54 protein-coding genes, 1 pseudogene and 1 riboswitch (2 of these 56 running past the window's edge) are annotated in these 56,188 nt (G+C 78.1%); of the genes and pseudogenes, 26 read left to right on the top strand and 29 right to left on the bottom strand.

Features of this window, described 5'->3' with window-relative positions:
• The 4 genes from topA to ACI8AR_RS11685 form a co-directional block, all read right to left on the bottom strand.
• Positions 1-1,051, bottom strand: partial view of a type I DNA topoisomerase gene (topA, locus tag ACI8AR_RS11700; RefSeq protein WP_457051187.1) — the start only. It extends 1,850 nt beyond the left edge of the window; the window shows 1,051 of its 2,901 coding nt (coding positions 1-1,051); the start codon lies at positions 1,049-1,051; its stop codon lies off the left edge, out of view.
• 199 nt (positions 1,052-1,250) lie between these two features.
• Positions 1,251-2,819, bottom strand: coding sequence for an alpha/beta hydrolase (locus tag ACI8AR_RS11695; protein WP_457051186.1), 1,569 nt, complete (start codon positions 2,817-2,819; stop codon positions 1,251-1,253).
• Positions 2,816-3,139, bottom strand: a complete 324-nt coding sequence (locus ACI8AR_RS11690) for a hypothetical protein (RefSeq protein WP_457051185.1) — start codon at positions 3,137-3,139, stop codon at positions 2,816-2,818. Before ACI8AR_RS11690 ends, ACI8AR_RS11695 begins: the two co-directional genes overlap by 4 nt.
• Before the next feature lie 165 nt (positions 3,140-3,304).
• On the bottom strand, positions 3,305-5,560 hold the full coding sequence (locus tag ACI8AR_RS11685; protein WP_457051184.1) for a sodium-translocating pyrophosphatase: 2,256 nt from the start codon (positions 5,558-5,560) through the stop codon (positions 3,305-3,307).
• Between the two features lie 348 nt (positions 5,561-5,908).
• Here ACI8AR_RS11685 and ACI8AR_RS11680 point away from each other — a divergent pair, with 348 nt between their 5' ends.
• Positions 5,909-8,500 carry a DEAD/DEAH box helicase gene (locus ACI8AR_RS11680; RefSeq protein WP_457051183.1) on the top strand — a complete coding sequence of 864 codons (2,592 nt, stop codon included), beginning with the start codon at positions 5,909-5,911 and terminating at the stop codon, positions 8,498-8,500.
• A gap of 27 nt (positions 8,501-8,527) precedes the next feature.
• Here ACI8AR_RS11680 and ACI8AR_RS11675 read toward each other — a convergent pair.
• The 3 genes and pseudogenes from ACI8AR_RS11675 to ACI8AR_RS11665 form a co-directional block, all read right to left on the bottom strand.
• A pseudogene (locus ACI8AR_RS11675) lies at positions 8,528-8,857 on the bottom strand (Rv3654c family TadE-like protein); the annotation flags it as partial.
• Positions 8,854-9,186, bottom strand: coding sequence for a TadE family type IV pilus minor pilin (locus tag ACI8AR_RS11670; RefSeq protein ID WP_457051182.1), 333 nt, complete (start codon positions 9,184-9,186; stop codon positions 8,854-8,856). The pseudogene ACI8AR_RS11675 and the gene ACI8AR_RS11670, both read right to left, overlap by 4 nt.
• 44 nt (positions 9,187-9,230) lie before the next feature.
• A complete protein-coding gene (locus tag ACI8AR_RS11665; protein WP_457051181.1) occupies positions 9,231-9,482 on the bottom strand; it encodes a DUF4244 domain-containing protein in 252 nt (83 codons plus the stop codon).
• A gap of 219 nt (positions 9,483-9,701) precedes the next feature.
• On the opposite strand from ACI8AR_RS11665, the gene ACI8AR_RS11660 reads away from it, so the two are divergent.
• From ACI8AR_RS11660 to ACI8AR_RS11635, 6 genes are all read left to right on the top strand, one after another.
• Positions 9,702-11,132: a glycosyltransferase gene (locus tag ACI8AR_RS11660; RefSeq protein WP_457051180.1), complete on the top strand. Its 1,431-nt coding sequence runs from the start codon at positions 9,702-9,704 to the stop codon at positions 11,130-11,132.
• Positions 11,129-12,307 (top strand): hypothetical protein, encoded by a 1,179-nt coding sequence (locus tag ACI8AR_RS11655; protein WP_457051179.1) that lies wholly within the window; start codon positions 11,129-11,131, stop codon positions 12,305-12,307. The genes ACI8AR_RS11660 and ACI8AR_RS11655 overlap by 4 nt, the downstream gene beginning before the upstream one ends.
• Entirely contained in the window at positions 12,304-13,365 is a 1,062-nt protein-coding gene (locus ACI8AR_RS11650) for an ATP-grasp domain-containing protein (RefSeq protein ID WP_457051178.1), read from the top strand. Before ACI8AR_RS11655 ends, ACI8AR_RS11650 begins: the two co-directional genes overlap by 4 nt.
• The gene (gene wecB / locus ACI8AR_RS11645; RefSeq protein WP_457051177.1) at positions 13,362-14,513 is read left to right on the top strand and encodes a non-hydrolyzing UDP-N-acetylglucosamine 2-epimerase; all 1,152 of its coding nucleotides are present in this window, start codon (positions 13,362-13,364) and stop codon (positions 14,511-14,513) included. Before ACI8AR_RS11650 ends, wecB begins: the two co-directional genes overlap by 4 nt.
• Positions 14,510-15,241, top strand: a complete 732-nt coding sequence (locus ACI8AR_RS11640) for an HAD family hydrolase (protein ID WP_457051176.1) — start codon at positions 14,510-14,512, stop codon at positions 15,239-15,241. The genes wecB and ACI8AR_RS11640 overlap by 4 nt, the downstream gene beginning before the upstream one ends.
• Before the next feature lie 249 nt (positions 15,242-15,490).
• Complete coding sequence (locus ACI8AR_RS11635; protein ID WP_457051175.1) at positions 15,491-16,222, top strand: PIG-L deacetylase family protein; 732 nt, start codon at positions 15,491-15,493, stop codon at positions 16,220-16,222.
• 19 nt (positions 16,223-16,241) lie between these two features.
• On the opposite strand, the gene ACI8AR_RS11630 is transcribed toward ACI8AR_RS11635, so the two are convergent.
• The 4 genes from ACI8AR_RS11630 to ssd are packed head-to-tail and all read right to left on the bottom strand — an operon-like array spanning position 16,242 to position 19,979.
• Positions 16,242-16,973 carry a type II secretion system F family protein gene (locus ACI8AR_RS11630; protein WP_457051174.1) on the bottom strand — a complete coding sequence of 244 codons (732 nt, stop codon included), beginning with the start codon at positions 16,971-16,973 and terminating at the stop codon, positions 16,242-16,244.
• Positions 16,970-17,764, bottom strand: a complete 795-nt coding sequence (locus ACI8AR_RS11625; protein ID WP_457051173.1) for a type II secretion system F family protein — start codon at positions 17,762-17,764, stop codon at positions 16,970-16,972. The genes ACI8AR_RS11630 and ACI8AR_RS11625 overlap by 4 nt, the downstream gene beginning before the upstream one ends.
• Positions 17,761-18,900: a TadA family conjugal transfer-associated ATPase gene (locus ACI8AR_RS11620; RefSeq protein ID WP_457051172.1), complete on the bottom strand. Its 1,140-nt coding sequence runs from the start codon at positions 18,898-18,900 to the stop codon at positions 17,761-17,763. The genes ACI8AR_RS11625 and ACI8AR_RS11620 overlap by 4 nt, the downstream gene beginning before the upstream one ends.
• The gene (gene ssd / locus ACI8AR_RS11615; RefSeq protein ID WP_457051171.1) at positions 18,897-19,979 is read right to left on the bottom strand and encodes a septum site-determining protein Ssd; all 1,083 of its coding nucleotides are present in this window, start codon (positions 19,977-19,979) and stop codon (positions 18,897-18,899) included. Before ssd ends, ACI8AR_RS11620 begins: the two co-directional genes overlap by 4 nt.
• 127 nt (positions 19,980-20,106) lie before the next feature.
• On the opposite strand from ssd, the gene ACI8AR_RS11610 reads away from it, so the two are divergent.
• Positions 20,107-20,964, top strand: coding sequence for an HAD family hydrolase (locus tag ACI8AR_RS11610; protein WP_457051170.1), 858 nt, complete (start codon positions 20,107-20,109; stop codon positions 20,962-20,964).
• 11 nt (positions 20,965-20,975) lie between these two features.
• Here ACI8AR_RS11610 and ACI8AR_RS11605 read toward each other — a convergent pair whose 3' ends face one another.
• Positions 20,976-21,965 (bottom strand): aldo/keto reductase, encoded by a 990-nt coding sequence (locus tag ACI8AR_RS11605; RefSeq protein WP_457051169.1) that lies wholly within the window; start codon positions 21,963-21,965, stop codon positions 20,976-20,978.
• Between the two features lie 45 nt (positions 21,966-22,010).
• Positions 22,011-22,799: an oxidoreductase gene (locus ACI8AR_RS11600; protein ID WP_457051168.1), complete on the bottom strand. Its 789-nt coding sequence runs from the start codon at positions 22,797-22,799 to the stop codon at positions 22,011-22,013.
• 64 nt (positions 22,800-22,863) lie between these two features.
• On the opposite strand from ACI8AR_RS11600, the gene ACI8AR_RS11595 reads away from it, so the two are divergent.
• From ACI8AR_RS11595 to ACI8AR_RS11585, 3 genes are read left to right on the top strand one after another with little or no spacing between them, the layout of a single operon-like run.
• Entirely contained in the window at positions 22,864-23,424 is a 561-nt protein-coding gene (locus tag ACI8AR_RS11595) for a histidine phosphatase family protein (protein WP_457051167.1), read from the top strand.
• Positions 23,424-23,945, top strand: coding sequence for a bifunctional adenosylcobinamide kinase/adenosylcobinamide-phosphate guanylyltransferase (cobU, locus tag ACI8AR_RS11590; RefSeq protein WP_457051166.1), 522 nt, complete (start codon positions 23,424-23,426; stop codon positions 23,943-23,945). The genes ACI8AR_RS11595 and cobU overlap by 1 nt, the downstream gene beginning before the upstream one ends.
• Complete coding sequence (locus tag ACI8AR_RS11585) at positions 23,942-24,718, top strand: adenosylcobinamide-GDP ribazoletransferase (protein WP_457051165.1); 777 nt, start codon at positions 23,942-23,944, stop codon at positions 24,716-24,718. Before cobU ends, ACI8AR_RS11585 begins: the two co-directional genes overlap by 4 nt.
• A gap of 43 nt (positions 24,719-24,761) precedes the next feature.
• Here ACI8AR_RS11585 and ACI8AR_RS11580 read toward each other — a convergent pair whose 3' ends face one another.
• The 5 genes from ACI8AR_RS11580 to ACI8AR_RS11560 form a co-directional block, all read right to left on the bottom strand.
• Positions 24,762-24,926, bottom strand: a complete 165-nt coding sequence (locus ACI8AR_RS11580) for a hypothetical protein (protein ID WP_457051164.1) — start codon at positions 24,924-24,926, stop codon at positions 24,762-24,764.
• Between the two features lie 183 nt (positions 24,927-25,109).
• Complete coding sequence (gene cobN / locus ACI8AR_RS11575) at positions 25,110-28,721, bottom strand: cobaltochelatase subunit CobN (protein ID WP_457051163.1); 3,612 nt, start codon at positions 28,719-28,721, stop codon at positions 25,110-25,112.
• Positions 28,722-28,773: 52 nt separating this feature from the next.
• Positions 28,774-28,841, bottom strand: a riboswitch (cobalamin riboswitch).
• 81 nt (positions 28,842-28,922) lie between these two features.
• Positions 28,923-29,945, bottom strand: a complete 1,023-nt coding sequence (locus ACI8AR_RS11570) for an iron-siderophore ABC transporter substrate-binding protein (protein ID WP_457051162.1) — start codon at positions 29,943-29,945, stop codon at positions 28,923-28,925.
• An 81-nt stretch (positions 29,946-30,026) separates the two neighbouring features.
• On the bottom strand, positions 30,027-30,422 hold the full coding sequence (locus ACI8AR_RS11565; protein ID WP_457051161.1) for a YunG family protein: 396 nt from the start codon (positions 30,420-30,422) through the stop codon (positions 30,027-30,029).
• A gap of 32 nt (positions 30,423-30,454) precedes the next feature.
• Entirely contained in the window at positions 30,455-31,084 is a 630-nt protein-coding gene (locus tag ACI8AR_RS11560) for a TetR/AcrR family transcriptional regulator (protein WP_457051160.1), read from the bottom strand.
• Between the two features lie 59 nt (positions 31,085-31,143).
• Here ACI8AR_RS11560 and ACI8AR_RS11555 point away from each other — a divergent pair, with 59 nt between their 5' ends.
• Together ACI8AR_RS11555 and ACI8AR_RS11550 are read left to right on the top strand one after the other, a co-directional pair.
• Complete coding sequence (locus ACI8AR_RS11555) at positions 31,144-31,851, top strand: hemerythrin domain-containing protein (protein ID WP_457051159.1); 708 nt, start codon at positions 31,144-31,146, stop codon at positions 31,849-31,851.
• Positions 31,848-32,315 carry a nitroreductase family deazaflavin-dependent oxidoreductase gene (locus ACI8AR_RS11550; RefSeq protein ID WP_457051158.1) on the top strand — a complete coding sequence of 156 codons (468 nt, stop codon included), beginning with the start codon at positions 31,848-31,850 and terminating at the stop codon, positions 32,313-32,315. Before ACI8AR_RS11555 ends, ACI8AR_RS11550 begins: the two co-directional genes overlap by 4 nt.
• Positions 32,316-32,434: 119 nt before the next feature.
• Here ACI8AR_RS11550 and ACI8AR_RS11545 read toward each other — a convergent pair whose 3' ends face one another.
• Together ACI8AR_RS11545 and ACI8AR_RS11540 are read right to left on the bottom strand one after the other, a co-directional pair.
• On the bottom strand, positions 32,435-32,599 hold the full coding sequence (locus ACI8AR_RS11545; protein WP_457051157.1) for a hypothetical protein: 165 nt from the start codon (positions 32,597-32,599) through the stop codon (positions 32,435-32,437).
• A gap of 157 nt (positions 32,600-32,756) precedes the next feature.
• On the bottom strand, positions 32,757-33,086 hold the full coding sequence (locus tag ACI8AR_RS11540) for a tetratricopeptide repeat protein (RefSeq protein WP_457051156.1): 330 nt from the start codon (positions 33,084-33,086) through the stop codon (positions 32,757-32,759).
• Positions 33,087-33,237: 151 nt separating this feature from the next.
• On the opposite strand from ACI8AR_RS11540, the gene ACI8AR_RS11535 reads away from it, so the two are divergent.
• Genes ACI8AR_RS11535 through cobG form a run of 3 tightly spaced genes read left to right on the top strand, consistent with a single transcriptional unit; the run spans position 33,238 to position 35,795 of the window.
• On the top strand, positions 33,238-33,987 hold the full coding sequence (locus ACI8AR_RS11535) for a DUF4383 domain-containing protein (RefSeq protein WP_457051155.1): 750 nt from the start codon (positions 33,238-33,240) through the stop codon (positions 33,985-33,987).
• 18 nt (positions 33,988-34,005) lie between these two features.
• Positions 34,006-34,605: a pyridoxal-phosphate dependent enzyme gene (locus ACI8AR_RS11530; RefSeq protein ID WP_457051154.1), complete on the top strand. Its 600-nt coding sequence runs from the start codon at positions 34,006-34,008 to the stop codon at positions 34,603-34,605.
• 44 nt (positions 34,606-34,649) lie between these two features.
• A complete protein-coding gene (gene cobG, locus ACI8AR_RS11525; protein ID WP_457051153.1) occupies positions 34,650-35,795 on the top strand; it encodes a precorrin-3B synthase in 1,146 nt (381 codons plus the stop codon).
• On the opposite strand, the gene ACI8AR_RS11520 is transcribed toward cobG, so the two are convergent.
• On the bottom strand, positions 35,792-36,970 hold the full coding sequence (locus ACI8AR_RS11520) for a glucose-1-phosphate adenylyltransferase family protein (protein WP_457051152.1): 1,179 nt from the start codon (positions 36,968-36,970) through the stop codon (positions 35,792-35,794). The genes cobG and ACI8AR_RS11520 overlap by 4 nt on opposite strands.
• A gap of 43 nt (positions 36,971-37,013) precedes the next feature.
• Between ACI8AR_RS11520 and ACI8AR_RS11515 the strand changes: the two genes are divergently transcribed.
• From ACI8AR_RS11515 to ACI8AR_RS11505, 3 genes are read left to right on the top strand one after another with little or no spacing between them, the layout of a single operon-like run.
• Positions 37,014-37,634, top strand: coding sequence for a precorrin-8X methylmutase (locus ACI8AR_RS11515; protein ID WP_457051151.1), 621 nt, complete (start codon positions 37,014-37,016; stop codon positions 37,632-37,634).
• The gene (locus ACI8AR_RS11510; protein WP_457051150.1) at positions 37,631-39,127 is read left to right on the top strand and encodes a precorrin-2 C(20)-methyltransferase; all 1,497 of its coding nucleotides are present in this window, start codon (positions 37,631-37,633) and stop codon (positions 39,125-39,127) included. The genes ACI8AR_RS11515 and ACI8AR_RS11510 overlap by 4 nt, the downstream gene beginning before the upstream one ends.
• Positions 39,128-39,165: 38 nt before the next feature.
• Positions 39,166-40,392, top strand: a complete 1,227-nt coding sequence (locus ACI8AR_RS11505; protein ID WP_457051149.1) for an MFS transporter — start codon at positions 39,166-39,168, stop codon at positions 40,390-40,392.
• Positions 40,393-40,482: 90 nt separating this feature from the next.
• Here the strand turns inward: ACI8AR_RS11505 and ACI8AR_RS11500 are convergent, their stop codons facing one another.
• From ACI8AR_RS11500 to ACI8AR_RS11490, 3 genes are read right to left on the bottom strand one after another with little or no spacing between them, the layout of a single operon-like run.
• Positions 40,483-42,066: a GTPase gene (locus ACI8AR_RS11500; protein ID WP_457051148.1), complete on the bottom strand. Its 1,584-nt coding sequence runs from the start codon at positions 42,064-42,066 to the stop codon at positions 40,483-40,485.
• Positions 42,063-43,757, bottom strand: coding sequence for an ABC transporter (locus ACI8AR_RS11495; protein WP_457051147.1), 1,695 nt, complete (start codon positions 43,755-43,757; stop codon positions 42,063-42,065). Before ACI8AR_RS11495 ends, ACI8AR_RS11500 begins: the two co-directional genes overlap by 4 nt.
• 9 nt (positions 43,758-43,766) lie before the next feature.
• Entirely contained in the window at positions 43,767-44,456 is a 690-nt protein-coding gene (locus ACI8AR_RS11490) for an HAD hydrolase-like protein (RefSeq protein ID WP_457051146.1), read from the bottom strand.
• Positions 44,457-44,550: 94 nt separating this feature from the next.
• Between ACI8AR_RS11490 and ACI8AR_RS11485 the strand changes: the two genes are divergently transcribed.
• Positions 44,551-45,417: a hypothetical protein gene (locus ACI8AR_RS11485; RefSeq protein ID WP_457051145.1), complete on the top strand. Its 867-nt coding sequence runs from the start codon at positions 44,551-44,553 to the stop codon at positions 45,415-45,417.
• A 9-nt stretch (positions 45,418-45,426) separates the two neighbouring features.
• On the opposite strand, the gene ACI8AR_RS11480 is transcribed toward ACI8AR_RS11485, so the two are convergent.
• Both ACI8AR_RS11480 and ACI8AR_RS11475 read right to left on the bottom strand, forming a co-directional pair.
• Positions 45,427-45,909, bottom strand: coding sequence for an FBP domain-containing protein (locus tag ACI8AR_RS11480; RefSeq protein WP_457051228.1), 483 nt, complete (start codon positions 45,907-45,909; stop codon positions 45,427-45,429).
• Entirely contained in the window at positions 45,906-46,682 is a 777-nt protein-coding gene (locus ACI8AR_RS11475; RefSeq protein WP_457051144.1) for a cobalt-precorrin-6A reductase, read from the bottom strand. The genes ACI8AR_RS11480 and ACI8AR_RS11475 overlap by 4 nt, the downstream gene beginning before the upstream one ends.
• Before the next feature lie 26 nt (positions 46,683-46,708).
• Between ACI8AR_RS11475 and ACI8AR_RS11470 the strand changes: the two genes are divergently transcribed.
• A complete protein-coding gene (locus ACI8AR_RS11470; RefSeq protein ID WP_457051143.1) occupies positions 46,709-47,791 on the top strand; it encodes a cobalt-precorrin-5B (C(1))-methyltransferase in 1,083 nt (360 codons plus the stop codon).
• Here the strand turns inward: ACI8AR_RS11470 and cobM are convergent.
• From cobM to def, 3 genes are all read right to left on the bottom strand, one after another.
• On the bottom strand, positions 47,788-48,528 hold the full coding sequence (gene cobM, locus ACI8AR_RS11465) for a precorrin-4 C(11)-methyltransferase (protein WP_457051142.1): 741 nt from the start codon (positions 48,526-48,528) through the stop codon (positions 47,788-47,790). The genes ACI8AR_RS11470 and cobM overlap by 4 nt on opposite strands.
• A 61-nt stretch (positions 48,529-48,589) precedes the next feature.
• Positions 48,590-49,837 carry a precorrin-6y C5,15-methyltransferase (decarboxylating) subunit CbiE gene (gene cbiE, locus ACI8AR_RS11460; RefSeq protein WP_457051141.1) on the bottom strand — a complete coding sequence of 416 codons (1,248 nt, stop codon included), beginning with the start codon at positions 49,835-49,837 and terminating at the stop codon, positions 48,590-48,592.
• Positions 49,834-50,391, bottom strand: coding sequence for a peptide deformylase (gene def, locus ACI8AR_RS11455; RefSeq protein ID WP_456938070.1), 558 nt, complete (start codon positions 50,389-50,391; stop codon positions 49,834-49,836). Before def ends, cbiE begins: the two co-directional genes overlap by 4 nt.
• Before the next feature lie 40 nt (positions 50,392-50,431).
• Here def and ACI8AR_RS11450 point away from each other — a divergent pair, with 40 nt between their 5' ends.
• The 5 genes from ACI8AR_RS11450 to ACI8AR_RS11430 all read left to right on the top strand — a co-directional run.
• Entirely contained in the window at positions 50,432-51,394 is a 963-nt protein-coding gene (locus ACI8AR_RS11450) for a cobalamin biosynthesis protein (protein WP_457051140.1), read from the top strand.
• Between the two features lie 265 nt (positions 51,395-51,659).
• Positions 51,660-53,105: an aminotransferase-like domain-containing protein gene (locus ACI8AR_RS11445; RefSeq protein ID WP_457051139.1), complete on the top strand. Its 1,446-nt coding sequence runs from the start codon at positions 51,660-51,662 to the stop codon at positions 53,103-53,105.
• Positions 53,106-53,378: 273 nt separating this feature from the next.
• Complete coding sequence (locus tag ACI8AR_RS11440) at positions 53,379-54,017, top strand: ANTAR domain-containing protein (RefSeq protein WP_457051138.1); 639 nt, start codon at positions 53,379-53,381, stop codon at positions 54,015-54,017.
• 114 nt (positions 54,018-54,131) lie between these two features.
• On the top strand, positions 54,132-54,797 hold the full coding sequence (locus tag ACI8AR_RS11435; protein ID WP_457051137.1) for a lysophospholipid acyltransferase family protein: 666 nt from the start codon (positions 54,132-54,134) through the stop codon (positions 54,795-54,797).
• Positions 54,794-56,188, top strand: partial view of a cobyric acid synthase gene (locus tag ACI8AR_RS11430; RefSeq protein WP_457051136.1) — the 5' portion only. The gene runs 111 nt beyond the window's last position; only the first 1,395 of its 1,506 coding nucleotides appear in the window; its start codon is at positions 54,794-54,796; the stop codon falls past the right edge of the window. Before ACI8AR_RS11435 ends, ACI8AR_RS11430 begins: the two co-directional genes overlap by 4 nt.

Here is a 56,188-nt window from a genome sequence, read left to right as displayed (position 1 = left end):
ACCGCTGGGCCACCCGCATGACCTGCGCCGAGGACCAGCCGAGCTTGCGGCCGGCCTCCATCTGCAGCGTGGAGGTGGTGAACGGCGCGTAGGGACGGCGCCGGTAGGGCTTCTCGTCGACCCGGCTGACCGTGACCTGCCGGCCCTCGAGCCGGGCGGCCAGGCCCCGGGCGCCGGCCTCGTCGAGGTGGACGACGTCGCCGGTCACCTGCCCGGTGGCGGGGTCGAAGTCGCGGCCGGTGGCCACGCGGCTGTCGTCGACGCTGACCAGGCGGGCGCGCAGCGTCGTCGGCTCGCCCGCGTCGGCGCCGGCCCGCCCGGGGACGGCGAAGACGCCGTCGAGGGACCAGTAGTCGGCGGCGGTGAACGCCATCCGCTCGCGCTCCCGCTCGACGACGATGCGGGTGGCCACCGACTGCACGCGGCCGGCCGACAGCCGGGGCAGGACCTTCTTCCACAGCACCGGGCTGACCTCGTAGCCGTAGAGCCGGTCGAGGATGCGGCGGGTCTCCTGCGCGTCGACCAGCGCGGTGTCCAGCTCGCGGGGGTTGGCCACGGCGCGGGCGATCGCCTCGGGGGTGATCTCGTGGAAGACCATCCGGCGGACCGGGACCCGCGGCTTGAGGGTGTCGACCAGGTGCCAGGCGATGGCCTCGCCCTCGCGGTCCTCGTCCGTCGCGAGGTAGACCTCGCTGGCGTCCTTGACCAGCTGCTTCAGCCGGCTGACCTGCTGCTTGCGGTCGGGGCTGATGACGTAGAGCGGCTCAAAGGCGTTGTCGACGTCGACGCCGAGGCGGGCCCACGGGGCGCCCTTGTGCTCGGCCGGGACGTCGGCGGCGTTGCGCGGCAGGTCGCGGATGTGCCCGACGCTGGCCTCGACGACGTAGCCGTTGCCGAGGTAGCCGGCGATCTTCCCGGCCTTGGTCGGCGACTCCACGATGACCAGCGGGCGGCCACCCCCCGCAGCAGCGGCCCGGCGGCGGGCGGGCGTGCTCGTGCCGCCGGCGGTCGTGGCGGCGGTCTGGCCGTTCTTCGCGGTCTTCGTGGGCACGGTGCTCCTGTCGGGTGGTGCTGGTCGCGGCAGCGCGGTGTGCGGTCTCGTCGTCACGCGGTGCGCCCCTCGGCGGGCCACGGTAGGCCACGGCGCCGGGACGTGACCGGTCGGCGACTGCGCGCGGGCGCGCCGTCACCGCCTCCAACGGTGCAGCGCCGCCGCTGTTCCCGGCCTCCCCTGGGCGGGTCCCGGCTGCTCAGTCGCCCTCCGGGGACCCGGCGACCACCTCCCCGATCCCCGCGAGGGTCGGCCGGCCGGGGTCCAGGTACCAGGTGTGCCAGGTGTCCCAGTCGGCCGGCAGCGGCGTCGCCCCGAAGTCGTCGTCGCCGGTGTTCGTGCCGTGGACGTCCAGCGGCCAGGTGACGAGGTCCATCGACGGCGAGGCCTCGTGGACCTCCGCCACCTCCAGGTCCGACGCCGGGCCGTCCATCCCGGGACTGCCGAGGAGGACCAGCGCGTCGGCCGCGAGCCGTCCCGGCTCCTCCGCGGCGCGGTCGACCACGACCGTCCCGTAGCTGTGCGCGACGACGGTGACCCGGGGTGGCTCGCCGCCCCGGACGGGGTCGGCGGCCCGCGCCGCCGCCAGCCCGGCCAGGTCGCCGGCCAGGGCCGCCCCGCCGGTCGCCGCCCGCCCCTCGCCCCACGCCGTCGGGAACACGACGCTGCCCGGCGGGCGGTAGCCCAGCCAGGCGACCGTGGCCACCGCGGCCGTGGGGGCGGCGGCGCGGGTCGCGTCGGCGACCGCCCGCGCGTCGGCCCCCAGGCCGCCGACGTCGTCGACGTCGTTGCCGACGCCGGGCACGTACACCCCGACGGCGTCGGCGGTGTCGAGGTCGCCGTGGACCACGGCCACCAGGTGGTCGTCGAGGTCGAGGCTCCACAGCTGCACCGGGCGGCCGGCCGCCTCCGCGCGCGCCAGTTCGGCGGCCACCGCCCGCGCGGTCTCCCCGGTGTCCTCGGACGGGTCGGCCAGCGCCCGCTCGAGCTCTAGCCGGTTTGCCCGGTCCCGCGCCCACGCCGGCACGCCGTCCAGGTTCCCGACGAGCCGGGGGTCGACCGAGGTCACCAGCTCGCGCGCCGGGGTGGACAGCCCCGCCCACCAGGTCGCCACCGACTCCGGCGACGTCCCGCGCACCGGCAGGCAGGAGGGCACCCAGACCCCGTCCGTGGCGACGGCCGCCGCGAGGCCGGCGTAGCCCGGGGGCACGACTCCCCCGGCCGCCCCGATCCCGCCCAGCGGCGCGGCCGAGTCGACCGCGCAGGCGGCGGCGCGGGCGGCCGCGCGAAGGGCGTCGGCCGCCCGCCCGGCGACCCGCTCGGCCGCGGCGGCCTGCTCGGCGATCGCGTCGTAGTGGCCGGCCAGCGCCTCCGGCGTCGCACCGGCCGGCGGTGCGGCCGGTGCCGGGAGGACGACCCCGCCGGCCTCGTCGAGGGTCAGGCCGCGGGCGGCGGCCTCGGCCAGCGCCTGCCCGGCCAGGTCCTGGGCGGTGCGCGCCTCCCGGGCGGTGTCCTGCAGCCGGTCCAGCGACGCGCCCAGGGCTGTGGTCACCGCCGTGACCACCGCGGACACCTGCCCCAGCGCTCCCGCCGCGGCCCGTCCCGCGTCGCCGGACCAGCACTCGGCGGCCTCCAGGGCGCGGGCGACGGCCTCCGTCCGGGCGCGCCACCGCGGCAGCCGCTCGGTCACCGCCTCGAGCGTCCAGACGGCGCCGTGGAGGAGGGCGACGTCCCACGCGGCGACGGCCGTGAGGCCCGGGGCGCTCACCGGTCGCCCACGGGCAGCGCCGCCCGCGCCGCCAGCAGCCGGTCCGAGACCGCGGCGTCGGCCAGCCGGTAGGACCGCACCGCGTCGAGCAGGGCGGTGGCCGCGGCGTCGGCCCCGGCCACGAGGTCGGCGACGAGCACGGCCCACAGCCGCCCGGTCGTCCCGGCCCGGTCGGACACCTCACCGGGCGCCGCCGTGGCCAGCGAGACCGCGGTCGAGGCGCACAGGTCGGCGTCGGAGGACAGCTCGGCGGCCAGGGCGGCGAGCTCCTCGCCGAGCGCCTGGACGGCATCGAGCTGGATGGCGATGGGTGCGGACAACGGCCCTCCCGGCGTCGGCGCCGGACCCGGGTGGGTCCGGCGCCGCGGACGCTAGGACGGCCCTGCGGCGGGACCGGCCGCGTCGTCCACAGCCGGCTGCCCGTCCACAGACCGCCGCCGCGGGCCCCCGCCCGGCCGGGCCGGGCGGAGGCTCGCGGGGTGGTCTCAGGAAGCGGACGTGGTCAGCGTGCCGGCCGGCTCCCCGGCGGTGCCGCCGACGACGACCGAGCGGCGCTTGGAGACCACGACGGCGCCGATGACCACCAGCGCCGCGGCGCCGGCGATGAGCAGCCGCACCGTGGTGTTGGCGCCCTCCCCCACGTGCAGGCTGACGACCGCCGGCGCGATGAGCAGCGCCACCAGGTTCATCACCTTGATCAGCGGGTTGATCGCCGGGCCCGCGGTGTCCTTGAACGGGTCGCCCACGGTGTCGCCGATGACGGTGGCCGCGTGCGCCTCGCTGCCCTTCCCGCCGTACGCGCCGTCCTCGACCATCTTCTTGGCGTTGTCCCACGCCCCGCCGGAGTTGGCGAGGAAGACCGCCATGAGCGTGCCCGCGGCGATCGCGCCGACCAGGTAGGCGGCCAGCGGGCCGAAGCCGAGGCCGAACCCGACCGCCACCGGCGCCAGCACGGCCAGCAGCCCGGGGGTGGCCAGCTCGCGCAGCGAGTCCTTCGTGCAGATGTCGACGACGGCGGAGTAGTCCGGCCGCTCGGAGAAGTCCATGATCCCGGGGCGGGTGCGGAACTGCTCGCGGACCTCGAACACCACCCGCCCGGCGGCGCGGGACACCGCGTTGATCGCCAGCCCGGAGAAGAGGAAGACCACCGCCGCGCCGATGACCGCGCCGACGACGTTGTCCGGCTCGACCAGGCTGAACGCCTGCCCGATGTCGACGCCGTCGAGCGCCACGCGGACCTGCTCGTTGTAGGAGCCGAACAGCGCCGTGGCGGCCAGCACGGCGGTCGCGATCGCGATGCCCTTGGTGATGGCCTTGGTGGTGTTGCCGACGGCGTCGAGGTCGGTGAGCACGCGGGCGCCGTCCTCGTCGATGTCGCCGGACATCTCGGCGATGCCCTGCGCGTTGTCGCTGACCGGGCCGAAGGTGTCCATCGAGACGATCACGCCGGCGGTGGTGAGCAGCCCGCACCCGGCCAGGGCGACGGCGTACAGCGCCGCGCCGCCGCCGATGAGGAAGGCGCCGTAGACGGCGGCGCCGATGAGCAGGGCGGCGTAGACGGCCGACTCCAGGCCCAGCGAGATGCCGGAGAGCACCACGGTCGCGGGGCCGGTGAGCGAGCTGCGGCCGACGTCGCGGACGGGCTTGCGGCTGGTCTCGGTGAAGTAGCCGGTGAGCTGCTGGATGGCGGCGGCGAGCACGATGCCGATCAGGACGGACACGAAGCCGAGCACCTGGGGGTTGACCACCGAGTCGGGGACGTCGGCGACGCTCGGCAGCACGGTGAAGGCCGCGGCGGCGACGAGGACGAGGGAGACGACCGCGGAGGTGAAGAAGCCGCGGTTGATCGGCGCCAGGCCGCTGGTGTCGCCCTTGCCCGGGTTGCTGGCGAGGATGCCGACGACGGAGGCGAGCACGCCGATCGCGGCGACGACGAGCGGGAAGACCATGCCGACCGCACCGAAGAAGACCTGCCCGAGGATCAGCGCGGCCACGAGGGTCACCGCGTAGGACTCGAAGAGGTCGGCGGCCATGCCGGCGCAGTCGCCGACGTTGTCGCCCACGTTGTCGGCGATGGTGGCGGCGTTGCGCGGGTCGTCCTCGGGGATGCCGGCCTCGACCTTGCCGACGAGGTCGGCGCCGACGTCGGCGGCCTTGGTGAAGATGCCGCCGCCGACGCGCATGAACATGGCCAGCAGCGCGCCGCCGAAGCCGAAGCCCTCGAGGACGACGGGGGCGGTCTCGTCGAACAGCAGCAGCGCCAGCGAGGCACCGAACAGGCCCAGGCCGACGGTGATCATCCCGCAGACCCCGCCGGTGCGGTACGCGATGCGGAAGGCCGGCCGGTAGCCGCCGGTGCGGGCGGCGGCCGCGACCCGGACGTTGCCGCGCGTGGCCAGCGTCATGCCGATGAAGCCGACCGTCGCGGAGAACAGGGCGCCGACGAGGAAGAACACCGCGCGGCCGATGCGGGTGCCCCAGCCGCCGTCGTGGACCGGCAGGACGAGCAGGAGCAGGAAGACGATCACGGCGAAGACGCCGAGCGTGCGGAACTGCCGCCGCAGGTAGGCCCCGGCGCCCTCCTGCACGGCCCGGGCGATGTCCCGCATGCGGGTGGTGCCCTGCTCGGCGGCCAGGACCGCGCGCACGAGGGACCACGCGAACACCAGTGCAGCCAGCGAGACGACGAGGGCTGCCGTCACGAGGACGACGTCCCCGCCGGAGAGATCATTGTCCGGCATCGGTACCTCCCAGCGGTCGGCTGCCGACGGGCGGCTCGCGTCCCCGGTCGGCGGAGAGCACGTCGGCGGGCGGGACCGCCCGGAGACGAGGCGCGAGTGTAAGCGGAATCACACTCCGCGGTCTGCCCCCTCCCCGGAACCGGTTTCGGGGCAGCGCGTGACCGCAGGTGGGCGGAGGGTCGCTCCCTCCCCCGGGACGAGGGGCGGCTTGCCCCCGGGTGTGACAGTGGAGGGGTGACCACGCTCCACCCGGTCCGGTCGGTTGCTCCCCCACCCGGCCGCGGAGGGTCCTCGGGGGGCGAGGCACCGGGCACCGCCGGAGAGGGCCCCGCCGGAGAGGACCCCGCCGTGGAGGGCAGGCCGGTCCACGGTGCGGCCGCCGCGCACGGGTCCGCGGCCCCCGGGAGCGCCGGGTCCCCGGACGCCGTGCCGCCGGGCGCCGAGTTGCTCGGGGACCTGCTGACCGGCACCCCGGAGGAGGAGTCCCCGGTCACCCACGTGCACCGGCTGGCGGTGCGGGAGAGCCGGACGCTGCCCTGGCCGGAGTGGGTCGAGCCGGGCCTGCGGGAGCGGCTGGAGCAGCAGGGCGTCCGCGAGCCGTGGCGGCACCAGGTGGAGGCCGCCCAGCTCGCCCACGACGGCACCTCGGTGGTCGTGGCCACCGGCACCGCGTCGGGCAAGTCGCTGGCCTACCAGCTGCCCGCGCTGACCCGCCTGGCCGAGGACCCGCGCGCCTGCGTCCTCTACCTCGCGCCGACCAAGGCGCTGGCCCGCGACCAGCTGGCCTCGGTCGCCGCGCTGGCCGACCCGTCGGTGCGGCCGGCCGCCTACGACGGCGACACCCCCGCCGAGGAGCGCGACTGGGTGCGCCGGCACTCGCGGTGGATCGTCACCAACCCGGACATGCTGCACCGCGGCGTGCTGCCGGCCCACCAGCGCTGGTCCTCGACGCTGCGCCGGCTGGCCTACGTCGTCATCGACGAGTGCCACGCCTACCGCGGGGTGTTCGGCTCGCACGTCGGGCATGTGCTGCGCCGGCTGCGCCGCATCTGCCGCCGCTACGGCGCCGACCCGGTGTTCGTGCTGGCCTCGGCGACCGTGGCCGAGCCGGCCGCGGCGGCCAGCCGGCTGGTCGGGGCGCCGGTCGTGGCCGTGACCGACGACGGGTCCCCGCGCCCGGGTGCGACCTTCGCGCTGTGGGAGCCCCCGCTCACCGAGCAGACCGGCGAGCACGGGGCGCCGTTGCGCCGGTCGGCCGCCGCGGACACCGCCGGGCTGCTGGCCGATCTGGTCGAGCGCGGCGCGCGGACGCTGGCGTTCGTCCGGTCCCGGCGCAGCGCCGAGTCGGTGGCCGAGCAGGCCCGCCGGCTGCTGGCCGACCGGGGCCGCAGCGACCTGGTGCGGCGGGTGGACTCCTACCGCGGCGGCTACCTGCCCGAGGAGCGGCGGGAGCTGGAGCGGGCGCTGTCCGCGGGCGAGCTGCTGGGCGTGGCCACCACCAACGCCCTCGAGCTCGGCATCGACATCGCCGGGCTCGACGCCGTGGTGCTCGCCGGCTACCCCGGCACGCTGGCCTCCCTCTGGCAGCAGGCCGGCCGCGCCGGGCGGGCGCAGCGCGAGTCGCTGGTCGTGTTCGTCGCCCGCGACGACCCGCTGGACCACTACCTGGCCCACCACCCCCGCGCGGTCTTCGGCCGGCCGGTCGAGGCCACCGTCACCGACCCGGCCAACCCCTACGTGCTGGGGCCGCAGCTGTGCTCGGCGGCGGCCGAGCTGCCGCTGACCCCCGAGGACCTGCCCGACTTCGGCGGCCCGGTGGCCGAGGCGCGGCTGGAGGAGCTCGTCGCCGCCGGGGACCTGCGGCGGCGCCCGGCCGGCTGGTACTGGGCCGGGCGGGGACGCCCCGAGGTCGACATCCGGGGCAGCGGCGGCGAGCCGGTGGCGATCATCGAGGGCGACACCGGCCGGCTGCTGGGCACCGTGGACGGCGGGGCGGCGCACTCCACCGTGCACACCGGCGCGCTGTACGTGCACCGCGGCGAGACCTTCGTCGTCGACGAGTTCGACCCCGAGGACGCCTGCGCCGTCGTGCACGCCGAGAGCCCGGAGTGGACCACCGTGGCCCGCGACGTCACCGACCTCTCCGTCGTGGACGTCGAGCGCACCCGCCGGCTGGGCACGGTCACCGCGCACACCGGCGTCGTGGACGTGACCAACCAGGTCGTGGCCTACCAGCGCCGGCGGGCCGGCACCGGCGAGGTGCTCGCCGAGTTCCCGCTGGACCTGCCGCCGCGCCAGCTGCGCACCCGGGCGGTGTGGCTGACCCTCGACGCCGACGCGGTCGCCCGCGCCGAGGTCGACGACCTGGCGCTGCCCGGGTCGCTGCACGCGGCCGAGCACGCGGCGATCGGCATCCTGCCGCTGCTGGCCACCTGCGACCGCTGGGACCTGGGCGGGCTGTCCACCGCGCTGCACCCGGACACCGGGTCCGCGACGGTGTTCGTCTACGACGGGCACCCCGGCGGCGCGGGCTTCGCCGAGCGCGGCTTCGCGGCGCTGCGGCGCTGGCTGCGGGCCACCCGCGCCACCGTCGCCAGCTGCGAGTGCGAGAGCGGCTGCCCCTCCTGCGTGCAGTCGCCCAAGTGCGGCAACGGCAACGACCCGCTGGACAAGGCCGGCGCGGTGCGCGTGCTCGACGTCGTGCTCGACGAGCTGGCCGCGGCCGAGGACACCGCGGACGCCGACGACGCCGAGGAACCCGAGGCCGAGGGCACCGCGCACGTGATGCCGACCGGACCGGTTCGGGGCCTGCTGCGGCGGCCGGGCACCGGGCGGACCGCTCCCCGGCCCGGGCCCGCCCAGGAGCCCGACGCCGAGGGGCCCGCGGAGCCCGCCGCGGACGCCGGCGCCGGCCACGTCGAGGACGGCCTGGTCTTCTGAGCCCGCGGGCGGCGCCGGCCCGGCGCGCGCGACCGCCTCGGCGCGGCGGGCGCCCAGCGGCCCGAGCGGCACGGTGACCACGACCCGGACGTCGACGACCGCGCCGTCCCCGACCGTGCAGGCGGCCAGGTCCGCGCCGTTGGCCCGCGCCACCTCGGCGGCGGCCGCGCATGCGGCCGGGTCCCCGGTGACCGCCCGCGCCGCGGCGGCGAGCGCGGCGAGGTCGGCCGCGGACCCGGCGCGGTGGCGGGCGACCACCGCCGCGCCGACGAGGACCGCGGCCAGCCCGACCAGCGCGAGGACGCCGGCCAGGGCCACCGTCCACACCGTCGCCGAGCCCCGCTCCCGCCCGCTCACCCGCCGGCCACCCCGGGCTCCAGCCGGGCGACCGCGCTCGCCCCGACATCGACGGCCGGGCCGACGCCCAGCGGCGCCACCGACGCGCCGACGGTGACCCGGACCTCCTCCCCCGCGACGACCACCGCGGTCACCGCCCCGTCCGGCGCCACCCGGGCGGCCAGCGCGCGGACCTGCACCGAGTCCTCCCCGCGGGCGGCGGCGCGGGCGCCCTCCCGCGCGGCGTCCACGCAGCGCAGGTGCGCGCCGACCACCACGACGGCGGAGACGACGGCCGCGAGCACGAGCACCAGCACGGGCAGCACCACGGCGGTCTCGGCGGTGACCATCCCGGCCTCCCGCCGGCCCGGGGGCACCGCGCGGCGGCGCACGGTCAGGAGAGGGCGCCGAGCGCGGACTCGACCAGGTCGCCGAGCGCGCTGACGACCGAGCCGCCGGTCACCACGCGGTAGAGGACCGCGGCGAAGGCGCAGGCCGCGACCGTGCCGACGGCGTACTCGGCGGTGCTCATGCCTGCCTCGGCGGTCGCGCGGACCCGCGTCCAGCGGGCGGCGAGCCCTCGCCGCGCGGGTTCCTCGGGGGTCGGCCCGGCCGGGTCCTCGGCGGGCGGGTGGTGGGTGGTCACGGCTCCTCCTCGGGTCGGGCGGCCCCGGTCGCGGGGCGCGCCCCGACCCTCGCCGCGCCGGGCGCCTCCGCCGGCGTCCGCCCGCAGGTTGTGGACGACGGGCCGCCTGTGGACGGCGGACGGCGGGGTGTCGGTGCTTCCGCTTCAGGTGGTCCCCGCACATGCCGAATCAGCGAGGAGGTGGCGCGCACGCGTCACCGCAGGCCGGGAGGAGGACCCGTGGCACACGGCACCGACCGCCCCGAGGGCCGCCCCCTCGTGCTCGCCGGCTACGTCGTGGCGCTCGCCGCCGCGGCGGTCGCGTTCGGGCTGGACCGGACGCTCGGCGTCGTCGCCGGCGCGCTCAACGTGGTGTTCGGCGTCTACTTCTGCCGGCACCTCTCCTTCGCCGTCGCCGCCGCCCGGTGGGCCGAGCGCGACCTGCTCGCCGCCGACGTCGGGCTCGACAGCTACACCCCGCCGGTCGCGGTGCTCGTGGGCTGCAAGAACGAGGAGCTCGTCGTCGACGGGATGGTGTCCGCGCTGCTCGCCCTGGACTACCCGGCCGACCGGCTCACCCTGGTCGTCGTCGACGACGGCTCCGACGACGCGACCGGCGCCAAGCTCGACGCCTGGGCGGCGCGGGAGCCGCGGCTGCGCGTGCTGCACCGCCCGCCCGGCGCCGGCGGCGGCAAGTCCGGCGCGCTCAACGAGGCCCTCGACCTCGTCGACGCCGAGGTCGTGCTGGTCTTCGACGCCGACCACGAGCCCGAGCCCACGGCGCTGCGCCGCCTGGTCCGGCACTTCCGCGACCCGGTGGTCGGCGCGGTGATGGGCCGCTGCGTGATCCGCAACGGCAAGGACTCGTCCATGGCCGGCGTCGTCTTCGTCGACTACCTCTCCGGCTACCTGGTCAACGAGTACGGCCGCCAGGCGCTGTTCGAGCTGCCCGCCTACGGCGGCGCCAACTGCGCGGTGCGGATGAGCACGCTGCGCGCGCTCGGCGGCTGGAACCCGGAGACCGTCACCGAGGACACCGACCTGACGCTGCGCATCCTCATGGCCGGGCAGCGGGTGCGCTACGACGTCTCGGCCATCGACTTCGAGGAGGCGGTGGTCAGCGCCCAGCGGTTCTGGAAGCAGCGCTACCGCTGGGCCCGCGGCCACCAGAAGTGCCTGCGCGACTACTGGCGGCCGCTCATGCGCACGCCGCACCTCTCCCCGCTGGAGAAGGTCGAGACGTCGCTGTTCCTCGCCGTCTACCACGTGCCGATGCTGTCCGGCCTGGGCCTGCTGCTCACCGTCCTGCGGGCCTTCGGGATCGGTGACCTGCCGGTCGTCGGGCTGCTGCCGCTGTCGATGCTGCTGTTCATCGGCCCGCTCGCCGAGCTGTGCGTCGGGCTGCTGGTCGGCCGGGTCGAGCGGCGGTCGGCCTGGCGGCTGCTCGGCTTCCTCCCGGCGTTCGCGCTGTCGATCTGGATCACCTCCCGCGCCTACGTCGACGGGATGCTCGGGCGGCCCTACAGCTGGGTGAAGACCAGCCGGTCGGGCGCCACCTCGACCGTGCTGCCGGCAGCGCCGGCCCTCCCGGCGCACGCCGTCGAGGAGAGCGCCGCCGAGCCCGCCGGCCGGCCGCGGTCGTTCGCCGTTGCCGCCGGGGAGGAGCGGTGAGCGCCGCCGGCCTCGCGGCCCCGCCCGTCCGCCGCGGGGCGTGGCGCGGGACGAACCGCCGGCTGGTGCCGGTGCTGCTCGACCTCGCACTCGCCGCCGCGATCTGCGTGCTGGGCTTCCGCTACCTGTCCGGCCCGCTGCAGGTGGTCGAGGCGGCCGGGGTGGCGACGGTGCTCGGCTGGATCGCGCCGGGCCAGGTGTCCGGGGTGCTGCCGCAGCACGTGCTGCTCTTCCCCGGTGAGGGCGGGATCATCGACGCGGTCGTGACGGCGTCGTGCTCGTCGGTGCTGTCGGTGCTGGGGCTGACCGCGCTGACCGCGGTCGTGCTGCGCAGCCGCAGGCTGCACGCCGTCGGGGGGCTGCTGGTCGCCGTCGCGGCGCTGCTGCTGCTCAACCACGGCCGGCTGCTGCTGTCGGCGGGGGCGGGCCTGCTGTGGGGCGAGGGCGCGCTGGTCCTCTTCCACGACTGGGTGGGCACGGTGTGGATCCTCGTGGCCACCCTCGGCGGCTTCCTGCTCATGGTGTGGATCACCCTGCCCACCCTCGAGCGGGCCGAGCAGGACGTGTCGGGCCGGCACACCGCCCGCCGTCCCGACAGCTGGGCGCGTCCCGGCCTCGGCTACCGCGACCCGGGTGGTGACGAGCGGCGCGCCCGGAAGCGGCGCACCACGGTCACCGGGCTGCTGCACCGCCACGTCTACCCGCGCCGGCTGTCGGCCTGGCTGGCCGCCCGCCGGGAGTCAGGGCGCGTGGACTACCGGCTCGGCCACCTCCCTCCGGACCGCCGGGCCGAGCGCGTCCGCGAGCTGGCCGCCGACGGCCTCGGCGCGCACAGCGCCTCGCTCGTGGCCGTGGCCACCTACGAGACCGACCTCGCCGTCCTGGACTGCCTCGCCGAGTGCGTCGCCGCGCGGCAGTGGGAGCCGGTCACCGACAGCCGGGTGGCCTCGCTGCGGCTGTGGGCGCGGGGCTGGCTGCTGGCCCGGCCGGTCGTCGACGACGGGGTGGCGGCCCGGCCGGTCCTCGCGCCGCAGCCGACGGTCCCGGTCGCGCGGATCGCGGTGCCGCCCGCCGCATCCCCGGCCGCACCGCCGCCCGCGGCCCCGCCGCCCGGTCCCGCCGCCCCGCGCCCCGCCAGTTTCGCCCGCCCGAACGACTCGGAGACGCCCCGGTGACCTCGACCCTGCACCCCGCGCCCACGCCTCCGGCCCGCGGTCGGCACGCGGACCCGGACGCGGCGCGCCCCGCCGTCCTCGTCACCGGGGCGGGCGGCCCGGCCGGCGTCGCGGTCGTCCGCCGCCTGGTCGCCCTCGGACACCGGGTGGTCGGCGTGGACGCCGACGGGACCGCCGCCGGCGCGGCCCTGGCCACCGTCGGCGCGGTCGTCCCGCGCGCGGACCACGTGCGCTTCGTCGACGCCCTCGTGTCCCTCGCGACGACGCACGGCGTGGACGCGCTGATCGGCACGGTCGCCGAGGAGCTGCCCGCCCTCATCGCCGGTGCGGAGCAGCTGGCCGCGGCCGGGGTGGCCACCTGGCTGCCGTCGGCGGACAGCGTGGAGCTGTGCTGCGACAAGGCCGCGTTCGCCCGCACGCTGCGCGACGCCGGGGTCCCCCACCCCGCCACCACCGACACCCCCGCCGGGCTGGTGCGGGTCCCGGGCCCGTGGGTGGTCAAGCCGCGCGCCGGGCGCGGCAGCCGCGGGGTGCGCCTGCTCGACGCCCGCTCCGCGGTCGCCGAGGCGCTGTCCGGGGACGCCTCGCTCATCGCCCAGACCCGGCTCGAGGGGCGCGAGTTCACCGCCGACGCCCTCGTCGGCCGCGACGGCGGGCTGCTCACCGTGGTGCCGCGCTGGCGCGACGACACCCGGGCCGGCATCTCGGTCAAGGGCACCACCTTCGACTCCCCCGCCGTGACCGACGTGGTCGCCGCCGCGCTGGAGGCGGTGCGGCTGACCGGCCCGGCGAACGTGCAGGGCTTCGTCGCCGACGACGGCCGCGCCACCGTCGTCGAGATCAACCCGCGGTTCTCGGGCGGGCTGCCGCTCACGCTGGCCGCCGGGGCCGACGTCGTCAGCGCCCACCTCACCGGCATCCGCGACCCGCAGGCCCGGCTGCCGCACCTGTGGTTCACCCCGGGCGTGCGGATGAGCCGCTACTTCGCCGAGACCTACACCGCCGAGGACGGCACCCCGGTGACCGACCCGTGCGCCACACAGGCGGTGTCCGCGTGAGCCGCCGCCGGCACGTGCTCGTGCCCTTCGGCACCCGCCCGGAGGTGGTCAAACTCGCCCCGGTGGTGGCGGCCCTGACCGCCGCGGGGCACCGGGTCGACGTGGTCGACACCGGCCAGCACACCGACCCGGCGCTCTCCACCCGGCTGCAGGAGACCCTCGGCCTCGCGCCGACCTGCCGGTTCGCGCTGCCCACCGACGACCCCGCCGCCCGGTACGGCGCGCTGCACGCCGACGCCGCCCGCGCGGTGGCCCGGTTCCGGCCCGACGTCGTCCTGGCCCTGGGCGACACGAACACCGTGCCCGCCTACGCGCTGGCCGCCCGCGGCGCCGGCGTGCCGTTCGCGCACCTCGAGGCCGGGCTGCGCAGCCTGAACCCGCGCAGCGTCGAGGAGGTCAACCGGCGGGTGGCCGCGGCGGTGGCCGCCCTGCACCTGGCCCCGACCCGGCGGGCCGCGGCGTTCCTCGCCGCCGAGGGCGTGCCCGCGAAGCGGGTGTTCGTGGTCGGCAACCCGGTCGTGGACACGCTCGTGGCCCGCGGCGTCCGCCCGGTCCCGGTGGCGCAGCGGTCCGGCGTGCTGGTGACCGCGCACCGGCCCACCAACGTCGACGACCCGGTGCGGCTCAAGCGGCTGGTCGGGGTCGTCCGCGCGCTGGCCGACCAGGTCGGGCCGGTGAACTTCCCGGTGCACCCGCGGACCGCGGCCCGCCTGGCGGCCGCCGGCCTGGACGCCGAGCTCGACCACCCGGCGATCACCCGCACCGGCCCGGTCGACTACGACACCCTGCTGGCCGCGCTGGCCTCGGCCCGGCTGGCGGTGACCGACTCCGGCGGCATCCAGGAGGAGGCCGCCTTCCTCGGCGTCCCGGTGGTCGTGCTGCGCGGCTCGACGCCGCGGTGGGAGGGCGTCGAGGCCGGCACCACCACGCTGGCCGGCCTGGCCGACGACTCCGCCGCCGACGCCGTCCTGGCGGCGGCCGCCGCGCACACCGGCCCCGCGGGGCAGGCCCGCGCGGCCGGCCTGCCCTGCCCCTACGGCGACGGCACGACCGGGCCGCAGGTGGCCGCCGTCCTCGCCGACGAGGCCACCGACGCGCTGCTGGCGCTGGACGAGCCCGACTTCACCGACGGTCGGCTGCCGTGGTGAGCACCGCGCCGGCCTGGGACGGGCCGTCGCCGCTGGCCGTCGTCGTCGACCTCGACGACACCCTCTACCCGCAGGCCGCCTACCTGGCGGCGGCCGCGGCGGACGTCGGGGCCGCCGCCGGCGCGGCCGGGCTGGACGGCGACGCGGTGCACGCCGCGCTCGTCGCGGAGCTGGCGGCCGGGTCCGACGCCGGCGGGACGATCGACCGCGCGCTGCTCGCCGCCGGGGTGCCCGCCGGCGACCTGGCCCGGCACGTGCCGCCGCTGGTCGCCGCGTTCACCGCGTGCGCGCCGGCGCGGCTGGACCCCTACCCCGGTGCCCCGGAGGCCCTCGCGGCACTGGCCCGGGCCGTGCCCGTCGGCTGCCTGACCGACGGCAGCCCGGTCATCCAGGCGGCCAAGCTCGCCGCGACCGGGCTCGGCCCGCTGCTGACCGAGGTGCTGGTCACCGACACCCTCGGCGGCCGGGCCGCGCGCAAGCCCGCCCCGCAGGGACTGCTCGCGCTCGCCGCGCGCCTGGGTGTCCCCGCCGACCGGGTGCTGGTGATCGGCGACCGCCCCGGCAAGGACGTCGCCGTCGCCGCGGCCGTGGGCGCGCGGGCGATCCGCGTCCGGCAGGGCGAGTACGCGGCGGCGCCGGACGTCCCCGCCCCGTGGGCGGGGACCGGCACGTTCCCCGAGGCCGCGGAGCTCGCCCTGGCGGTGGTCGCCCGGGCCGTAGCGGTATGAGGACGGCCGGTCCCTCCTCGGGGGATCCGGCCCGCGGCGCCGGCGCGGTGGGCGGCACCTCGGTGGTCCTCTCCCGGCGGCGCCGCGACCGCGGGACGCCCGCGCCCGCCGCGGGCTGACGGGTTGCGCACGACCGGACCTCCCCCCGAGGGGGTAGGTCCGGTCGCCGCGCTGGAGGGCGCCGCCGGCGGCGCCGATGGACGGGTGTCGGGCGGGGATGCCGCCCCTGGCGAGCAGAGGACGGCTGTCGTGGACGGCACGACGACGAGGGGCCCGGGACGCAGTGTCCTGGCGATCGGCGCCCACCCCGACGACATCGAGCTCGGCTGCGGCGGCGCGCTGATGGCGCACGTGGCGGCCGGGGACACGGTGACCATGCTCGTGATGACCGGCGGCGAGAACGGCCCCGGCGACGACGGCCAGATCGCCGGCCGGCGCGCCGAGCAGCAGCGCGCGGCCGAGCTGGTCGGCGCGCGGCTGGCCTGGGGCGGGCTGCGCGACTGCGAGGTCGTGGCCGACTCGGACACGATCCGCCGCATCGAGCAGGTGCTGCAGGAGACCGCCGCCGACCTCGTCTACGTGCACGCCCCCGACGACAGCCACCAGGACCACCGCGCCATCGCCGCCGCCACCCTGGGTGCCGCCCGGCGCCTGCCGCGGGTCCTGCACTACCAGAGCCCGTCGACGCTGGCCTTCGCGCCGAGCGTGTACGTCGACGTCACCGCGTACCTCGCCGGCAAGCTCGACGCCCTCGCCGCGCACGCCTCCCAGGTGGAGCGCTCGGCGATGGTCGAGCCGGACGCCGTCGTGGCCTCCGCCCGCCACTGGGGCGCGCAGGCCCGCATCGGCTACGCCGAGGCCTTCCAGCCCACGCGGATGGTGCTCGACCTCGCCCCCGTGGCGCCGGCGGTCCCCGCGGCGGTCCCCGCGGCCTGGGCGCTGGTGCCCCACACCTCCGCGATGGCCGCCGGCCGCCGCTGACGGCCCTCCCCCGGGGAGCTCAGCCGAACACCTGGCCCGCGATGCCGATGACCATCGGCGCGATGCCCAGGCACACGAACGCCGGCAGGAAGCACAGCCCGAGCGGCGCGAGCACCCACACCCCGGCCCGGCGCACGCCCGCCTCCGCCCGGCTGCGCGCCGCCGTCCGCGCCTCCGCCGCCAGCACGCGCAGGGCCGGCACCGCCGCCGCGCCCGACTCCCCCGCGCGGACCAGGACCCGGCCCAGCCCGGCCAGCTCCGGCGGCGCGTCGTGCCACGCCGTGCGGGGCGCGGCCCCGAGGCGCAGCCGGCCGGCGACGCCGGCCAGCGCGGGACCCAGCGGGCCCGGCACCGCGGCCGCGACCGCGCCGAGCGCGGCGCCGACCGGCAGGCCGGCGCCCAGGCAGACCGCCAGCAGGTCGCAGGCCACCGGCAGGTCGGCGGTCGCCGGCGCGGGCGCGGGGCCCTGGCCGGGCGCCCGCCGCAGCCACCGGTCGGCGAGGACCGCCCCGACCGCTCCCAGCGCCACCCCGGCCGCGCCGCCGACGAGCAGCGCCGTGGCGGCACCGGCGAGGACGGGGAGCACCAGCCGCCGGAGCGGACCGGGTGACGTCTCCGGCGGCCGCTCCGGAGTGGCGGGCGCGCCGAGGGCACGCAGCCGGGCCGTGCGGCGCGCCGCCGGCGTCGGCCACGCGGCCAGCGCGCCGGCGACCGCCAGCAGCGCCAGCGCCTGGGCGCCCGCGGCGCTCACCGCAGCGCCCGCCGGACCAGCCGCGCCGACCAGGCCAGCCCCGCCGCCTCCAGCGCCACCCCCGCGACGAGCAGCGCCTGGCCGGGCACCGTCGTGGTGAGCACCGCCCACGGGTGCGCGCCGATGCCGCTGCCCATGGCGAGCGCCAGCAGCGGCAGCCCGGCCAGCAGCGCGGCGCTGGCCCGCGGCCCGGCGGTCACCGAGCGCAGCTCGTCCCGCTGGCGCCGGCGGGCCCGCAGGTCGTCCTCGACGGCCGCGGCGACGGCGGCCAGCGAGCACCCCGTCCGGGCGCTGAGCTCGACCGCCGCCGCGAGCCGCCCGTGCGCCCGGCCGAGCTCCGACGCCGCCTCCGCCGGCACCGTCCCCGGCGCGCGGAGGGCGCGGGCGAGCGCCCGGGCGCCGTCCGCGTCGGGGACCACCGCCACCGCCGCCGCGGTCGCCGCGTCGAGCGGCCGGCCGCTGCGCAGCTCCGCGGCCAGGGCGGCCAGGGCGTCGGCGAGGACGTCGAGGGCCCGCTCGTCCCGGCGCAGCGCGCGCTGCCGGACCGCCGCCCGGGCGGCGCCGGCGGCGGCCGCACCGGCCAGGAGGGCCAGCAGCGGCGGGCCGGCCAGCGCCCCGGCGGTGGCGCCCGCGGCCGCGGCGAGGACCGGCCAGGACCGCGGCTCCGCGACCAGCGGTCCCCGCCCCGGGCGGCCCGCCCCGGTGAGCCGGCGCAGCCGCGCCCGCCGTCGGGCCGCCCCGCCCGGCCACAGCAGCAGCGCCAGGGCGCCCGCGGCCAGCGCCGCGGTCACGCCGTCCCGCCGTCGAGGAGGGCGGCCAGCCGGTGCGCGCCCGGGCACGGGCCGCCGTCGGCCCGCCAGCCGGCGTCGACGGCCACGAGGTCGCCGTCGCGGCGCACCACCCCGACCTCGGCGACCCGGCGGCCCGCGGGGGTGCGCCGCAGGTGCACCACCACCGCGAGCGCGGCCGCGGCCTGGCTGTGCACCGCCCGCCGGTCCAGGCCGGCCGCCACACCCAGCGCCTCGAGCCGGGCGGGCACCTCCCCCGGCCGGTTGGCGTGCAGGGTGCCGCAGCCGCCGTCGTGCCCGGTGTTGAGCGCGGCGAGCAGGTCGGTGACCTCCGCGCCGCGGACCTCGCCGACCACCAGCCGGTCCGGCCGCATGCGCAGCGCCTGGCGCACCAGGTCCCGCAGGGTCACCTGCCCGGCGCCCTCCACGTTCGGCGGGCGGGTGAGCAGGCGAACGACGTGCGGGTGCGCCGGGGTGAGCTCCGGGGCGTCCTCGCAGAGCACCACGCGCTCGTCCGGCGGCACCTCGCCGAGCAGCGCCGAGAGCAGGGTGGTCTTGCCCGACCCCGTGCCGCCGGTGACGAGGAAGGCCAGCCGCCGCCGGACCACCGCCCGCAGCAGCGCCTCCGACCGCCCGGGCAGCGTCCCGCGCGCCGCGAGGTCGGCGAGGCCGAGGGAGCAGCGCCGCAGCACCCGCAGCGACAGGCAGGTGCCCGCGGCCGAGACCGGCGGCAGCACCGCGTGCAGCCGGGTGCCGTCGGGCAGGCCCGCGTCGACCCACGGCGCGGCGTCGTCGAGGCGGCGCCCGGCGCTGGCGGCCAGCCGGACCGCGAGCCGGCGGACGGCGTCCTCGTCGGGGAACCGCACGTCCGCGGGCTCCAGGCCGCTCCCCCGGTCGACCCACACCTCGGCCGGGCCGTTGACCAGCACGTCGGTGACGCCGGGCGCCCGCAGCAGCGGCTCCAGCGGCCCGGCGCCGGCCAGCTCGGCGACCGCGTCGCGCACCGCGGCGAGGACGTCGGTCTCGCCGAGCAGGCCGGCCTCCTCCCGCACGAGCGCCGCCACCGCGGCCCGGCTCGGCGGGCCCGGCTCCAGCGCCAGCCGGGCGCGGACGCGCTCGACCAGCGGCAGGCCGCTCACGCCGCCCGCTCCGGCCGGGACAGCTCGCCGAGCAACCGGCGGACGAGCGCGCCCAGCGGGCTGCGCGGCGCCACCGACGGCGGCTCGCCGCGCTCCCCCCGGGGCAGCGCGCCGCGGTCGTGCCCCAGCTCGGCGAGCACCGGCCGCCCGGCCACGGCGGCCACCTCGGCGGCGGACAGGCCGCCCGGGACGGTGCGCACCACCAGCCGGGCCGCCGACCACGGCGCCCCCGCCACCAGCGCCCGGGCGGCGGAGGCGGCGCGCAGCCGCGCGGGCACGACCAGCAGCGCCAGGTCGGCCTCGGCCAGCACCGCCTCCGCCGCGGGGTCGGGCGCCGCCGCGCGCGGCAGGTCCACCACCACCGGCAGGCCGCCGTCCCGCGCGGCGTCGACGACGGCGGTGAGCGCCTCGGCCGGCACCGGCGCCGGGTCGTCGCGTGCCGCGGCGAGGACGTGCACCCCCGCGGCCGCGGGCAGCGCGGCGACCAGCGCGTCCCCGGCCACCCGGCCGCGCACCCCGGTCAGCTCCGGCCAGCGCAGCCCCTCGGCGTCCTCGGCACCGAGCAGGAGGTCCAGCCCGCCGCCCCACGGGTCGGCGTCGACCAGCAGGACGCCCTCGCCCCGGTCGGCGGCGGCCACGGCGAGCGCGGTGGCCAGCGTGCTGGCGCCCGCTCCTCCGCAGCTGCCGCCGACGACGGCCAGCCAGCCGCGCGCCACCGGCGACCGCCCCGCCTCCCCCGCCCGGGCGGCGAGCCACGCCTCGTCGTCGGGCAGCACGGCGACGCGCTCGGCGCCGCGCTCCACCGCGGCCGCCCAGGCCGGCGCCGGCAGGGCGTCGGGCGCGACGACGACCACGCCCGGGCGGCGGGGCAGGGCGCGCACCGCCGGGCTGTCGAGGACGTCGGCGCCGAGCAGCACCAGCGCGGCGTCGCGGTGAGCGCGGCGCAGCGCCGTCCCGCCGGTGGCCACCTCGGGCTCGGTGCCGGCGGCGGCGAGGACCCGCAGGACCTCGTCGAGGAGGTCCTCGTCGGCGCAGACGACCAGCGGGCGGGACGGTGGGGGGACCGGAGGCGCGGGCACGCCCCGGAGCCCATCGCGGACTCCCGGTGCGCGCGTGCCGGACCGGGCAACTGTGGACGACCCGAAAGGGTGTGGACGGAGTTGCGAGACCCGTCACACCCAGGACGTCCGCTTACAGTCGTGAACCGTGACGCACGCCGCGGCGTTCTTCGACCTGGACAAGACGGTCATCGCCAAGTCCAGCACCCTGGCCTTCGGCCGCCCCTTCTTCGCGGGCGGGCTGATCAACCGCCGCGCCGTGCTCAAGGGCGCCTACGCGCAGTTCGTCTTCTCCCTCTCCGGCGCCGACGCCCAGCAGATGGAGCGGATGCGGGCGCAGATCACCGACATGGCGACCGGCTGGGACGTCGCGACGGTGCACGACATCGTCCGCGAGACGCTGCACGAGGTCGTGGACCCGCTCGTCTACGCCGAGGCGGCCGACCTCATCGAGTCCCACCGGGCGGCGGGGCGGGAGATTGTCATCGTCTCCAGCAGCGGCGCGGAGATGGTCGAGCCGATCGGCGAGATGCTGGGCGCCGACCGGGTGGTGGCCACCCGGATGGTGACCGTCGACGGCCGCTACACCGGCGAGATCGAGTTCTACGCCTACGGGGAGAACAAGGCCGAGGCGATGCGCCAGTTGGCCGCCGAGAACGGCTACGACCTGGCCGACTGCCACGCCTACAGCGACTCGGTCACCGACCTGCCGATGCTCACCGCGGTCGGGCACCCGACGGCGGTCAACCCCGACCGGGCGCTGCGCAAGGTGGCCGCCGAGCGGGGCTGGCCGGTGCTGGAGTTCACCCGGCCGGTGTCGATGCGCTCGCGGTTCGCGGTGCCGCCGGCCCCGGTGGTCACCGGCGCCGCGATGGGCGTGGGCGCGGCGGTCGCCGGGCTGGCCTGGTACGCGCGGCGGCGGGCGCTGCGCGCGGTGCCCGCCGTGGCGGCCGCCGCGACGGCGGCGGTCCCGGCCGCCGGCCGCTGGCGGCGCCGGGGCGCCTGAGGCCCGTCCGCTCAGACGCCCAGCCGCCCGCGGAGCCCGTCCACCCGCTCCCGGACGCCGTCCACCAGCGTGCGCACCGCCGACACCGGCGCGAACCCCCGCGCCGCCGCGGTGAGCGCCGCCTGCTCGTCGGGCCGCAGGTCGACGTCGCTGGCCGCGGCGTTGGCCTCCACCTGCTCCACGCTCGAGGCGCCGGGGATGACCACCACCTGCGGCAGCGAGACCAGCCAGGCCAGCGCGATCGTCCCGGGCCGGACCCCGTGCGCGTCGGCGACCTCACGCAGGACGTCGAGCAGCGGCTCCGCGCGCCGCAGGTTCTCCGTGCCGAACAGCGGGTTGGCCGCGCGCACCCCGCCGGGCCGGTTCTCCACGCCGTACCGGCCGCCGAGCAGGCCCTGCGCCAGCGGGCTGTAGGCGATGACGACCCGCCCCTCGCGCTCGGCGAAGGGCACGAGGTCCTCGAGCGCCCCGGGCCGGGCGAGGGAGAACTGCACCTGGTTGGTGAGGACCGGCCGGCCCAGCGCCGCGTCGGCCGCCCGCCACCGGGCCAGGGAGTAGTTGGAGACGCCGGCGGCGCCGATGCGGTCCTCGTCGAGCAGCTGCCGCAGGCCCGGCATGACCACGCTGTCGGGGACGACCGGGTTGGGCTGGTGCACCTGGTACAGCGGGATCCGCGTCAGGCCGAGCCGCCGGGCGCTGCCCTCGAACCGGGACCGGACCACGGGCGGGAACGGCGCCACGGGGAACACCTTCGAGGCGACGACGACCTCGCCGCGCTCCTCCCTCAGGGCCTCGCCGAGGATGCGCTCGCTGCGGCCGAAGCCGTAGACCTCCGCGGTGTCGAACAGCGTGACGCCGAGTTCCCGCGCCCGGCGGACGATGTCGCGCGCCGCGCCCTCGGCGTAGCCCTCGCCGTAGCCCCACTCGCGGGACCCGAACTGCCAGGTGCCCAGCCCGATCCGGCTGACCGGGCCGAGCCCGTCGACGTCGAGGTAGCGCATCTGCCCACTGTGCGCCGCGGCCGGACCGGGCGCAGGGCGGGCCGGTCAGCCGCGCAGGATCGCCTCGGCGATGGCCAGGCCCTCCCGGGCGCCGAGCTCGGTGGCGCGGCAGCAGTGCACCAGCCAGGCGGCGACGCCGTCGGGACCGCCCGCGGCGTAGCCGGCCACCCGCTCGCGGTAGGCGTCGGCGCCCAGCTCGACGAAGCCGACCTCGGGAACCGACACGGCCTTGGGGTCCAGGCCGCGGCCGATGGTGGTGAGCCGGGCCGCCGCCCGGGCGACGACGCCGTCGGCGGTGCCGAACGGCGCCAGGGCCGCGAGCTCGCCGTGCACCAGCCCCGCCACCAGCACCGCGGGCACGGTCGAGCCGCCGGTCACCACCTGGAACAGGCCGGACAGCCGCGGGCCGGCGTGCGGGCCGGGGCGGCCGAGGCCGGCCGGGTCGGTGAGGTCGGCGGCGGCCAGCACGTGCAGTCGGGCGAGCACCTGCCCGGGGGCCTTCGCCCACGTGTCGACCAGGGAGCCCAGCCCCACCGACACCCGCAGCGAGCCCTGCACGACCGGGTCGTCGACCGAGCCCGCGCGCAGGTCGGCCAGCGGGACGTCGACGCCGTCCAGGGCCGCCGACGCGCGGGCCCCGCGCAGCGCCGACTCGGTGCTGACCTCGGCCGACCGGTTGCGCATGAGCCGGTGGGCCAGCAGCCGGTCGATGCCGGCGCGGGCGGCGTCGGCGGCCTCCCGGACCCCGGGGAGGTCGAGCAGCGGGGCCAGCGGGTCGGGGCCGGTCGGCGCGGCGGCGGGCCGGCCGGCGCCGGGACGGACGGGGATGGTCACGTCCCGACGGTACGAGCACCGGCCCCGGGGCCTGCGCCCGCCTGCCCTACGCTCGGCGACCACCATGGCCCGCCCGCTCACCCTCCTCCTCGTCCGGCACGGGCAGAGCACCTGGAACGCCGCCGGGCTGATGCAGGGCCAGACGGCGCACGTCCCGCTCACCGACCAGGGGCACGACCAGGCACGGGCGGCGGCCCGCGAACTGGCGGCGCTCGGGCCGGGCGCGATGCTGTCCAGCGACCTGCTGCGGGCGGTGCAGACCGCCGAGCACTGCGCCGCCGCGACCGGGCTGGCGTTCACCACCACGCCGGCGCTGCGCGAGCAGGGCTACGGCGTGCTCGAGGGGCGGCCGTCGCGGGAGCTGTGGGACGTCGTCGACTGGACCGACCCGCACTGGGCGGCCGAGGGCGGCGAGAGCCTGGCCGACCTGCACGCCCGGGTCGCGGCCCTCCTCGACCGGCTGCGGGCGGGCCCGCCGGCCGACGTCGTCGCGCTGGTCACCCACGGCGACACCATCCGCGCCGCGCAGGCGGTCGCCGCCGGGCTGGGCCCCGCGGAGATGCCGGCGGTGACGCCGCACAACGGCACGGTCACCCGGCTGGAGCTCGCGGCGGCGGTCGCGTGATGGCGCGGGTGCTGGTGCTGGGCGGGTCGCGGTCGGGGAAGTCGGCGCACGCGGAGTCGCTGGTGGCCGACCGGCCCGGCGTCGTCTACCTGGCCACCTCGGCGCCGGCGCCGGACGACGCCGAGTGGACCCGGCGGGTCGCCGCGCACCGCGCCCGCCGGCCGGCCGGCTGGACGACGCTCGAGACGACGGCGCCCAGCGACCTGCTGCGCGGCGGGACGGTGCTGGTCGACAGCGTGACCACGTGGGTCGCGGCGCTCATGGACGAGACCGGCGTCTGGACCGACGAGCCGGGCGCCCTCGACCGGCTGGCCGGCCGGGTCGACGCGCTGGTCAACGCCTGGGCGATGACGCCGGCGCACGTGGTCGCGGTCAGCGACGAGGTGGGCCTGGGCGTGGTGCCGGAGACCCGCGCGGGCCGGCTGTTCCGCGACACCCTCGGCGAGGTCAACCAGCGGCTGGCCGGCACCGCCGACGAGGTGTGGTTCGTCGTCGCCGGGCTGCCGCAGCGGCTGCGGTGACGCGCCGGCCGAGATGGGCCGGCCCGCTGGAGTCGGTCGCGCTGCTCACCGTGGTCCGGGTCCCGGCCGCCGGGACGACGTCCACCCGCGGGGTGCTGCCCTGGGCGCCGCTGGTCGGGCTGGCCCTGGGCGGCGCCGCGGCCGGGGTCGGCGTGCTCGGCGCGCACCTGGTGTCCCCGCTGACCGGAGCGGTGGCGGCGCTGGCCGTGCTCGCCTGGTTGACCCGGGCGCTGCACCTGGACGGCCTGGCCGACACCGCCGACGGCCTGGGTCCGCTGCGCGGCCGGGAGCGGGCGCTGCAGGTCATGCACCAGGGCGACGTCGGCCCGTTCGGCGTGGTGACGCTGGTCCTCGCGCTGCTGCTGCAGGCGGCGGCGGGCGCGGCGCTGCTGGCGGCCGGCGGCGGCTGGCTCGCGCTGTGGACGGCGGTGGTCGTGGCGCGGCTGGCGATGGCCCGCACCGGGCTGCCCGGCACGCCGACGGCCGCGGGCTCGTCGCTGGGGCGGGCGGTGGCCGGCACCGTGTCGGGACCCTGGCTCGCGGGGTGGGGGCTGGTCGTGGTCGGCGGTGCGGCCGCGGCGGGGTGGGCGGCCGGCGGTCCCGGGACCGGGGCGGCGCTGGCCGGGGCCGCGGGAGCCGGCCTGCTCGCGGCCGAGCTCGTCCGCGCCCGCGCGACGGCCCGCCTCGGCGGCGTCACCGGGGACGTGATGGGCGCGATGGGCGAGGCGGCGGCGACCGTCGTGCTGCTGGTCGCCGCCGCCTCGCTGGCCTAGGAGGTCCGCCCGCCGGTCAGCGGTGGGCGGTCGGGGCGGCTCGTCAGCGGCGGCCGGTCAGCGAGCCGAGCAGGCGGCTCAGCCCGCCGGAGGCGGCGGTCGTCGGCGTGCCGCGCCCGAAGCGCCGGGTCGGCGTCGGGGTCGCCATCCGCGAGCGGCCCATGCCCCGGCCGGACGGCATGCCGCGCCCGGCGGTGCCCCGCCCCATCCCGCGTCCGGAGGCCCGGCCGGCGGCGGCGCGGCCCCCGGCGGCTCCGCGACGAGCCGTGGTCTCAGCAGTGCCCAGGAGTCGGTTCAGGATGCCCATGGTGATCGACTACCCGGCCACACGGGGACCCGAACCGTTTCCGGATCAGTACCGCGCGTCGTCACGGCTCGTGATCACCCCTGCTCAGGTCGGCGCCCCCGACTGCGCCGGGGTCTCGCCGCCCTCCAGGTCGCCCTCGGTGTCGAGGTAGGCCTGCCGCAGCCCGGCCAGCAGCTCCGGGTCCGGCTCGGCCCACATGCCCCGGTCCACCGCCTCGAGCAGCCGCTCGGCGATGCCGTGCAGCGCCCACGGGTTGGACCGCTCCATGAACTCCCGGTTCTCCGGGTCGAGCACGTAGGTCTCGGTGAGCTTCTCGTACATCCAGTCGGCCACCACGCCGGTCGTGGCGTCGTAGCCGAACAGGTAGTCGACGGTCGCGGCCAGCTCGAAGGCGCCCTTGTAGCCGTGCCGGCGCATCGCCGACAGCCACTTCGGGTTGACCACCCGGGCGCGGAACACCCGGGAGGTCTCCTCGGTCAGCGAGCGGGTGCGCACCTGCTCCGGCCGGGTCGAGTCGCCGATGTAGGCCGCCGGCGCCGAGCCGGTCAGCGCGCGGACCGTCGCGACCATCCCGCCGTGGTACTGGAAGTAGTCGTCGGAGTCGGCGATGTCGTGCTCGCGGGTGTCGACGTTCTTCGCCGCCACCGCGATCCGCCGGTACGCCGCCTCCATGTCCGGGCGCGCCTGCACGCCGTCGAGGTCGCGGCCGTAGGCGTAGCCGCCCCACACCGCGTACACCTCGGCGAGGTCGGCGTCGCCGCGCCAGTCGCGCGAGTCGATGAGCGAGAGCAGCCCCGCCCCGTAGGCGCCGGGCTTGGAGCCGAACACCCGCGTGGTGGCCCGCCGCCGGTCCCCGTGCTCCGCGACGTCGGCGTCGACGTGCGCCCGCACGAAGTTCTCCGACGCCGGCTCGTCGAGCCCCGCCACCAGCGTCACGGCGTCGTCGAGCATGGTCACCACGTGCGGGAAGGCGTCCCGGAAGAAGCCCGAGATGCGCACGGTGACGTCGATCCGCGGCCGGCCCAGCTCCTCCAGCGGCACCGCCTCCAGCGAGGTCACCCGCCGCGAGGCGTCGTCCCACACCGGGCGGACGCCGAGCAGCGCGAGCACCTCGGCGACGTCGTCGCCGGAGGTCCGCATCGCCGAGGTCCCCCACACCGACAGCCCGACCGAGCGCGGCCACTCCCCCGTGTCGGCCCGGTACCGCTCCAGCAGCGAGTCGGCCATCGCCTGGCCGGTCTCCCACGCCAGCCGCGACGGCACCGCCCGCGGGTCGACCGAGTAGAAGTTCCGCCCGGTCGGCAGCACGTTGACCAGTCCGCGCAGCGGCGAGCCCGACGGCCCGGCCGGCACGTAGCCGCCGTCGAGGGCGTGCAGCGTGGCGTCGAGCTCGTCGGTCGTCCGCTCCAGCCGCGGCACCACCTCGTCGACGGCGAACCGCAGCACGGCGGCCACGCCCTCGTCCTCGCGCCCCAGCACCTCCCGCACGACGGGGCCGACGGTGCCGATCGTCCAGCCGGCCTCCTCCATGCCCGACACCAGCGCGGCCGCCAGCGCCTCCACCTCGTCGGTCGCCGCGCGCCCGGCGGTGCCGTCCTCGGTCAGCCCCAGCGCCTCGCGCAGCCCGGGCAGCGCCACCGCGCCGCCCCAGATCTGCCGCGCCCGCAGCATCGCCAGCACCAGGTCGACCCGGTCCTGGCCCGACGGCGGGACGCCGAGCACGTGCAGGCCGTCGCGGATCTGCGAGTCCTTGATCTCGCAGAGCCAGCCGTCGACGTGCAGGATCATCTCGTCGAAGTGGTCGTCCTCCGGCCGCTCGGCCAGCCCGAGGTCGTGGTCGAGCCTGGCGGCCTGCAGCAGCGTCCAGATCTGCGCCCGGACGGCGGGCAGCTTCGCCGGGTCCATCGCGGCCACGTTGGCGTGCTCGTCGAGCAGCTGCTCCAGCCGGGCGATGTCGCCGTAGGAGTCCGCCCGCGCCATCGGCGGCACCATGTGGTCGACCAGCGTGGCGTGCGCGCGGCGCTTGGCCTGCGAGCCCTCGCCCGGGTCGTTGACCAGGAACGGGTAGACCAGCGGCAGGTCGCCGACCGCGGCGTCGGGCCCGCACGACGCCGACAGCCCGACGGTCTTGCCCGGCAGCCACTCCGTGTTGCCGTGCTTGCCGACGTGCACCAGCGCGTGCGCCCCGAACACCGACCGCAACCACCAGTAGGCGGCCAGGTAGTGGTGCGACGGCGGCAGGTCGGGGTCGTGGTAGATCGCGATCGGGTTCTCGCCGAAGCCGCGCGGCGGCTGCACCATCACGACGACGTTCCCGGCCCGCAGCGCGGCGAAGACGATGTCGTCCCCGTCCACGAACAGGGAGCCCGGCGCCTCACCCCAGTGCGACACCATCGCCTCGCGGAGGTCGGCGGGGAGCGTGTCGAAGAACCGCCGGTACTCCGCGGCCGGGATGCGCACCGGGTTGCCCGACAGCTGCTCCTCGGTCAGCCAGTCGGCGTCCTGCCCGCCCGCGGCGATCAGCGCGTGGAACAGCGCGTCGCCGTCGAGGTCGGCCACGCCGGGCAGTGCGCCGGGCCCGTCGAACGGGCCGATGTCGTAGCCCTGCCCCTGCATCGCGGCCAGCAGCCGCACCACCGACGCCGGGGTGTCCAGGCCGACCGCGTTGCCGATCCGCGCGTGCTTGGTCGGGTAGGCCGACAGCATCAGCACGATCCGGCGCTCGGCCGGCGGCGTGTGCCGCAGCCGGGCGTGCGCCACCGCCGTGCCCGCCACCCGCGCCGCCCGCTCGGGATCGGCCACGTAGGACGTCAGGCCGTCCTCGTCGGTCTCCTTGAAGGAGAACGGCACGCTGATCAGCCGGCCGTCGAACTCGGGGATGGCCACCTGGTTGCCGACGTCGAGCGGGGAGAGGCCGTCGTCGTCGGCCAGCCACTCCTCGCGCGAGCGGGTCAGGCACAGGCCCTGGACCACCGGCACGTCGAGCGCGGCGAGCTGCCCGACGTCCCAGGCGCCGTCGTCCCCGCCGGCGGACGCCGTGGCCGGCCGGGAGCCGCCGGCGGCGAGCACCGTGACGACGAGCGCGTCGGCGGTGCGCAGCACGTCGAGCAGGTCGTCGGGCACGCTGCGCAGCGAGCTCACGAACACCGGCAGCGCCTGCCCGCCGGCGTCCTCGACCGCGGAGCAGAGCTCCTCGACGAACGCGGTGTTCCCGGCCAGGTGGTGCGCCCGGTAGTAGAGGACGGCGATCCGCGGGCCGCTCCCCCGGCCCGCGCGCTCCGCCACCCCCCAGTCCGGCGCCACCGACGGCGGCTCGAAGCCCTCTCCGGTGAGCAGCACGGTGTCGGACAGGAAGCGGTGCAGCTGCACGAGGTTGTCCGGGCCGCCCTGCGCCAGGTAGCCGTGCGCCTCGGTGGCCACGCCCATCGGCACGGTCGACAGCTCCATCAGCTCGGCGTCGGGCACCTGCTCCCCGCCGAGGACGACGACCGGCGCCGGACCGGCCAGCAGCGGCGCGAGCATCTCCTCGTACTGCCGCCGCACGCCGAGGATCCGGACGACGACGAGCCGCGCGCCCTCGGTCAGCGATGCGATGCCCTCGGCGCCGAGGCGGACCGGGTTGCCCGACCGCCAGTCGGCGCCGCTGGCGCGGGCGGAGAGCAGGTCGGTGTCACTGGTGGAGAGCAGGGCGAACACGCAGCGTCCTCACTCGGGGTCCGCGCCCCGGGTCGTCGGGCACGGCAGCCGGAGTGTCTGGCTCCCCCGAGCACCCGGGGTCACAGTGGCGGGACCGCGCCGGGCTCGCACCGGCTTCCTGCACGCACTGCCGTGATGGGGAGACGGTACCGCCCGCACGCCCCTGCCCCCGGCCGCATGGCCGGGGGCGGAGCGCGGGCCTCAGCCGAGGACCGGCACCGCGGTGGACGGGTCGCCGTCGGCGGCGGCGGCCAGGGCCGGCACGACCTCGTCCAGCAGGTAGGGCAGCGAGAGCGGGCTGCCGAAGCCGAGCGCGGCGGACACGTCGCCGGAGTAGCCGCCGAGCAGGACCGTGCGGCCCTGGGTCACCACGTCGAGGGCGGAGAACAGCGGATCCGCGTCGGCGTCCGCCTGGTCGTACCCGTTCACCGCCAGCACGTCCGCGTCCAGGAGGTCCAGCCGCTCCTGGCTGACGTCGGTACTGGTGTCGGGGACGGTGAAGCCGAGGTCGGTGAAGAACTGGGTGCGCAGGTCGTCCGCGCCGAGCAGGTAGTGGCCGGAGCCGACGCCGGTCAGGTCCACGGCGAGCGAGCGGCCGGCGAAGCCGGGGTTCTCGTCGACCGCCTGCTGGAACCGGCCCTCGACGTCGTCGACGAGCTGCTGTGCCTCGTCCCCGCGGCCCAGCGCCTGCCCGATGAGGAGGGTCTGCTCCTGCCACGGGGTGGCGCCGTCGGCGTGGTCGTCGGTCTGCGCGAGGGTCGGCGCGATGCCGGAGAGCTGCTCGTAGACCGTCTCGTCCATGAAGGAGTAGACGCCGACGATGAGGTCGGGCTCGAGCGCGGCGACGGCCTCGAGATCGATCTCCTCGCCGCCCACGGTCGGGATCTCCTCGTCCGGCAACTGCTCCCGCGCCCAGGGGCGGGTCGCGGCGTCGTAGTCCCCGAGGAGCTCGCGCTCGCCGACGGGGGTCACGCCCAGGGCCAGCACGAAGTCCTGGTCGTTGAAGCCGACGGTGACCACGCGCTGCGGCTGGGCAGGGATCTCGGTGGTGCCGAACCTGTTCTCGATGGTGACCGGGAAGGCGCCGTCGCCGCCCTCGGCGACCGAGGCCGCGGACTCGTCGTCGGTGGTCCCGCCGCAGGCGGTCAGCCCGGCCGCGAGGACGGCGGCGGCCGCGGTCAGCGACGCGCGCCGCAGGCGGGTGGGGACGGGGTGGTGCGGCACGGTCGGCTCCTGACCTCGGTGATCGTCTCGCGGTGAGGTTAGCCTCCCCTTAGCTGGCTCTCGCACCCCGTTTCCGTCCGGTCACGTCCGTTCCGGGGTCCAGCCGAGGGCGTCGAGCACGGCGGCGCGCAGCCGGAGGTACTGCGCGCGGTTGTACCCGGGCAGGCCGGGCGGCCGGACGACGACCCGCGGCTCCCCCACGACCTCGTGCGGGGCGAACTGCCCGCGGGTGAGGTCGACCTCGCGGCCGCCGGGCAGCCGATTCCACCAGTGCACGCCCTGCCGCGAGCCGTCGGTCCGGCGCACCTCGGCCAGCAGCAGCTCGCCGCCGAGCAGGTCGTGCACCGTGAGCGCGGTGGCGCCGCACTGGCCGCGCGCGGGGTTGCCCGGCGTCCAGTCGGCGAGGTCGCTGTCGTCACAGGTCTCCCGGCACCAGGCGGCGCGCACGGCGGCGGTCACCTCGTCGAGCGTGGGCACGGGCGGCACCCTGCCACCGGGCACCGACACCGTCAGCGCAGCAGCAGCCGCTCCACCGCGCCGGGCAGCCAGTCGGCGTACCGCTCCGGCGGCCAGCCGCAGCCGCGGACCAGCCGGGACTGCGTCTGCGGGGAGAACACCGACCACACGACGTCGACGGCGGACCCGACGTCGAGGTCGGCCCGCAGGTCGCCGGCGAAGGCCTCGACCAGCGCGGTCATGTCGGCGCGTCGCCGTCGCTCGTAGTCGGCGTACGCGGCCCCGACCTCCGGGTCGACCGCGGCCGCGGCGGCGAAGACGTCCTGCATCGGGAGCGTGGCGGCGGTCGTCTGCAGCGCCAGCCGGTGCAGCGCCGCCAGCCGGCCGGCCCGGTCCGGCGCGGCGAGCAGCTCGGCGAAGGGGCCCAGCTCGCGGACGGGGCGCTCGTCGTCGGAGCCGACGAGCGCCCGGTCGACGCACGCGAGGAGCACCGCCGCCTTCCCGCCCTGCGCGAAGACGGTCGGCACCGAGACCCCGGCGGCCGCGGCGACGTCGCGCATCGTCGTCGCCGCGTAGCCGCGCTCGACGAAGCAGCGGGTCGCGGCCTCCAGCACCTGCACCCGCGTGCGCTGCGCCTGCTCGGCCCGCAGCGCGGAGCGGTAGACCCTCTTGCTCTCGACCACGGGTCCACCTTACCGTGCCGGCATTCGATTTATCGGGACTCAACCTGAAAGAGGTCCCCGTGACCGCTGCCCCGCCGCTCCCTGTCCAGCTCCGCCTCGAGGGCCAGGCCGCCGCGCCCGACGGCCCGGTCGACCTGGCCGCCATGTACGTCATGCACCGCGCCTTCCGCCGGGACCTCGACGCGTTCGCCGCCGTCGTCCCCACGGTGCCCGTGCCGGACCGGCGGCGGTGGCGGCGGCTGGCCCGCCGCTTCGCCCGGTTCGGCGCCTACCTGCACAAGCACCACTCCGGCGAGGACGCGGGACTGTGGCCGCTGCTGGCCGAGCGCGGCGCCGACCGCTCCGTCCTCGACGCCCTGGAGGCCGAGCACGCGGGCATCGACCCGGCGCTGGCCGCGGTCGCCGCGGGGCTCGAGGCGCTGGCCGCCGGCCGGGGCGACGCCGCCACCCGGGACGAGCTCGCCCGGCAGACGGTGGCGCTGCGCGACGGGCTGGGCGCGCACCTCGCCCACGAGGAGAGCGACGGGATGACCCAGGTGCAGCGGCACCTGACGCCGGAGGACTGGGACCGCCTCGACCGCGAGGTCTTCGCGAAGGAGTACCGCCCGACCGAGGTCCTGGGCGCGCTGGGCTGGACCGTGTCGGCCATCCCGGATGCGGCCGTCGACCGCCTGCCGGTGCCGCACCCGGCGCTGCTCGCCGTCGCCCGGTTCGCCGGCCGGCGCGCCGCCCGGCGCGACGCGCGACTGTTCGGGACCGCCCGGTGACCGCGACGACGAGCACCGCCCTGTCCCGCGCCGACCGGGCGGCCACGGTGCTGTCCCGGCACGTGGCGGCCCTGCACACCGCGCTGCTGCGGCGCACCGGCGGCCGGGTCGGCAACCGCTTCCGCGGCGGCGACGTCGTCCTGGTGACCTGCCGCGGCCGGCGCACCGGGCAGCCGCGCACCACCCCGCTGCTGCACGTGCGCGACGGCCGGGACCTGGTGGTGGCGGCGTCCAACGGCGGCATCGACGCCGAGCCGCAGTGGTGGCTGAACCTGCAGGCCGACCCGCGCGGCGAGGTCGAGGTGCGCGGCCGGCGGTGGGCGGTCACCGCGAGCCAGGTGGACGACGCCGACCGGCCGCGGCTGTGGGCGGCGCTCATGGCCAACTGCGGGACCTACGACGCCTACCAGGCGAGGGTGTCCCGCCGGATCGCGCTGGTGCGCCTGTCCCCGGCGGGCGGCTGAGCCGCCCGCTCCACGTTCCGCCGCAGCACGGCGAGCATGCGGGCCTGCACGAGCCAGAAGACGGGGGGATGCAGCCAGTGGAGGACGGCGCGCGCGAGCCACCGCGGACGCACGACCTGCTAGCCGCTGACGACGAGCCGGGTGCGTCCGCCGGGCAGCTCCCTCGGCAGGAAGCCCCACAGCCCCTCCGTGCAGGCCCGGGACCGCGGCTGCCGCGAGTCCAGCAGGCGGCCGCGCACGTCGCTCAGCGCGTGCAGCCCGAGGAAGCGGTCCGGCTCGAGCACCGCGACCGAGCACGTCGGGGCGGGGCCGCGCCCCGGCCGGCCCGAGGCCGGCGAGCACGCGCTCGCGGGTCACGGACGGAGCCTGCGGGTCCGGGCCCGCGCCGCGAGAGACCGACGGCGCGGCACGGGGCCCGGAGGACCCCTCGGTCCGGAGCGGTCAGGCGGCGCCGAGGGCGTCGGCGACGCGGTGGTGGGTGACGGCCTCGTCGCGGCGGCTCTGCCGCTCCAGCGTGCGGGCCAGCGCGCGGCGGGCCCACCCGTTGGCCGGCGCGAGGTCGACCAGCCGGCGCAGCGCCGTCTCCGCGCGCTGCAACTGGGCCGAGCCGAAGTAGCTGCGGGCCAGCAGCTCGAGGGCGGCCTCGTTGCCCGGCTCGGCCTCGACGAGCGGCTCGAGCAGGCGGGCGGCCTCGATCGGCTGCCCCATGGAGAAGAAGAGGTCGGCGCGGAGGAACTCCGAGTGCAGGTCGGCGGAGAACGGCTGGGTCACGCCGGCGGAACGACGGCGCGGCGCCCGCTCTTCCCGAGATCACGACACGCCCGGCCGGCGCGGGGACGAGAAGGTCCGGAACCGGGTGCATCCGGACACGACCGGATTGGGAACAACGGATGTCAGCACCACCGACCCGAGGAGCACGACCATGGCCCTGTCGCTGCACCGCCACCGGACGGCCGACCGCGCACGGACCGGCGCCGCCGCCGACCCCACCCCGCGGCCCGAGGCCCCGCGGCGCCCCGGGCGGGGGTCCGCGTCCGGCAACCGCGTCTTCGCCGTCCAGCGCACCGGGGCGTTCGTCGTCGCCGGGATCATCGCCGTCTTCGGCGTCCTGGGCCTGGCCAACGGCCTGGCCTTCTTCTCCACCGAGGGCCAGCGCATCCTCGGCATGTCGTCCAACGGCCTGCTGTCGGTGATCTCCCTGGTCACCGCGGTCGTGCTGGTCGTCGCCGCCTTCCGCAGCCCCCGCACCGCCTCGACGGTCATGATCGTCATCGGCGTGCTGTTCCTGGTGTCGGCGTTCGCGAACCTGGCGGTGCTCAACACCGGGCTGAACTTCCTGGCCTTCCGGCTGAGCAACGTCGGCTTCTCCGTCGCCGCGGGCCTGGTGCTGCTGCTGCTCGGCGCCTACGGCCGGGTGAGCGGCAACCTGCCGCCCGACAGCCCGTACGCCCGCGAGCGGGACGAGGTGCCGCCGGTCCCGGCCGACGAGTACCCGTCGACGCCGGCCGAGTTCGCCGCCGAGCGGGCGATGCGCGACGCCGAGGTCGCCGTCGTCCAGCACGTGGCCTCCTTCGACCAGCGCCGCCGGGTCGCCGCGATGGCGCAGGTGACCAGCCGCAAGGAGCGCCGCGAGGTGTGGATGTCCTTCGACCGGGCCCGCCGGGACGCCTGACCCCCGGCACGATGCGGGGTGACCGTCCGCCCGGCGCACTGGCCCACCCCGCTCGACCCGGCACCGCGGCTGTCCGCCACCCTCGGCCTGCGGCCCGGGGACCTGGCGGTGAAGCGCGACGACCTGACCGACCTCGGCGGCGGCAACGAGGTGCGCGAGCTCGAGCACCTCGTCGCCGAGGCGGCCGGGGACGGCGCGACCGTCCTGGTCACCAGCGGCGGCGTGCAGAGCAACCACGCGCGGACCACCGTCGCGGCCGCCGCGCGGCTGGGCCTGCGCACCGTGCTGGTGCTGCACGGGACGCCGTCGGCGGACCGGCCCGGGAACCTGGCCCTGGAGGGCGCGCTCGGCGCCCGCGTCGTCGTGGTCGCCGGCCCGGACGACGTCGACGCCCGGGTGGCCGAGGTCTCCGCCGAGCTGCGGGCCGCCGGCGAGGTGCCCGCGGTGCTGCCGCTGGGCGGCTCCTCCCCCACCGGCGCCCGCGGGTACCTGGCCTGCGCCGACGGCTCGGTCCGGCCCGGCGAGCGGACGGTGTTCGTGCACACCGGCGGGCTGCCGGGGCGGTTCGGGCACCCGGTGGCCGCCGAGCTCGCCGCCGGGCTGCTCGGCCCGTCCTGACCTCGGGAGCGACACCTCGGGAGCGACGTAGCCTCACGGGCGCGATGACGACGCCCCGACCCCGCGCCGACGCCTGCCCCGGCGCGCTGCAGACGCACTCCGCCGCCGACGGCGAGCTCGCCCGCGTGCGGGTGCCCGGCGGCCTGCTCACCGCCGCCCAGCTGCGGGTGCTCGCCGCCGCCGCGCGCGACCTCGGCGACGGCGCCCTCGAGATGACCAGCCGGGGCAACCTGCAGCTGCGCGGGCTGGCGACCGGCGCCGCGCGGGAGCTCGGCGACCGGCTCGCCGGCGCCGGCCTGCTGCCCAGCGAGACGCACGAGCGGGTGCGGAACGTGCTGGCCAGCGCGCTGACCGGCCGGGCCGGCGGGCTGCTGGACGCCCGGCCGTGGGTGGCCGCGCTCGACGTCGGCCTGTGCGCCGACCCCGCCCTCGCCGCGCTGCCGGGCCGCTACCTGGCGACGCTGGACGACGGCCGCGGCGACGTGTCCGGGCTCGGCGGCGACGTCGGCCTGCTGGCGCTGTCGCCGTCCTCGGTCGCGCTGCTGCTCGGCGGGGCGGACAGCGGGCTGCGCGCGGACGCCGACGGCGCCGTCTGCCTGCTGCTCGCCGCCACCCGCGCCTTCCTCGCCGAGCGCGCCGCGCAGGGCGGCACCGCCTGGCGGCTGGCGGAGCTCGACGACGGCCCGGCCCGCGTGGCGGCGCGGCTGGGCGGCGCCCCGGCCGCGCCGGTCGCCGTCCCCGCCGCGCCGGACGCCGGCCCGGTCGGCGCGGAGACGCAGGCCGACGGGCGCACCGCGCTGGTCGGCGTCGTCCCGCTCGGCCGGCTCTCCGCCGACCAGGCCGACCTGCTCGCGTCGGTGACCGGCGAGGTGCAGCTGACCCCGTGGCGCAGCGTCGTCGTGCCCGACCTGGCCGAGGATCGCGTGGACGACGCCGCCGTCGACCTGTACCGCACCGGCGTGGTGTTCGACGCCGAGAGCCCGTGGGCGCGGGTCACCGCGTGCGCCGGCCGGCCCGGGTGCGCGAAGTCGCGGGCCGACGTCCGGGCCGACGCGGCCGCGGCCGTCGCCTCGGGCACCGTCCCGGAGGGCGTCCGCGTGCACTGGGCCGGCTGCGAGCGCCGCTGCGGCCGCCCCCGCGGGGAGGTCCTCGACGTCGTGGCGACCCCCGAGGGGTACCGCGCCGGCTAGTCGTCGTCGGGGTCCGGGTACCGCGCGCCGGCGGCGACCTCGGTGCCCTCGGGGACGGACACCGCGCGGCCGACCAGCGTGACGTCGCCGTCGCCGCCGACCGTGGCGCCGCGGCCGACGTCCACGCGGTCGTCGACCACCGCGCGGGTCACGGTCGCGCCGGAGCGCACCCGCACGCCGGGCAGCAGGACCGAGTCGACGACGGTCGCCCCGGCCTCGACCACCACGCCGGGCGAGAGCACCGACCCGCGGACGTTGCCGGACACCCGGGTGCCGCCGGACAGCAGGCTGTTCTCGATCTGGCCGTCGTCGAGGACCCGGGCGGCGCTGTGCCGGCCGCCGCGGGTGTGGACCGGCCAGCCGGGGGCGTCGAGGTCGATCGGCGGCTCGTCGGTCAGGAACTCCTGGTGCGCCTCCCAGTACGCCGGGACGGTGCCGACGTCCCGCCAGTAGCCCTTGAGCGGGTGTGCCCGCGCGCCGCCGTCGCGGGTCTGCGCCGGCAGCAGGTGGGTGCCGAGGTCCTCGAGCCCCTCCTCGCCGACCTCCGACCGCAGCTGCTCCAGCCGGTCCAGCGTGGGCCCCGGGTCGAAGACGAACACCTCGTTGGTGGCGGTGGTCGTGGCCGGCTCGTCGGGCTTGTAGGCGTAGCCGGTCACCCGGTCGCCGTCGACCTCGACGATGCCGTAGCGGGCGGCGTCGTCGGCGGCGACCTCGGTGGTCACCATCGTCACCTCCGCGCCCGACTGCAGGTGCGCCTCGGCGACCTCGCGGTAGTCGAGCTCGTAGACGGCGTCGGCGCTGACCACGACCAGCGCCTCCGGGCCGAACTGGCGGATCAGCTCGGCCTGCCGCCACAGCGAGTTCGCCGTCCCGGTGTTCCAGCCGCCGCGCTCGGTGCCCTGGAACGGCGGCAGCGTCATCAGCCCGCCGGTGGTGCGGTCGAGGTCCCACGGCCGGCCGTTGGCCAGGTGGTCGGCCAGCGACGCCGGGTGCTGCTGGATCGACACCCACACGTCGGGGATGCCGGAGTGCTGGCAGTTGCTCAGCGGGAAGTCGATCAGCCGGTACACCCCGGCGAACGGGACGGCGGGCTTGGCGCGGTGCTCGGTGAGCAGCTGCAGGCGCCCACCGGCACCACCGGCGAGGACGAGGACGAGCAGGCGGGGAAGGGCCATGCCCCCGGCTACCCGCTCCGCGCGCGACGTAGCCTCCTGCCCGATGTACGAGTACGAGAAGGACGGCGCCGAGATCTACCGGCGATCGTTCGCGACGATCCGCGCCGAGGCGGACCTCGCCGGCCTGCCCGAGGACCTCGCGCGGGTGGTCGTCCGGATGATCCACGCCTGCGGCCAGGTCGACCTGGCCGCCGACGTCGCCGCGAGCCCCGACGTCGTCCGGCTCGCCCGCGAGGCCCTCGACGCCGGCGCGCCCGTCCTGTGCGACGCGCAGATGGTCGCCTCCGGCGTCACCCGCCGCCGGCTGCCCGAGGACAACGACGTCGTCTGCACCCTGGGCGACCCGCGCGTGCCGGCGCTGGCCGCCGCGCTCGGCACCACCCGCACCGCCGCCGCGCTGGAGCTGTGGCGCGACCGGCTCGACGGCGCGGTCGTCGCCGTCGGCAACGCGCCCACCGCGCTGTTCCACCTGCTGGAGATGGTCGCCGCGGGCGCCCCCCGCCCGGCCGCCGTCCTCGGCATCCCGGTCGGCTTCATCGGCGCGGCCGAGTCCAAGGAGGCGCTGGCGGCCTCGGACCTGCCGTTCCTCGTGGTCCGCGGCCGGCGGGGCGGCAGCGCCATGACCGCGGCCGCGGTCAACGCGATCGCGAGCGACGTCGAGTGAGCGGCCGCCTGTACGGGGTCGGGCTGGGTCCCGGCGACCCCGAGCTGGTCACCGTCAAGGCCGCGCGGCTGATCGGCGCCGCCGACGTCGTCGCCTTCCACGCCGCGCAGCACGGCCGCTCGGTCGCCCGCGCGCTGGCCGCGCCCTACCTGCGGGAGGGGCAGGTCGAGGAGCTGCTGGTCTACCCGGTCACCACCGAGGGCACCGACCACCCCGGCGGCTACCAGGGCGCGATCGACGAGTTCTACGAGGCCGCCGCCGCCCGGCTGGCCGCGCACCTCGACGCCGGCCGCGACGTCGTCGTGCTCGCCGAGGGCGACCCGTTCTTCTACGGGTCCTACATGCACATGCACAAGCGGCTCGCGCACCGGTACCCGACCGAGGTGGTGCCCGGCGTGACCAGCGTCAGCGGCGCCGCCGCCGTCGTCGGGCGGCCGCTGGTGGAGCGGGACGAGGTGCTCACCGTGCTGCCCGGCACGCTGCCCGCCGACGAGCTCGCCGAGTGGCTGGCCACCACCGACTCGGCCGCGGTGGTGAAGCTCGGCCGGACGTTCCCGCAGGTCCGCGAGGCGTTCGAGGCCGCCGGCGTGCTGGACCGGGCGCTCTACGTCGAGCGGGCCACCACCGACCGCCAGCGCACGCTGCCGCTGGCCGACGTCGACCCCGCGACCGTCCCGTACTTCTCGCTGGCGCTGCTGCCCTCGCCGCTCACCGGGACCGCGCCGGGTCCCGCGGACCTCCCGGACGCCGCCCCGCGGGCCGGCGAGGTGGTCGTCGTGGGCCTCGGCCCCGGCGCCCGCGGCTGGACCACCCCCGAGGTCGCCGACGCGCTCGCCGCCGCCGACGACCTGGTCGGCTACGGCCCCTACCTGGACCGGGTGCCGGCCAACCCGCGGCAGACCCGCCACCCCAGCGACAACCGGGTGGAGGCCGAGCGGGCCGCGCACGCGCTGGAGCTGGCCCGGTCCGGACGGCGGGTCGCGGTCGTCTCCAGCGGCGACCCGGGCGTGTTCGCCATGGCCGCCGCGGTGCTCGAGGTGGCCGCCCGTCCCGAGCACGTCGGCGTCCGCGTGCGGGTGCTGCCCGGGCTGACCGCCGCGCAGGCCGTGGCGTCCCGGGTCGGCGCGCCGCTCGGCCACGACTTCGCCGTCATCAGCCTCTCCGACGTGCTCAAGCCGCTCGACGTCGTCCTCGACCGGCTGCGCTCGGCGGCGGCGGCCGACCTGGTGCTGGCGCTGTACAACCCGCGGTCGAGGGCGCGCCCGCACCAGCTGGCCAAGGCGCTCGACGCGCTGCGGGAGGTGCGCGAGCCGGAGACGGTGGTCGTCGTCGGCCGCGACGTCGGCGGGCCGCAGGAGGAGGTCCGGGTCACCACGCTGCGCGACCTGGACCCGGAGACGGTGGACATGCGCTGCCTGCTGCTGGTCGGGTCCTCGCAGACGCGGGTGACGCCGGCCGGACAGGTCTACACGCCGCGCCGCTACCCCTCCTGACGGGAATGCCGGCCGGATCGGTGGCCTTGGCAACTGTCGTGCCCCGCCTCCCCCGCCCGGTCGCGTTCTGGTCGGTGGCCGGACTCCTCGTGCTGGTGCTGGCCGCCTCCGGCGTCCCGTCCCCGCTGTACCGCGTCTACCAGGAGCAGTTCGGCTTCGGCGCCGGCGTCCTGACGCTGGTGTTCGGCATCTACGCCTTCGCGCTGCTCGCCGCGCTGCTGGTGGTCGGCAGCCTGTCCGACCACGTCGGCCGGCGGCCGGTGCTCGCCGCCGGGCTGCTGCTGCAGGCGGTCGCCATGGCGGTCTTCCTCGCCGCCGACGGCGTGGGCTGGCTGCTGGCCGCGCGCACCCTGCAGGGCCTGTCGACCGGCGCGCTGACCGGGTCGCTCGGTGCGGCGCTGCTCGACCTGCAGCGCCCCTCGGCACGCCCGCTGGGCGCGCTGCTCAACAGCGTGTCCCCGGGCCTCGGGCTGTCGCTGGGCGCGGTGGGCGCGGGCCTGGCCATCGAGGGGATCGCGGAGCCGACGCCGTGGGTGTTCGGCGTGCTGACCGTGGCCTTCGTGCTGGGCTCGGGCCTGGCCCTGCTGCTGCCCGAGACCTCCCCGCGGGTGCCCGGGGCGCTGGCCTCGCTGCGCCCGCGGGTGGAGGTGCCGCGGCCGCAGCGGCGCGCGTTCGCCGTCGGCGTCCCCTGCCTGGTCGCGCTCTGGGCGATGGGCGGGCTGGTGCTGTCGCTGGGGCCGTCGCTGACCGCCGGCGTGTTCGGCGTGGCGGGCCACCTCGCCGGCAGCCTGCTCATCCTCTGCATGCAGGGCGCGGCCGCCGTCGGTGGCGTGCTGGCCCGGGACGTGCCGCCGCGCCGGGCGATGGGCGGGGGCTGCGTCGTGTTCGCGGTCGCCGTCGGCGGCCTGCTGGTCGCGCTGGCCACCGGGACGCTGTGGCTGTTCTTCGTGGCCTCCGGGCTGGCCGGCCTCGGCTTCGGCGCCGCCTTCCTCGGGACCGTGGCCACCGTGACGGCGGGCGTCGCGCCCGGGCACCGCGCGGGGCTGCTGTCGAGCGTCTTCGTCGTCGGCTACCTCGCGTTCAGCATCCCGGCGATCGCCGCGGGCATCGCCTCGGGCACGGTCGGGCTGCGGCCGGTCGCGGAGGTCTACGGCGCCGTGGTGATCCTGCTGGCGCTGGGCGCGGCGGTCGGCCTGCGGCTGTCGACCCGGCGCGCGCCGGCTCCCCTGCCCGCCGACGAGCCGTCGGAGCCGGTGGCCGCCTGAGGTCCGGCCGCCGGGCGACGGTGTGCGCTCACGCGGGGGTCACGGCGGGAGAACCCCGCGTCGGCGCACACCGTCGCGGTCCGAGGGGCGTCAGGATCGTGCGCGACCGACCGCGGCGCAGAACCGGTCGTGGTCGGCGCGCGCCGCCGCCAGCGGCGCCAGCACCTCCTCGTCGGCCACCTCGGCCACCCGCGCGGTGAGCCGGCGCCGCGCCGTCCGCGCCCGGCGTCTGGCACCCGCCGCCACCAGCGGCCGGCACAGCAGCGCCAGCAGCAGCCCGGCGAGCAGCCCGCCGGCCAGCAGCAGCGTGGGCAGCGGGATGCCCTGCACCCGCGGCAGCGGGAGGACGTCGTCGAGCTGCAGCAGCCCCAGCCCCACCAGCGCGAGCAGCCACAGCGCGCCGACCAGCGCGGTGAGCGCCAGCAGCCACTGCAGGCCGCCGGCCGCGCGCTGCCACAGCGGCGTCCGGTCGGGGCCGAGGTCGGTGCCGGCGACGGCGCGGTCGAGCCGGTCGGGCAGCCGCTCCTCGGTGTCCTCCGACGTGCGGCGCAGCTCGTCGCGCCAGGCCGGCGGCAGCCCGCGGCCGGCGTCGTCGCGGGCCCGGCGCAGCGCGGCGTCCATCCCGGCCCGCTGCACCGCGCCGGCCTGCGGCAGCGAGGTCCGCGACCGCTCGTCGCCCAGGTTGAGCCGGCCCAGCGGGTCGGCCCGCAGCTTCGAGGTCCACCGCAGCACCGGCCAGCCGGTGTGCGCCACCCCGCTGCGGTGCGCCGAACGCTCGACCGCGGCGACGACGGCCGGCACCCCCGCGGCGTCGGCGAGCGCGCCGGTGAGCTCCTCCCGCGCCGCCCGGTCCGGCCCGCGGTCGCGGCCGGCGTCGGGCGCGCAGTGGGCGGCCAGGGCCGAGGCGGCGCCCCGCACGTCCGCGGTCAGCCGGTCGGTGGCGGCCTTGCGGGCGCCCACCCGGCGGCCCAGCTCGGCCCGCAGCCGCGGCAGGCCCAGGCCGCTGGACGCCGCGGTGGGCAGCACCGGCACCCCGGTCAGGCCCTCCTCGTCGAGCAGCCGGCGCAGGTCGGCCAGGCACGCGACGGCCGCCGCCTCGTCGAGCCGGTCCACCTGGTTGAGCACCACCAGCAGCACGCCCGCGTGCCCGGCCAGCGGCGCGAGGTAGCGGGTGTGGACGGCGTCGTCGGCGTACTTCTGCGGGTCCAGCACCCACACCAGGACGTCGACCAGCTGCACCAGCCGGTCGACCTCCAGCCGGTTCTCCAGTCGCACGCTGTCGTGGTCGGGCAGGTCGAGCAGCACCAGGCCGTCGAGCGCGGGGTCGGGGTCGGCGACCCGGTGCCGCCGCGGCACCTCCAGCCAGTCGAGCAGCCGGTCGGCGCCGTGGTCGCCCCACACGCTCGCGTGGGCGACGCCGGTGGTCGGCCGCCGGACGCCGGGCGTGCTCACCTCGGCCCCGGACAGCGCGTTGAACAGCGTCGACTTGCCGCTGCCGGTGGCCCCGGCCAGCGCGACGACGGTCGCGTCGCCCAGCGCCTCGCGCGCCCCGGCCTTGGCCAGCAGCGACCGCGCCGTGCCCACCTCGGGCACCTCGAGCCGCCCGTCGGCGACCTCGACCGCCTCGCGCAGCGCGGCCAGCCGGTCGGCCAGCGACGTCCCGCGGCCCCTCACGCGCCGGCCCCCCGGGCCGCGGCCAGCGTGGCGACCGCCGAGCGCAGCTCCTTCGCTGCGCCAGGGGCGTCCGCGGCGACGGCGAGCAGCTCGTCGAAGCGGTCCTGCTCGGCGGCCAGCAGCCGGTCGGCGCGGGCGTCGAGGTCGGCGCGGGCCCGGGCGGCCAGCGAGCGCACCGCGGCGTCGCCGAACACCGCCTCGAGCACCCGCTGCCCGAGCGCCGTCGTCCCGCCGGCGACGGCGAGCTCCGCCCCCGACAGCCCCGCCGTGGAGGCGAAGACGGCGACCATGACCACCGCGCCGGCCCCGTTGACGCCCCACGACAGCAGCCGCGCCTGCGAGCGCTTGCCCGCGCCCTCCTCGCGCACCAGGTCGAGCACGTGGCCCTGCCAGTCGCGGACCTCGTCGGCGGCCGCGGGCGCGAAGTCCGGCGACTCCGATCCGAGCTCCTCCTCGCGCCCGGCGACCAGCGCCGGCCCGCCGGGCAGCGCGCGCCACGCGGTCACCGTGCGGTCGGCGGCGCGGCCGGCCTCGGCGCGCAGCAGCGTCTCCACCCCCGACTCCAGCGCGCCGCTCAGCGAGTCCGTCGAGGTCGGGCGGCCGGTGAGCGCGGCGCCCAGCCGGTCGCGCAGCCGGCCCACCCGGTTCTGCAGCGAGCGCATCCACTCGCCGGTGCCCACGAAGTCCTGCCAGCGCGCCAGCACCTCGCCGCGCAGCAGGCTGCCGTTGCCCACGCCCTCGGCGACCGCGTCCCGCGCCGCGTCGTAGGCGGCGTCGGCGGCGTTCCCGAGGGCGGCCGCCGCCGCGGCCTGCTCGTCCACGCCGTCGGCGACCGCGGCCACCCGCCCGTCCAGGCTCTCCAGCGCCCCGGCCAGCGTCTGCCGCACGACGGCGGCGCGCTGCTCCTGGTCGGCGGCCAGCCCGCGCAGCCAGTCGCGCAGCGGCGCCACCTGCTCCTCGGGCAGGAAGCCGTCGCGCAGCGGCCGCTCCTCCACCACGAACAGCCGCGCCGTCCCCAGCCCGCCGCGCTGCAGCATCCCGGCGAGGTCGGCGGCCACCTCGGTCACCGCCTCGGGCGGCACCCGGTCCAGTACGACCGCCAGCGCGGTGCCCCGCTCCTGCGCCGTGCGCAGCAGGTCCCAGGGGACGGCGTCGGCGTAGCGGGCCGCCGTCGTCACGAAGACCCACAGGTCCGCCGCCGACAGCAGCTGCCCGGCGAGGTCGCGGTTGGTCTCCACGACCGAGTCGACGTCGGGGGCGTCGACGAGCGCGAGCCCGGCCGGCAGCGCCTCGCTCGGGACCAGGCGCAGCCCGCCGGTGACGTCGCCCGCGCCGGTCGTGCGCGGCAGGCCGGGGAGCACGCGGTCGCCGGAGAACGCCGGCACGTCGGCGGGTGAGCAGACGAGCACGGGGGCGCGGGTGGTCGGCCGGAGCACGCCGGGCGTGGTCACCCGCGCGCCGAGCACGCTGTTGACCAGCGTGGACTTGCCCGCGCCGGTCGAGCCGCCGACGACGGCGAGCAGCGGGGCGTCGAGGTCGCGCAGGCGCGGCAGCAGGTAGTCGTCGACCTGGTCGACCACCGCCCGGGCGGTCCGCACGGTCGCGTCCCGCGCGGGGGTGGCGAGGCCGAGCGGCGCCGCGGCGACGGCGTCGCGCAGGTCCTGCAGCGCGTCGGTCAGCGGGACGGTCATCCCCGGTGACTAGCCAGGACGGGGGTCCGCTACCCGTCGAGCCCCGTCCAGGCCCTCCAGCTCGGCCGGCACCTCCCCCGGCGTCGCGACGACGACGGCCGCGCCGGCCCCCTCCAGCTCGCCCGGACCGCCCGGTCCCCAGCCCGCGCCCACGCACGCCAGCCCGTGCGCCGCCGCGCCGAGCACGTCCTGCGCGCGGTCGCCGACGAGCACGGCCGGCCGCCGCGCGGGGTGCGCGGCGAGCGCGGCGGCGACCACCTGGTCCTTGTGCCGCACCGCGCCGTCGAGGGTGGCGCCGTGCACGGTCGCGAACGCCGCGCGCAGGCCGGTCGCCTCGAGCACCCGCACGGCGAACACCTCAGGCTTGCTGGTCGCCACGGCGAGGGTGGCGCCGCCGTCGCGGAGGGTGGCCAGCAGCTCCGGGATCCCGTCGTACACGGCGACGTCGAGCAGCGCGCCGGCCGCGTAGTGCGCCCGGTAGGCGGCCACCGCGCGGTCGACGTCGGCCGGCGGGACCCCGAGCACCGTGGCGAAGCCGTCCTGCAGCGGCGGGCCGACCATGTCCCGCAGCTGTGCCGGCGTCGGCTCGGGCAGGCCGAGCCCGGCCGCGGCCACCCGCACCGAGGCGGCGATGCCCGGCGTCGAGTCGACCAGCGTGCCGTCGAGGTCGAAGAGGACCAGCCGGCGCTCGTTCGGCACGGGACCTGCGCCTCCGGTCGGTCGGGATCCCCGGTCGGGGGCGCGACACCGGGCGCCCCTTGTCCGCAGCCTCCCCCAGGGGAACGCTGGGCGCATGAACGGGTCCGAGGAGCGGACCGCCGACGAGGGCACGCCGGGCCGGCCGGCGCGCGCTCCGCACGGTCGCCACACCGAGCAGGCCTCCCAGCGCCTGCAGCAGGACGCTCGGCAGCTCCAGGAGCGGCTGGCCCGGGGCGCCGAGGCGATGGCCACGACCGAGCACGCCGTCGCCGCCACCCATCTCGCCCTGGCCGAACGAGCCCTGCGCAAGGGCCGCGTCGAGGACGCGCAGGGGTACCTGCGCGAGGCCGCGGCGGCACTGCGGGCCGTCGAGCACGAGCGGGACCGGGCCGTCCGGTGGCCGGCGGCCACCACCCCCGGGGGCACGGACGCGGCGCACGCCGAGCAGGCGCGGAGGGCCGCCGACCGGGCGTTGGAGGACGCGGCCGGTCGTCGCGACCAGGCGGCCCGCCGGTGGGAGGACGCGGCGCTGTCCCGCGAGGAGGCCGCGCGACAGCGCGACGAGGTGGCCGTCGAGCGTGACCGGCAGGCCACGGCGCGGGCCGCCGCCTCCCGCGCCCGGGAGGCGGCCGCCGACGTGCGCCGGGCCGAGCAGGAGGACTGGCAGGAGCGGGCGGCGGCCTCGGCCGGCGGGCTGCCGTCCGAGCAGCGGGAGGACCAGCGGGCCATCGACGTCCAGGTCGCCGAGAGCTACCGCGCCCAGACCGAGGACGACCGGGCGCGGGCCGAGTCCGACCGGGCGGCCGACGCCGCCGACCGCTGGGCAGCGGAGCGGGACCGCCGGGCGGCGGCCCGGGACCGGGACGACGCCCGCGCCGACCGCGAGCGGGCCGCCCGCGACCGCGCCGCGACGAGGGGCGACCGCGACCGGCACCCCGGCGCCGGCCCCGCGGGACGCTGACCCGCCGGGTCAGCGGGTGACGGCGTCCAGGAAGGTGTGCACCCGCTCCCGCAGCTCGGCGACCCGCTCCCCGGCCACCTCGTCCGGGTCGCGGTCGCGCAGCCACGGCGGGATCTCGGTGCGGGCCCGGGCGGCGCAGCCGAGGTCGGCGCACACGTAGGTGCCGACCGTGTTGCCGTTGCGGCCCGCCTCGCCGGCGCGGCGTGCGGTGAACAGCGAGACGGCGTCGCCGGAGTGGGTGGACTGGCACAGCAGGCACATGACGGTCCGGCGCGCGGACATCCGCGACTCCGCCGCGCGCAGCGCGATCCCGACCGGCTCCCCCTCCCGCTGGACGACGAGGTAACCGCGCAGCGGCGCCTTCGGGTCGCGCCAGCCGAGCACCTCCAGCTCGTCCCACGGCAGGTCGGCGAGGTCGCGCGGGAGGGTGGCGGCGTTGGCCTCGCCCTTCGAGCAGTTGACGAAGGAGCGCCGCACCTGCTGCTCGGTCATCGGTTCCACGAGGGGCCATCCTCCGTTCCGGCACCGTCGCGCCTCAACGCATTTAGCCACTCCACCGCCTCCTCGACGGTGGTCACGACGTCGACCCCCCGGGGCAGCGGCGGGCGGCGGACCAGCACGACCGGCAGCCCGAGCCGCCGGGCGGCGACCAGCTTGCCCTCGGTCATGTGCCCGCCGGAGTCCTTGGTCACGACGACGTCGACGCCGTGCTCACGCATCAGCGCGACCTCCTCCTCGACCGTGAACGGGCCGCGGGCCAGCAGCAGCACCGCCCCGGCGGGCAGCGGCTCGTCCGGCGGGTCGACCGAGCGCACCAGCACCCGCCCGGGCAGCGCGGCGAACGCGCCGACCCCCTGCCGGCCGGTGGTGAGGAAGACGGTGCCGGCGTCCCGGACCGCCGCGGCCGCGTCCGCCAGGGAGTCCACGTACGTCCAGCGGTCCCCCGGCCCCGGCGTCCAGCCCGGCCGCTGCAGCCGCAGCAGCGGCACGCCCCGCCGCCGCGCCGCCGCCGCCGCGTTCGCGGTGATCCGGGCGGCGAACGGGTGGGTCGCGTCGACGACGGCCCGCGGCCGGTGGGTGGCCAGCCAGTCGGCCAGCCCGTCGGCGCCGCCGAAGCCGCCGACCCGCACGCCGCCCTCGGGCAGGACCGGGTCGGCCACCCGCCCGGCGAGGCTGGACAGGACGTCGACCCCGCGGTCGACGAGCGCCGCGGCCAGCCGCCGCGCCTCCCCGGTGCCACCGAGCACGAGCACCTGCCCGCTCATGCCGCACCGCCGGGGATCATGGGCGGGTGAGCAGGGACGGCGCCTCGGGGCTGCGGCACGGCTGGACCACCGGCGCGTGCGCGACGGCGGCCACCACCGCGGCCTACACCGCGCTGCTCACCGGCGAGTTCCCCGACCCGGTGACCATCGACCTGCCCAACGACCGGCACCCGGCGTTCGCGCTGGCCCGCGAGTCGCTCGAGCCCGGTGCGGCCACCGCCGGGGTCGTCAAGGACGCCGGCGACGACCCCGACGTCACGCACGGCGCCCTGGTCAGCGCGCGGGTGACGCACGGCGAGCCGGGCACCGGCGTCGTCTTCCGCGCCGGCGAGGGCGTGGGCACCGTGACCAAGCCGGGCCTGCCGCTGGCCGTCGGCGAGCCGGCGATCAACCCGATGCCGCGGCGGTTCGTGCGGGAGCACGTCGCGGCGGTGGCGGCGCGGCACGGCGGCAGCGGCGACGTCGTCGTCGAGGTGTCCATCGAGAACGGCGCCGAGCTGGCGCGGAAGACGTGGAACCCGCGGCTGGGCATCCTCGGCGGGCTGTCGGTGCTCGGCACGACCGGCGTCGTCGTCCCGTACTCGTGCTCGTCGTGGATCGACTCGATCCGCCGCGGCATCGACGTCGCCCGCGCCGCCGGGCACGAGCACGTGGCCGGGTGCACCGGGTCGACCAGCGAGCGGACGGTGCAGGAGCTCCACGGCCTGCCCGAGGACGCACTGCTGGACATGGGCGACTTCGCCGGCGCGGTGCTCAAGTACCTGCGCCGCCACCCGGTGCCGCGGCTGACCGTCGCCGGCGGGATCGGCAAGCTGGCCAAGCTCGCCGACGGGCACCTCGACCTGCACTCGGGCCGCTCGCAGGTGTCCTTCGACTCGCTCGCCGCCCGGGTGGCCTCCGCGGGCGGGTCCCCCGACCTGGTCGAGGGCGTGCGCGGGGCGAACACGGCGCTCGACGCGCTGCGCCAGTGCCAGGCGGCCGGGCTGCCGCTGGGCGACCTGGTGGCCGCGGGCGCGCGGGAGACGGCGCTCGGCGTGCTGCGGGGAGCCCCGGTCGCGGTCGACGTCGTGGTGATCGACCGCGCCGGCGCGGTGGTCGGACGCGCCTAGCGGCATCTCGTCGTCGAGTAGAGGTGGCTGTCGGGGAACTGCGCGGCGGTGAGCACCGGGCCCACGACGACGATCGCGGTGCGCCGGACGCCCGCGGCCTCGACCTGCCCGGCGATGTCGGCCAGCGTGCCACGCAGCACCAGCTCGTCGTCACGGCTGGCGCGGGCGACGACGGCGACCGGGCCGTCGTCGCCGTAGTGCTCGGCCAGCTGCGGCGCGAGCTCGGCCATCCGCTGCACGGCCAGGTGCAGCACCAGCGTCGCCCCGGTGGCGGCGTAGGCGGCCAGCTCCTCCCCGGGCGGCATCGGCGTGGAGCGGGCGCTCGTGCGGGTGAGCACCACGGTCTGCCCGACGCCGGGCACGGTGAGCTCCCGCTTGAGGGCGGCGGCCGCGGCGGCGAACGCGGGCACCCCCGGGACGACGTCGTAGGGCACCCCGGCGGCGTCGAGGCGGCGCATCTGCTCGGCCATGGCGCTGTAGACCGACGGGTCGCCGGAGTGCAGCCGGGCGACGTCGTGGCCGGCCTCGTGCGCGGCGACCAGCTCGGCGGTGATCTGGTCGAGGTCGAGGTCGGCGGTGTCGACCAGGCGGGCGCCGGGCGGGGCGGTGTCGAGCAGCTCGCGGGGCACCAGCGCACCGGCGTAGAGGCAGACCGGGGCGCTCGCGATGACCCGCGCCGCCCGCAGCGTGACCAGGTCCGCGGCCCCCGGACCGGCCCCGATGAAGTACACGGTCACGGGAGCGCCCTCCGGTGCACTTCCGCGGAAGTGCACGGTGCACTTCCGCGGAGATGCCCGCTCACCACCGGGTCACCGACCAGATCGTCACGGGCATCGCGGGCTTCCAGCCGGTAAACGACCCGACCGGCTCGGCGCGCTGCACCTCGACCCGCACCAGCTCCCCGCCGACCCGCGCGTGCCACTGGGCGAGCACCGCCTCGCTCTCCACCGTGACCGCGTTGGCCACCATGCGGCCGCCCACCGGCAGCGCGTCCCAGCAGGTCTCCACCAGCAGGGGCGTAGTGAGCCCCCCGCCGATGAACACCGCGTCCGGGGCGCCCAGCCGGGACAGGACGTCCGGCGCGTGCCCGTGCACCACCCGCAGGTACGGGACGCCGAGCCGGCCGGCGTTGCGGGCGATCCGCTCGGCCCGCTCGGCGGAGGCCTCGACGGCGACGGCGCGGCAGGTCGGGTGCGCGCGCATCCACTCGATGCCGATCGAGCCGGCGCCGGCCCCGACGTCCCACAGCAGCTGCCCGGGGACGGCGGCCAGCCGGGCGAGGGTGATCGCGCGGACCTCCGACTTGGTCAGCTGCCCGTCGGACTCGTAGGCGCCGTCGGGCAGGCCGGGGGTGGTGGGCAGCGGCATGGTGCCGCGGTCGGCCCGGCACTCGACGGCGGTGACCACCAGCGCGGGCGCCGGCTGGGACCAGGTGGCCGCGGTGCCGGTGCGCACCTCCTCGTCCGGGCCGCCGAGCCCGCCGAGCACGGTGATCAGGCTCTGCCCGTAGCCGCGGCCGGCCAGCAGCGCGGCGACCTGCGCCGGCGTCTCGCCGTCGGAGCCGAGCACCAGCAGCCGCCGGCCGGGCTGCACGTGCGGGTGCAGGAGCTCGATCGGCCGGCCGACCAGGGTGACCACCTCGGTGTCCTCCACCGCCCAGCCCAGCCGCGCGCAGGCCAGCGACACCGACGACGGCGCCGGCAGCACCCGCACCCGGTCGGCGCCCAGCAGCCGGGTCAGCGTGGTGCCGATGCCCGACAGCATCGGGTCGCCGCTGGCCAGCACCACCAGCGCGCGGCCGGCGTGCTGCCCGACCAGCCCGGGCAGCGCCTCGGTGAGCGGCGAGGGCCACGGCACCCGCTCGGCGGGGACCTCCGCCGGGACCAGGTCGAGCTGGCGGGAGCTGCCGAGCAGCACCTCGGCCCGCTCGACCTCCGCCCGCGACGTCGGCGCCAGCCCGTCCCAGCCGTCCGCGCCGATCCCGACGACGACGATCGGGGTCGTCGCGGTCTCCTCCACCGCCTCCGCCTGCCGGACCCCGCTCACGCCGGCAGCTCGCCCTCGGGCCCGGCGGCCTCGGCGAGCAGCCGCTCGCGCAGCTCCTCGGGCAGCCGGTCCACGTAGACGACGCCGTCGAGGTGGTCGACCTCGTGCTGCAGGCAGCGCGCGGCCATGCCGGTGGCCTCGATGGAGACCGGCTTCCCCGTCACGTCGACGCCGTCGACCCGGGCGCGGAAGGCGCGGGCGAGCTCGGCGTAGGGGCCGGGCACCGACAGGCAGCCCTCCTCGGTGACCTCCTCGGCCGGCTCGTCGCCCGTCGGCTCGAGCAGCGTGAGCCGCGGGTTCACGGCGTAGCCGACGACGTCCTCGCCGTCGGCGTCCGGGCAGTCGATGACGAACACCCGCGCGTCGACGCCGATCTGGTTGGCCGCCAGCCCCACCCCGTCGGCCTCGCGCATCGAGGCGAACATGTCGAGGACCAGCCGGCGCAGCCGCTCGTCGAACTCGGTGACCGGGGCGGTCGGGCGGTGCAGCACCTCGTTGCTGCCGTAGGTGACGATCGGCCGGGCGACGCCGTCGTAACGGCCGGGCAGGCGCATGGCCGCGATCCTAGGAAGCCCGGTCGGGAGGATGGACGCCGTGCTCCACCGCCCAGGCCCCCGCCGCAGAGACGTCCCCACCGCCCTCGGCCTGGCGCTCGGCGCGGCCGCCGACCTGCTGCTCGCCGATCCCGCGCGGCGTCACCCGGTGGCCGGGTTCGGCACGGCCGCCGCGGCGCTGGAGCGGCGGGTCTGGCGGGACTCCCGCGCGGCGGGTGCGGGGTACGCGGCGGTGCTCGCGGCGGGCGCGGCGGGGCTGGGGGCGGCGGTGGACCGCGCCACCCGGGGCCGGCCGGCGGTGCGCACCGCCGCCGTCGCCGCCGGCACGTGGGCGGTGCTGGGCGGCACGTCGCTGGGCCGGGCGGCGACGGCGATGGCCGGCGCGCTGGAGGCCGGCGGCCTGCCCGCCGCCCGGGCGCTGCTGCCCACGCTCGCCGGGCGGGACCCCTCGGCCCTCGACGAGGGGGAGCTGGCCCGGGCCACCGTCGAGTCGGTCGCGGAGAACACCTCCGACGCCGCCGTCGCGCCGCTGGTGTGGGGCGCGCTGGCCGGGCTGCCCGGGCTGCTGGGGTACCGCGCGGTCAACACCCTCGACGCGATGGTCGGCCACCGGTCCCCGCGCTACGCCCGGTTCGGCTGGGCCGCCGCCCGCGCCGACGACGTCGCCAACTGGCTGCCCGCCCGGCTCACCGCGGCGCTGACCGTCGCCTGCGCCCCGCTCGCCGGCGGGTCGGCCCGCGGGGCGCTGCGGGTGTGGCGCCGCGACGGCGCCGCCCACCCCAGCCCCAACGCCGGCCGCTGCGAGGCCGCGGCGGCCGGCGCCCTGGGACTTCGGCTGGGCGGGCGCAACGTCTACGGCAGCCGGGTGGAGGACCGGCCGGTGCTCGGCGACGGGGCGGCGCCGGCCAGCAGCGACGTCGCGCGGGCGGTGCGCCTGTCGCGCGCGGTGTGGCTGGCCGCCGCGGCCCTCGCCGTCGCGAGCAGGGCCGCCCGCGGCCGCTGAGGGGACCGGGTGCGCGGCCCGCGCCCGTGCAGGGCGCCGCGCGGCGCCGACGGGACGGGGAAGCCGGACGGGTCGACGCGGAGGTGGCTGGCCGGCGGGTCGGCCGGGCCGCGGCCGCCGCGGACGGCGACCACCAGCGTGGTCACCGCCAGGGCGGCCACGGCCAGCAGGAACAGCAGGACGAGGACGGCACCAGGAGTCATGGACAGGACAGTGGCACCATTCGGCCTGGACGGAAGCGGTCCAATCCGGCATGGTGGCCCGCATGCCACCGACCGCGGATCAGTCCACCGCTCCCGAGCTGGCCGGTCTGGTCGGGCCACTCGGTGACCTGCCGGGCCCGCGGTACGCCGCGCTGGCCCGGCGCATCCGCGAGCTGGCGGCCCTCGGGCAGCTCGCGCCGGGCACCCGGCTGCCGGCCGAGCGCGACCTCGCGGCGGCGCTCGCGGTCAGCCGGGTGACCGTCGCCTCGGCCTACCGGCTGCTGCGCGAGGAGGGGCAGGCGAGCACGCGGCACGGCGCGGGCACCGTCGTCGAGGCGCCCGCGGCCGACCCGGTGTGGACCGCCCCCACCACCGACCCGGCCGTGCTCGACCTCGCGCACGCCGCGCCCGAGGCGGCGCCGCAGCTGCTGCCCGCCTACCGGGAGGCGCTGGAGCGGCTGCCCGCCGTCGCCGCCGGGCACGGCTACGCACCGGGCGGGCTGCTCGAGCTGCGCGCGGCGATCGCCGACCGGTACACCGCCCGCGGCCTGCCCACCGACCCCGAGCAGGTGGTGGTCACCGCGGGCACGGGGGACGCGACCGCGCTGGTGTTCGAGACGCTGCTGCAGCCCGGCGACCGCGTGCTGGTGGAGCACCCCACCTACCCGGGGGCGCTGGGCCTGGTCACCGCCGCCGGCGGCCGGTGCGTCCCGGTGGCCGTGGACGCCGCCGACCCCGACGCGGTCGTCGGCGCCGCGCACATCGCCGTCCGGCAGAGCAGCCCGCGGATGGCCTTCCTCATGCCGGACTTCTCCAACCCCAGCGGCGCCCGGCTGTCGGCGGCCGGGCGCCGCCGCCTGGCCGCGACGCTGTGGCAGCAGGGCGTGCTGACCGTCGTCGACGAGGTCACCGCGGAGCTCCACCTCGACGACGGGCCGCTGCCCCCGTACGCCGCGGGCCTGCCCGACGCCGCGACGATCACCGTCGGCGGGCTGTCCAAGGCGGTGTGGGGCGGGCTGCGGGTCGGCTGGCTGCGGACCGACGCCGCCCTCGCGGGCTCGCTCGGCGCGGCGCTCGGCCGCCGCCAGCTCTCGGTGGGCCAGGTCGACCAGCTCGCCGCGGCGACCCTGGTCCGGGAGCTCGACGCGGTCCTCGACGAGCGGCGGGTGCTGCTGCGCGAGCGCCGGGAGGTGCTGCTGGCCGAGCTGGCGGCCCGCCTGCCGGCGTGGACCGCGACGCTCCCGCGCGGCGGCCTGTCGGTCTGGTGCGCGCTCCCGCCGGGCACCAGCTCCGCCGCGCTGGCGGCCGCAGCCGCCCCGCTCGGGCTGCTGCTGGCCGAGGGCCGCGCATTCGGCACGGGCACCGCCTTCGACGACCACCTGCGGGTGCCGTTCACGCTCCCCGCGGCGGACCTGCGCAGCGCCGTCGGCACCCTCGCCGCCGTCGACGCCGCGCTGCGCCGCGATCCGGTGGTGCGGCACCCGGCGCGGCCCCTCACGGTCGTGTGACACGTACCGGACCGGTGCCGTCCGATGGTCGTGCGCCCCAGGTCCCGGGGGACTACCGTCATGGAGGTCCCCGAGCGGCCGGGATCTCCCCCGGCGATCCGCAGATGGTCGAACAGCCGGCTGCGCGGCGCTCTCGCCGGGCCTGTCGCCCGGTGCGTCCCCTCGGAGCCCGCCATGACGTCGACGCAGTCGCGTGTCGCCTCCCGACACCACCCACCGGCCGGCCGGACGACGGCCCCGTCCCTCCCCCGCCCCCCCGCCGCTCCCACGCCGTTGCCCGCGCGGCGCGCCGCCCTCGCCGGCCGCTGGCGCTACGACCGCGCCACCGGGGACTGGTGGTGGTCGGCCGAGATGGCCGCCCTGCACGGCCTTCCCGACGACGGCCCCGGCCCCTCCACCGAGGTGCTCGTGGCCGCCCAGCACCCCGACGACCGGGCGCGGACCATCGACGCGCTCTCCGCGGCGGTCACCGGGGCGCAGGCCTTCTGCCTGGAGGTCCGGCTGCGCTCCGGCGACGGCCACCGGCCCGTCGTCTTCCTCGGCGAGCCGCGGACCGACGACGACGGCCGGGTGGTCGCGGTCGAGGGCCTGATGGTCGAGGCCCCGCGGCCGGCGGTGCCGTCGGCCGAGGAGCGGGTCACGGCGCTGGAGACCGAGGTGGCCCAGCTGCGCACGGCGATGGCCAGCCGGGCACCGATCGAGCAGGCCAAGGGCGTGCTCATGCTGCTCACCGGGTGCGGCGACCAGGTGGCCTTCGACCTGCTGGCGCACATCTCCAGCCACGTCCACCGCAAGGTCCGCGACGTGGCCCTCGACCTCGTCGCCTCCGCCTCGGGAGCGCGGCCACTGGCGCCCGAGGTGCGCGCGATCCTGCGCGACGCCTGTCCGCCCCAGGGACACGTCGAGCGCTGACCCCCGCCCGCCCGCGCGGCCCTGCCTCCCGGGCCGCGCGGGCGTCGGGGGAGGATGCCCGGGTCCGGGCCGGCGGGCAGACGCCGGCCCGGTCCCTGGGAGGGGGCGGACGGCGTGTTCTACCTGCTCGCGCGGTTCCTGCTGCGGCCGCTGTTCCGGGTCGTGTTCCGGCCGCGGGTCACCGGGCGGCAGCACGTGCCGGCCACCGGCGCGTTCATCATCGCCAGCAACCACCTGTCGTTCATCGACAGCATGGTCATCCCCCTGTCGGCACCGCGCCGGGTCCGGTACCTGGCCAAGGACGAGTACTTCACCGGCCGCGGCCCGGGCGGCTGGTTCACCCGCACCCTGTTCACCGCGCTGGGTGCGATGCCCGTGGAGCGCAAGGCCTCCCGCGCGGCGCAGGAGGCGCTGGACACCGCCCTCGGCGTGCTGCGCGCCGGTGAGGGCTTCGGCATCTACCCCGAGGGCACCCGCTCCCGCGACGGCCGGCTCGCGCGCGGCAAGACCGGCGTCGCGTGGCTGGCGCTCACCGCCGGCTGCCCGGTGGTGCCGGTGGCCGTCACGGGCACCGACCGGGTCCAGCCGGTCGGGGCCCGCTGGCCGCGGCCGCACCGGTTCTCGATCGAGTTCGGCGAGCCGATGACCTTCCCCGAGCACGCCGGCCAGGCGGGCAACGGCCGGGCCCGCCGCGAGGTCACCGACCGGATCATGGAGACGATCGCGGGGATGTCCGGGCAGGAGAAGGCGGGCTGGGGCAGCCCGCGCCCGGCCGCGTGAGCGGGGCGCTGCTGGTCGCCGGGACGACGTCGGACGCCGGCAAGTCCGTCGTCACCGCCGGCATCTGCCGCTGGCTGGCCCGCCAGGGCGTGCGGGTGGCGCCGTTCAAGGCGCAGAACATGAGCAACAACTCGGTGGTCACCGCCGACGGCGCCGAGATCGGGCGGGCGCAGGTCATGCAGGCCGCGGCGGCGCGGGTCGAGCCCGAGGCGGCGATGAACCCGGTGCTGCTCAAGCCCGGCGGCGAGGACGCCAGCCAGGTCGTGGTGCTCGGCCGGCCGGTCGCCGACGTCACCGCGCTGTCCTACCGGCCGATGAAGGCGGCGCTGCTGGAGCAGGCACTGGCCTGCCTGGCCGACCTGCGGTCGCGCTTCGACGTCGTCGTGTGCGAGGGGGCCGGCTCCCCCACCGAGATCAACCTGCGCGCCGACGACATCGCCAACATGGGCCTGGCCACGGCCGCGGGGCTGCCGGTGGTCGTGGTCGGCGACATCGATCGCGGCGGGGTCTTCCCCGCCCTCTACGGCACCGTCGCGCTCATGCCGCCGGCCGACCAGCGGCAGGTCGCCGGGTTCCTGGTCAACAAGTTCCGCGGCGACGTCCGGCTGCTGCGGCCCGGCCTCGAGCAGCTCACCGCGCTCACCGGCCGGCCGACCCTCGGCGTCCTGCCCTGGCTGCCCGGCGCGGTGCTCGACGTCGAGGACTCCCTCGGCATCCCCACCGGCGTCCTCGCCGCCGGGCCGCCCCACGGCGAGGAGGTGCTGCGGGTGGCCGTCGCCCGGCTGCCCCGGCTGTCCAACTCCACCGACGTCGACGCGCTGGCCGCCGAGCCCGGCGTCCTCGTCCGCTTCGTCACCCGCCCCGAGGAGGCCGCCGACGCCGACCTGCTGGTGCTGCCCGGCAGCCGCGCGACGGTGTCCGACCTCGCCTGGCTGCGCGCGACCGGGCTGGCCGACGCGGTGGCCCGCCGCGCCGCCGAGGGCCGGCCGGTGCTCGGCATCTGCGGCGGGCACCAGATGCTCGCCCGCACCATCACCGACGACGTCGAGTCGCGGGCGGGCACCGTGCCCGGGCTGGGGCTGCTGCCGGCCGACGTCCGGTTCGCGCGGGAGAAGACGCTGGGCCGCCCGTCCGGGGAGGCCCTGGGCCACCCCGTGCGCGGCTACGAGATCCACCACGGCGTGGTGACCTACGGGGACGGGGCCGAGCCCTTCCTCGACGGCGGCCGGGCCGGGTCGGTGTGGGGCACCACCTGGCACGGGGCCCTGGAGAACGACGGGTTCCGCCGCGCCTTCCTCGCCGAGGTCGCCCGGGCCGCCGGCCGCCGGTTCACGCCGGCGCCGGAGACGTCCTTCGCCGCGGTCCGTGAACAGCGCCTGGACGCGCTCGGC

Source organism: Geodermatophilus sp. SYSU D01036, from assembly GCF_054050435.1.
Note: the sequence above shows the minus strand (reverse complement) of the source record. Positions and strands in the feature narration are given on the sequence as shown.

Excerpts from the sequence above, each read along its gene's own strand:
- ACI8AR_RS11445 (WP_457051139.1), top strand. The coding sequence starts at position 51,660 with ATGCCACCGACCGCGGATCAGTCCACCGCTCCCGAGCTGGCCGGTCTG.
- ACI8AR_RS11515 (WP_457051151.1), top strand. The coding sequence starts at position 37,014 with ATGTACGAGTACGAGAAGGACGGCGCCGAGATCTACCGGCGATCGTTC.
- ACI8AR_RS11685 (WP_457051184.1), bottom strand. The coding sequence starts at position 5,560 with ATGCCGGACAATGATCTCTCCGGCGGGGACGTCGTCCTCGTGACGGCA.
- ACI8AR_RS11535 (WP_457051155.1), top strand. The coding sequence starts at position 33,238 with ATGGCCCTGTCGCTGCACCGCCACCGGACGGCCGACCGCGCACGGACC.
- ACI8AR_RS11480 (WP_457051228.1), bottom strand. The coding sequence starts at position 45,909 with ATGACCGAGCAGCAGGTGCGGCGCTCCTTCGTCAACTGCTCGAAGGGC.
- def (WP_456938070.1), bottom strand. The coding sequence starts at position 50,391 with ATGCGCCTGCCCGGCCGTTACGACGGCGTCGCCCGGCCGATCGTCACC.
- ACI8AR_RS11670 (WP_457051182.1), bottom strand. The coding sequence starts at position 9,186 with ATGGTCACCGCCGAGACCGCCGTGGTGCTGCCCGTGCTGGTGCTCGTG.
- ACI8AR_RS11595 (WP_457051167.1), top strand. The coding sequence starts at position 22,864 with ATGGCCCGCCCGCTCACCCTCCTCCTCGTCCGGCACGGGCAGAGCACC.
- ACI8AR_RS11475 (WP_457051144.1), bottom strand. The coding sequence starts at position 46,682 with ATGAGCGGGCAGGTGCTCGTGCTCGGTGGCACCGGGGAGGCGCGGCGG.
- cobU (WP_457051166.1), top strand. The coding sequence starts at position 23,424 with ATGGCGCGGGTGCTGGTGCTGGGCGGGTCGCGGTCGGGGAAGTCGGCG.
- ACI8AR_RS11605 (WP_457051169.1), bottom strand. The coding sequence starts at position 21,965 with ATGCGCTACCTCGACGTCGACGGGCTCGGCCCGGTCAGCCGGATCGGG.
- ACI8AR_RS11580 (WP_457051164.1), bottom strand. The coding sequence starts at position 24,926 with ATGGGGCGGGGCACCGCCGGGCGCGGCATGCCGTCCGGCCGGGGCATG.
- cobG (WP_457051153.1), top strand. The coding sequence starts at position 34,650 with ATGACGACGCCCCGACCCCGCGCCGACGCCTGCCCCGGCGCGCTGCAG.
- ACI8AR_RS11520 (WP_457051152.1), bottom strand. The coding sequence starts at position 36,970 with ATGGCCCTTCCCCGCCTGCTCGTCCTCGTCCTCGCCGGTGGTGCCGGT.
- ACI8AR_RS11495 (WP_457051147.1), bottom strand. The coding sequence starts at position 43,757 with ATGACCGTCCCGCTGACCGACGCGCTGCAGGACCTGCGCGACGCCGTC.
- ACI8AR_RS11485 (WP_457051145.1), top strand. The coding sequence starts at position 44,551 with ATGAACGGGTCCGAGGAGCGGACCGCCGACGAGGGCACGCCGGGCCGG.